This is a genomic window from Vogesella indigofera (assembly GCF_003633895.1).
Classification (GTDB): Bacteria; Pseudomonadota; Gammaproteobacteria; order Burkholderiales; family Chromobacteriaceae; genus Vogesella; species Vogesella indigofera.
Map to the genome: position 1 here is coordinate 504,733 of NZ_RBID01000011.1, position 53,513 is coordinate 558,245.

Sequence of the window (53,513 nt, forward strand, 5' to 3'; positions counted from 1 at the left end):
ACATCGGCCTCACCGGCGGACACATGGAAGGCAACAACTTCCTGATCTCGATGCTGTTTGCCGCTGCGGTCGGCTACTACCTGCCCAACATCATCCTGGCGCGGCGCATCGAGCAGCGGCAGCAGGAAATCTTCAACAACTTTCCCGATGCCATCGACCTGCTGCTGGTCTGTGTCGAGGCCGGCTTGGGGCTGGACGCGGCACTGCTGAAAGTCGGCGAGGAAATCCGCATCAAGAGCACCATTCTTGCTGACGAGCTGCATCTGGTGAACCTGGAGCTGCGCGCCGGCAGCAGCAAGGATCGTGCGCTGCGCAACCTGGCGATGCGTACCGGGGTGCAGGAGGTGGATACCCTGGTGGCGATGCTGATCCAGGCAGACCGCTTCGGTACCAGTATCGGCGAATCGCTGCGCGTGCATGCCGATGACCTGCGTACCAAGCGCCGCCTGCGTGCCGAAGAAGCTGCCGCCAAGATTCCGTTGAAGCTGCTGTTCCCGCTGATTTTCTGCATCTTTCCTGCCCTGCTGCTGGTGTTGCTGGGGCCGGCATTCATCCAGATCTACCGCGTGCTGCTGCCATCGTTCGGCGGTGGTGGTTAGCCGGGCGTGGCGCAAGCCGTTATCGAGCATGTCATGGGAGAAAACGCCATGAAAAACACTCCGCTGCTGTTGTCGCTGCTGTGCTGTGTCCCCCTGCTGCAAAGCTGCGAATCGGTGCCGCCGAAACAGACGTGGGGCTTCCAGCCGCTACTGAAGGTGCGCCATGGCAATGAAAGCCCGGCGGCGTACTATCAGCTTGGCCGCTACTACCAAGGCCAGAACCGTAGCGACCTTGCCATCCCGGCATTCCAGCAAGCGTTGGCGCTGGACAAGCACTACGCCGAAGCCCACAACGCCCTTGGTAGTCTCTACGCTGGTCAGCGGCAGTTCGAGTTGGCGATTATGGAATTCCAGCTGGCACTGGCGGCCGCGCCGGATACCGCGCACTTCTATAACAACCTTGGTTATGCCTACTACCTGCAAGGCCGCCCGGTCGAGGCTGCCGCCGCGCTGGAGAAGGCAGCGGCGCTGAAGCCGGGCGATGCCAAGATCACGACCAACCTCAATCTGGCATTGGCACAGAAAACCAAGGCCGAACTGGTGCAACAGGCATTCACCCCGGCCACGGCTAGTCCGCCGGCAAGCACTGCCAGCAACGTTGCTGAGCCGCCAGTAGCCCAGCCAGTAACAGAAGCCACGGTGGCAGTGCCCGCGCTGGCACCGGCCAGCCCGCCGGCTGCTGTCGAAGCGACAGCTCCGTCACCATCCCTGCCCGCCACCCCGCCGCTGGTGGCGGAGCCGGCACCCGTTATCGCACCACTACCGTCACTCCAGCCGGCACCAGCCGAGCGGCAGCAAGCAGTAGAGCCGGCAGCACCAACCATGTTGGCCGCAGTGCCGCCAGCGCTGCCGACGGATACGCCGCCAACGTCGCGCGCAGCCCTGTACGAGGTGTCTAACGGCAACGGTATAACCGGCATGGCCCGCCGCGTGAACCAGGCCTTACTCGCCCAGGGTTATCCGGCGGCACGGCTCACCAACAGCAAGCCGTTCCGTCAGCCGGTGACCGTGGTCGAATATCGACCCGGTTATGCTGGCGTGGCCGCCAGGCTGAGCGCCAGCCTGCCATTGAAACCTGCCATTACGGAAAAAGTGGATCTGCGCCAGAGTACCGATGTCAGGCTGGTGCTGGGCCGCGACGTGATGACCCACCTCGCGCTGGTCACACCAGGGCAGCGTGAAACCCAGCTGGCGCTCGGTGCACCGCCACGGCTGGTGAAACCTTGAATGGAGGTTGCTGAACAAGATGATGGAGGATGTTTCGAACTGGCAATAAAAAAGCCCTGAAGGTTCAGAGCTTTTTTACGGAATGCTGGCGGAAGCGGTGAGATTCGAAACCACGGCACGATGTAACACTGGTGCGGCTTTGCGGCCGGTCTGTCAGTTTGCGGGGCAAATGCGGGGCAAATCGCGAAAAACTACCCCGCCAGCTCGTTGTACTCGCCCCGAAGTATCACGCCATCTGGTTGGCTGATGTATCGGCCGTAGTGCCGTCTCACCATCTCGACGGTCGTGTGTCCAAGAAGCTTTGCCACGGTCAGCTCTGGTTCGCCGGCCATCAGCAGCATTGACGCAAAGGTATGACGCGTCTGGTAGGGATTCCGGTACCGAACTTTGGTCTCCTGCAGCACTTTTGTCCAGTGGCTCAGCAGCACGCGGTCGCCGCCCCAGCGCTTCCCGGTGTTCGGGTTTATGAACACGTAGTTGCCAGGCAGGCTGCCGGTCACTGGCCGCATCGCTTCCAGGGCGATGCGGGCGGCCGGAAGCATTGGTATCACCCTGGTGCTGTCCGTCTTGGTGCTCTTTTCCACCGTACCACCTTCTGCACTTACCACGTTGTCCGCTACGGTGATCCTGCCGGCGACCAGGTCGATGTGCTGCCATTTGATGGCGATAACCTCCCCTGTTCTCATGCCGGTGCCAAATGCAAACTGAAAAACTGCCCTCACCTCTGGGTGCGTACACGCATCCAGAATGGCCTTGATCTCCAGAGAGTTGAAAGGCTCGATTTTGTCATCGTCGACGCGCTTTTTCTTGGGTAGCACTGTTCGCATCTTGATTGGTGCCAGCGGGCTGGTAGGGATGATGCCATCGGCGGCAGCGCGGTTTAGTACCGATGACAGCAGGCCAACGCAGTTGCGGACAGACTTCGGCGCCAGCTCCGATGACAGGCCCACAATCCAATCCCGAAGCTCCGGTGTGGTGAGCTCATCCACTAGGATATCTCCCCACTTCGGGATGATGCGGGATCTGGCCCAGCGTGCGTAGCACGCCACACTGGATGGGGAAAGGGAGCCAAGCCTGCGGGCAGAATCGATATAAGCGGTCACCAAATCTTCAATCCGATACTGGTGCGGCCGCTTCGGTTTTGCTTCTCGCTTTGCATGCTTCGAACTGGGGAAAGTGGTGGAATAGTCGAATGTGCCGCGGGCAATTTCATTCAGCACCTCGCCACGTAGCCTGGCCGCGTACTTTATGTTGGCCGGCGTAACCTCAACATCAAGGGTCTCCCGCCGGCGCTTGCCCTGATATGTGAAGGTTATCCTTATGCTGCGGCTGTGTTTCCACTCCCTGATTTCGACCCCCTCGGGAAGGACGACTCGACGTGTGGCTGTTGGTCTACCCATTTTGTTGCCTCTATCAGGTTGATCCAGAGGGTACGCGGACCAGTCCGCTTGTAATGTTTGCCCGCAGCCCAAATGCCATCTTGAGCGCGCTTGAGTACAGCCTCCATCGGCTCGCCCGTCAGCCTGCAATAGGCATCAGCGCGAACCCATTTCACAGGCAAGGTCACAATATCGTCCATCACCATCTCCCAATGAAAACGCCGGCATAGTGACCGGCGTGTCGTCGTTTCGTGTTTGCAGGTTAGGCGGCATTCAGCATCCCGCCTTTTTCATCTGTTTCTTGATCGGTGTGAGCCAGGGTGAAGCCGACACCCCGCTGCCAGACGGTGATGCCGCCCAGCACTAGACGCACGGCGCCACGCTTGCGGGCTTCGGTGACGCGGTTGTAGAGCTTGCGGCCAACCTTGTTGCGGTGCCGCTGGCGGCAGACCTCGCGCCCCAGCGTGGCCGGCTTGGCCGCATCCTTGCCAGGGCCATGCACGAACACGCGGCAGGCCGGGCAGCTGGCGCCGGCCGACTCGTAGCGCCAAGCGGCGATGTGGATCAGCTGGCGTTCACGCAGCGCCTTCAGCAGGTGCTGCATGGAGCGTAGATCCTGAATGCCGAGTTCGGTTTGCAGCTCGGTGCGGGTCATGCCGGCCGGCGCCTGCTGGAGCAGCTGCAGCGCGCGGCGCTGGTTGGGACCAAGACGGATGGTGTTCATACGGCACCGCCTTCCTGCGCCTTGTGCGCGGCAAGGGCGGCGTCAATTTCCACTTCCATGCTTGCCAACATAGAGATCGAATATCCTTCTGCTTGAGCAATGAGTCCTGCGGCTTCCATATTCGCCAGTAATTCGTCCTCAAATTCTTCGTAGAACCATTTGCGCATAGCCGATTTCATCGCTATCCCTACCCCATCCGCCGGCTGCTGCGCCTGCGCGGACTCGGCGGCGGCGATGGCCTCCATCATGACGGTTTGTGTTTTCGGGATGTCCATCCCGTTCACAACCATCATGTCCAGCGCCAATTTCAGCGCCGCCAGCAGCTGCTGGTTCACCGGGGCGGGCTGCACCTCTGCACGCCCAGCACGCAAGCAGCCTTTGTGTTCGCTTGCCGTTATCAAGTATCCGGAGCACTGGCAGCGTTCTGCCTGCTCCTGCGGCTGGATGGCGTCAACGATGGCGGCGAGGTCAACGCCGCTCCAGCCGATGTAACCCTCTTGCCCGCAAATCTCTGCGGATGCCTTTGTAGCATCTCGCACCGCCTCCGCCACCCGCATCAGCTGGGCGCGCGGGTGGGGTGGCTCGGCGTAGAGTGGGACAATGGTAGCTTCAGCGGCAGTAACATACCCGCCCTGCTCACGCCTTGCGCCTTCTATATCTGTGCGCACGTCAACAAAATATCGTTTACCGAAATCAGAACAGCGATTTGACGTCAGCTCTACGCCCCACGCCACCGGCTGCGCTTGCTGCTGGGCGGGCGGTGCTGGCTGCGTGGCGTGTTGGGTCTGTTCGCTCATGCTGCCTCCCGCACCATCTGGATCACGTTGTCACGGCTGCCGGCCGGCAGATTGGCCAGCACCAGGGCGGCTTCGAGTTCGCGGATGCGCGCGTCCGCTGCGGCGAGCTGCTGTTCAGTCAGCTCCCTGCCCTCGGCCTCGGCCGCAAGCGCGATGTTCTGGCGGCCGAGTTCCAGTATCTGGCTTTGCAGGGCTTCGATCTGACTGCTCTGGCTGGTCAGCAGCTCGGCCACTTCCGGGTGGATGGGGATGATTTTGGCGATGTTTTTCATGCTGCGTCCTTCAAAAGAGAAAGGCCGCACGGGGCGGCCTGGGTGATGTTGTCGATGGCTTCGCGGATCCGCTTGGCCTTGTCTGGGGAAATAGTTCTGGCCAGCTGCAGCCCATTCACCATCAGCCTCAGCCGTTCCAACCCTGCCCGGCTGGCGTCGCCGTAGACGGGGTAGGCATTAGACCGTACGAACACTGGGCCGATGCTGCCCACGTCCGGGAAGTGGTAGCCGGCCGCCATGTGCCAGCCGTCGGTGTCACGGGCAAAGCCCAGGCGTAGGACATAGCCCGGCATGGGCTCGGCGCGTATCCAGTGGCAGTCTGCGGGGTCGTAGGCGTTGGGGTTGTTGCTCAGGCGCGCCAGCGGCAGGGCCGGCGCGTCGTCTGCGGTGAACAGGTCGAGCTGGCTGGTGCCCATCTGCGCCTCCATTCCGTGCAAATGCAATTTAAATATGCATATACTCTTGCTCTCCACAAAACCAGCGAGGCACAGAGCATGAACTATGAGTATCAAAGCAAGTGGCTTGGTCAGGCAGGCTTGCAACTGACGCAAGCTTTGGAAGCGGCTTGGCCATTCCGATATGAGGTAGTCATCAGCCACGGTGTCTTTGATGGTGTCGGATATGTTTACATCCGTACTGCGGACCCTCTCAACCTCGCTGAAATTGGCAACCCAGGTGGCGGGCAGAATGAATACCCGCACAGCCTCAACGTTGCTATTACGTGGCAAAAAGAGGATCTGATCCGCTACCTGGATACTCCGCCTGAAGACCAGCTCAACATGATGGCTGACGTTGGCAATCAGTTTCGAATTGCACTACAGCAATTAGGGCACGCGGAGATCTTTTTCACGGCTGGGCGACAGCGACATGAAGGTCCACGCTTGATACACCTAGATGACTTTGATCAGTAATGAATCAGGCCACCGCTTGGGTGGCCTGTGTCGTTACGCTGCTTCCCGCTCCTGCCAGCCGCTGCCGGCCGTGCTGGTATCAAACAGCGGCGGTTGGTCTGGCTCGCCTTCCAGCGCATCGCCCACTTCCAGATAGCGTTTGCCATCTTCCAGCACCACCATCACGATGCCGCCGGCTTTGTTGGCCAAGTGGTGGGCCTCGATACTGTTCACGCAGGTCAGCTGCACCTTCACCTCGTCCTCTACGAACTGGACGGACTTCACGGCGGTACGGAAGTGGATCCGGTTGCCCGTGGCGATTACGTTCACCGCTTCCAGCACCGCTTTGGAAATGTCCTCGTGCACGCGCTCCAACACCTTCTCCTGCGCGTCCTGGTCCATCTTACTGAACGGCATCGCCAGCTCTTTCAACTGGCGGGTGGCGGCTTTGATGAGGTTGCCCATCAGGAAAGTTTCAGCAGTCCACTCCGCGTGCATCTGCTCTTGCAGACGGTCCATATCTTCCTGGTTAATCGGTTGTTCCATTGCGTGCCCTTTCATTGGTGGTGAAGTCTGCTATCCGCTCCAGATGGTGTTTCTGTAGCGTGCTGATGTGCATGCCCATGCCGTACGATTTGTAGCGGCTCTGCATGTCGGTGATGAAGTTGCGATCCCAGTCGCGGGTCGCACTGAGCTCGGCGTCGGCCAATAGCTGCGTCAGCTTCTTCTCGCTGTAGCACTGGCTGGCCGGCTTGCTGAGGACAAGGCCGGCCATGGGTTAGCCAATCGCCAGCTCGGCGCGGCGGTCGCGGTACAGACCAACCAAGCGATCGTGCTCGCCGCTGCTCTCGATATCGCGCAGCTCTTCTGCCATCACATCCAGGGTGTCGATGTCGGTGCAGGCGGCGATACGCTGAGCGAAGCCGTCTGCGTCGAATTGCACCTGGCTGCCCTGTCGCTGCTGCGCCTTGGCCTTGAGTTCGGTGACGCGCTCATTGAACGCCTGCAGGCCGGCGTCGTACTGGCCGTCCGGCAGCTGGGTGATCAGCTGGCCAATGCGATCCATATCTGCTTTGCCGGCTGCCTGACGCAGCTGCTCGGCGATCATGTCAAGAGTGGGCGCTGGCAGTGCTGCAGCACTCTCAGCCGGCTTCGATTGCGCCTTGCCGGCCAACTTACCTTTCAGCGCATCTGTGCGCGTAGCGGGCCTGCTTGGCGGCTGCTCTGCCGGCGGCGTCACGTCGCGCTCAGTGCGGGGGGCAACTTCAATTTCGTCCGGGGTGTAGACGCCAAGCAGGACATCCGGCGCATGCAGACGGGCCCAGCGCTTGGTGCACAGGTAAGCCAGTTGCTGCTTCGGATCGTGCTCCCAGTTCGGAGAGTTGCGCACGCCTGCCTGAGCCATGCTGATAGTCAGGCGGCGCGGCTCAGACTCTCCCTTCAGGGTTGCCGACACCGTCACCGTCAGGTTGGTGCTCTTGTCGTTCTTGCCACTGCAGCGCGACCAGTCGCCATCCCACTCATAGCTGATCCTGGTTCGCAGTAGCGACGAGGAGGACACCACCGCATTGACCAGCTGCGCCTCGTAGCCCAGCGTGCCATTCACGAGGTGTGTTTTCTGCGCCACGGCGAAGGGGTTCATCTTCCACTGCATCGCCTGCATCACCACTGCCATGCAGTCGCCCGGGTTATTGCGCAAGTGCGCCGGGATGGTGGACTTGCCGCTGGCCATGATTTCAGCCACCCGCATGATGCTATCGATAGTGTTGGAGTCCAGCACCATCGCAGTGGTAGAAGTCTGGTCGCCATGGTAGGCCGGCGTCTGGCTGGTCTGGTGTTCGATAACGTCGTTCATGCTGCGTCCTTCGCTTTCTTGAATCGGAAATCAACGTAGGTGACCGCGTCGACGGAGAACCCGGCGCGTTTCACTTCCTTGCGGGTGAATTGGCTACCGTCCGGCAGCTTGCCCACCGCGGCGCTGCCCATCAGGTGCAACAGGTGGTTCTTGGCGCCGGTAGCGACTGCCTCGTAGAACTTCACCTGCTCTTTCGCCTCGGCCATCACCTGCTGCCAGTGGGCGGCGCCATCTGGCAGGATGATCTCGGTGCCGTCGGTGCCGGGGTACAACTTGGCCAGCAGGTCGCCCGTGGTCGGGTGGTTGTAGTCCGGCGCCGGCGCGCTGCCGCTTTGCACCTGCTCCCAGAACGTGCCCTCGCGCTCGATGATCTGCGCAATCAGATCCTCATCGCGGTTGATGGTGTAGATGCGGAAGTCAGGGCCGGCCAACAATACGGCCAGGTCGCACACCTCGGCGCCAGTCACGGCCAGGTAGTGCTGGCACTGGGCCAGATACGACAACGGCACCTCGTCGGTGCCGTCTGGTCCCCACTGGGTTTTATCCATGAACCTCCCCAGTGCTGTCTTGCACTCCAGCAGCCTCCGGGTGCGGATTTCACCCTTGTACTGCGGGCGCTTGTCACCCTCCCACACCAACCGGTCCAGGTTGCCCAGCATCCAGTCGTGCTGCGGGTGGCGCAGCATGGTGGTGCAGCGCTCGACCTTGCGGCCGGTACGGCGGCTGTACTCTGCTGCGACGTCGTTCTCCAGTAGGTGGCCCCAGATGATGGCCTCCTTGTCGCTGATGTCATCCGCCTCCACCTCTCCGCGCTTTTCCAGATACAGCTGGAACGGTGTCTTGTATGGGTTCACGTCCAGTACCACGCCGGCGTCACTGCCGCCGATACCGGTATTGCGGAGTGCCAGCCACTCCTCTCGGGTAATTGCAGTCATGCTGCCTCCTTCTTCACTTGGACTTCGGCGACCAGACCCACCCACTCGCGGGCGGCCTTGGACAGGTTGGGATACAGCGCGCTGACCACCGAATCGTGGTCAAACGCGGCGCGGAGAAGCTGCTTGCCGACGAAGGCGTGGAACTCGGCCAGCAGCACTTCGCTGCCGGCGTCGTGCAGACTTTCCACGAAGCTGTCCGCCAGCTGGGCGCGGCGCTTCTCGTCTTCCAGCAGCAGGTCGGCCTCAGCCTCGATGGCGAGAATCAGGCACTCGTCGCGGTTCTGCGCGGCCAGGTACTGGCCAAGGCTGGCCACGACGGGACATGGGGTGGTTGCGGTATTCATCACAGTTGCTCCATGGCTTGGGCGATGCCCATCACGACAAAGAAGGTGGCCAACGCCAGCAGGCCGCGCACAGCCGAAATTACGAAGGCCTTCATCACGCACTCTCCTTGACTGCTTGGCCACCGCCCTTGACCAGGCGCAGGGCCGGCACCAGGCGAACCACGGGGCGGCGGCGATCACGTACCGCCACGAGGCCGGTGGCTTTCTCTACGGCCTCGATTGCATCCGGGCTGCTGGCGCAGGCGGGGTGCAGGATGATGCGGGCTACAGGCTGACGAGCCGGACAGCTACGCCCCTGATTGCAGTCGCCGGTGCACGGCGGGCACGATTTGAGTGACATAGCTGCCTCCAGAAAAAAAGAAGCCCCGCACATGGCGGGGCAAGACACAACATCGAGGAGAAAGGTTGGCCGCTTACGGCGGCCAGTCGTGCAAGCCGTTGGTTCAGGCCGCTCTCGCCTGTTTGGTGCTGGTAGTTGGTCACCACTCCCATAAAGCGTGGGTGCGGTCTCATTCAGTACCATTGCGGGTGAATGCAGCGGTGCTCAGGCGCTGCTGGTGACCAACACAGAATCCGGCCAGTCGCGACACTGGCAGTGGCAGAACTGCTCTTCTCGATAACGGCGCATCCGCGCTAACTGTGGTTCTGCCCGGAACCTCAAGCCTTTCGGCCTCATTGTGGGCGCTTGTTCCCGCCCTTCCCGCGTGTTCCAGTGCCGTTCTTCTGGCACAGCTTCCACGCCTCGGATTCTGTGTTGGTGCCGGTCTTTCCCGGCTGCCAGACGAACTGTGCCTTTACGTGGAACTTTCTTCGCCATTCCCCACGGCCTGCGCTCAGGCTGGTATTTCCATAAATGCTCTTGTGCTAGGCTGTCGATTCCAATGTCAAACCCAACTTAAGGAGCATGCTATGGAAAAGTACAACGCCGATGCGATGGCGCTTAATTTTGCAATACGAATCAGCGAGTCTGATCCCCAGTTTTTTTGTGCCAATGGAAACGGCGCTTACAAAGCGGAAATGATGGCTGATTTCATAAAAACGCTGTCATCCAGACTGCAGAGTGATGTTGAGAGCGGGATTGATATGGGTGACATCAAGCCTCGTTAATAAGCCTCGCAGCTTCTATCAGGTCTTTCGCCGTGTCCTGCACTGATCTACCAGTGTCACGTTGATTGGCCACAAGCTGGCACAGCGCATTTAGGATCATGTCTTTCTGCGCTGTGTTCAGCTTCTTCTGCTGTGCTTCCATACGTCAGTTCCTTTCCTCTTGAAACATGGAAGGACACTACCCACTCAGCGACGGCAGGATCGATGGGGTTAAATGCAGGCAGTGTCCTTGCATGTGCGGCCTCGTGAGAAGCCGCGTGCCGGGTACAGCGTCCGGCGCCGGTTATGCGATGCTCTTCCGGCTGATTGCGATTCGATGTCTTCGTGTTAAAGGCTGCTGATGCGTTACTCGGGCGCCAACCGATCAGTACCCCATGCGCCGCAGCGCTTTCCTTGGCTGGGTAACTCGCCTTTCGCCAACTCCGCTTGTTCGCTTCCTTTGCTCGGTTGCCTGGCCGCGGTGCGCCAGTTGTTACCCATCAACATCCCCACCCTTCCCCTACGTCTTGGCTCCCCGAGCCCTCCCGCTTGCCGCCCTCCGCTTCATCGCGCAGCACCGCTGGCCGTATCCGGGTGGTGTGTTGATGGTTGCCGCTCAATCGCAGTCTGCGTGCCTGCAGCGCTGCGCCGGTGAGTGGCTTCCGTATTCGTGTGTTGTTTAAGATCGGTGCACGGTGTTGCTGTGCTGTTGAGTGAAGATTAGCAACGAGCGAACATTTATGCAATAGCTCATTGCTAACTTTTGTTGCTAATCCATGCGAAACCATTGCTAATCAAGCCTCCCGATATGTAGAAGAAATGCAACAGGCAACAAAAAACCCGCCGAAGCGGGTTGGTCTGGCTAGCTGTTAATCACCTTCTGACTGCAAATGCGATGATGAGGGCACCAAGTATTACGGCCAAGCTCACAGGAAGAGCGATGATCAGCTTGATAGCAAGCACAATTGCTGCAATCACAACGGCAAGAATCACCAGCTCATACGCCTTGATGGCTCCAATGATTCCGAAGAAGGCCGGCACCCACCATTTTTCAGGGTTCTCATCAAGCATGTACCCAGCAATAGCAAAGGCCGCAATGGCTATCGCATACCTCATGTACCAGCGTCCCCAGAACTCTTCGCTTTTTCGCGATGACTCCTGCTCTTCGAGTTGCTCTTTCTGCTTCCATTCATCGGAAGGAACCAGAGTAGAAGATGTTCGCCAGTACCTGATCGTTGCTAGCAGCCCAATGCAGGTGTAAGCGAGCATGAAGTAAAAAAGAGGAGTTCCGCCCCCGCCAGACATCCATGCTCCCGGCAAAAATATGGCAACTGGGAGGGTCATCGCGACAGCGAGTAGTGATTTCAATAAGCGCTGGCGACGAGTGAATACCCTTACCTCCAAATAAGAACCATCTGGAGCCTCGCTTGGCCCTGACCTTTTGCCAAAGACAAAGTCAATAACGCCCATCTCTACCCTCCCCGATCAATAACCCCCACCCACCGGCGACCGCACGATGCCGCAGCGCCTGCAGACAGTCATCTCGCACTTTGACATTGGAATTATATTACCATGTCACTAGTTGATGCTTTCCTACACTCACAACCGACCTGGAGAATTTATGCGCACACTTCTGATCGTGCTGGCACTGGCCGCAGCGCCGGCGCTCGCCGACACCTTCGTCCGCGGGCACACCCGCTCTGATGGCACGTATGTTCAGCCACACTACCGCTCGAACAATGACGGCAACTTCAACAACAACTGGTCAACGCAGGGCAACACCAATCCGCACACTGGCGAGCGCGGCACCCGCACTCAACCCAACAATGGCTACGGTAACCAGTACAACAGCCCGTACAACTAAGCGATTCTGTCCGGCAATGGAAAACCCGCCTCGCGGCGGGTTTAGTGGTGGCACTTCACGGCGAAATCAGACTTCGGCCAAGCGCTCCACTGTGTCTGGGAATTTTTCCACCAAGCGGATCAATGCCGCGGCTTGGGAGTTCGGCTTTGCCCGGCCCTGTTCCCAGTTCTCAAGGGTGCGTTCATTGGTGCGCAGCACGCGAGCAAAAAGTGTCCGGGACATATTCAACCGTTCGCGCAGCTTAGCCACCTCCTGCGCCGTCACTTGCGGTGCCGGCTGTCGCTTGACGGTGTGGCTACGCAGCGTCAACTTGCCTTCACGCTCAGCCGCCAAGGCATCAAAACCCTCTGTCAGTTCGGCAAAGATATTGCGTTTCATTTTTTGCTCCTCAGTTGCAGTTCGCGCTCTAGCATGGCCTTCAGCTCCTTGCGCTCGTCGCTGGTCAGGTCGGCGGCTTCGTCTTTATCGTACAGGGTAAAAAGCCAGAACTGATCCCCGCCCAGCCACCAGTAGTAGATCACACGCAAGCCACCGCGCGTGCCCTTGCCGCGATGAGCATCAGCGAAGCGCAGCTTACGCAAACCGCCGGTTCCCTGGATGACGTCACCTTTTTGTGGTCGCTGTAGCAACTGCTTCTGCAGTTCTCGAAACGCCTCGTCATCAAGGTACTCGGAGCGGTAACGGGCAAATGGCGGCAGTTCGACAAAGGTTGCATTCATGGGGTAATTGTACGCAAGTTACGTATGTACTGCAATGCGACATATGGCTGAGTCGAATAAGCCAGTGCTGACTTAATTTCCCGGAAGCACATACCCGCCACGTCACACCTTCTTGCCGATGATCACAAATTAAAACTGACCGACACCACCAGCCCCACCACATGCAGCGAGTCGGGGTCATCCGGCAACACGGTCAGATCCTTGTAGACGTCCTGGTTGTCCGATCGCACCAGCACCGAACCGTCCATCTGCGCGAATAGCCGCTTCACGTAGCACTGCGTGCCGCGGCAGATCACGTGCACCTTGCCGTTGGCGATCTCTGACGTGCGATGCACGATCAGGCTGGCGCCGTCCGGGATGGTCGGTTCCATGCTGTCGCCGGCGGCCACGATCGAGAACAGGTTGTCCGGCTTGAAGCCGTTCTTCAGCGCCCAGCCGCTGCGGCAGTAGTTCGGCGTGCCCTCGGTGTCGATCTCGAATACGGGCTCGCCACTGCCGGCCGAGGCCTTCACGCGGTAGCGCGGAATGGCGAAGACTTCATGCTGGATGTCCTCGTCGGACTCCACGACCACGACGGGGCGCTGCGGGGTGGTGATGGCTGGGCCGAGTGCAGCGCGCAGCGCTTCATCACCATCATGCAAAGAATCCATCCAGCCAACAGGCTTTCCACACCCGCTCTCAAGCTTTCGCGCCAAGTCGGATCCGACATCGCGTGGCTTGCCCGTCCGCGATGGCGCCCTGGTGAGGATCTGGCTGATGTAGGAAGGAGCAGTGCTCGCTGCTTTTGCGACAGCGGCACTGGTTTTCATCTCTGCAACAAGCTTCTGCAGATTAAGCAGGCGGATTTCTTCAACTCTCATGGCGGTTTTATAGCAACTAGCTAATCTCATGACGATAAGCACGTTGCGATTGCTTTATGATTCGCACGTTGCTAATATTTGCTCATTCCAGACAAGGAGATGAGCATGAATCTAATGGGCCTAACATCGAGCGAGCGTCGTGAGCTTGCAGATAAGGCAGGTACAGACGCGGTATACCTCTGGCAGTGCGGCACAGGCCGTCGTCGCCCGAGCCCTGCGCTTTCAAAGAAGCTTGTCGCTATTGATAACCGACTGACCCTGGCCGAACTTCGTCCAGATATTTGGGGTACTGGCACTAGCTTACCCACCACAAACGATGATGTCTGCATGAAGAGGGCGAGCTAATCATGAGCCCAAACCCCTATAGCCACATCACCGCATCAGCCCAAGCCATCGCCAAGGGCTACCACAACGGTATCGCCGGCCTGGCGCTGGCGATGCACAAGAACCCGACGATCTTCGCCAACAAGCTGAATCCGAACTGCGACACCAACCAGCTGACGCTGGAAGAGGCCGCCGAGATCACCGACCGCACGCAGAACCCAGCCATTGCCGACGCACTGGCGGCGCTGGTGGGCCGCGTGACCGTCGCCCTGCCCTGTGGCCAACCTTCTCTGCGCGAGCTGTCCCGCGACTTCTGCCACCTGGCCAAGGAGTGCGGCGACGTCGGCCAGCAGATCAACGAGTCCGAGCATCCGGAAAGCGAATGGGGCGAGCAGCTGAGCCCGGCCGAGCGCAAGCGGATCGCCAAGGAGCTGCGCGACCTGCTGTCGGTGACTGCCGGGCTGTTGCAGCAGGTGGAGGGGTGAGCATGGAGATCCGAGAAATTCGCCATGGTCACCTGTTCTGCGGCCTCGGCGGTGGCGCCAAAGGCTTCAACAAGGCGCAGCCGCGTGTCGGCAATCTACAAGCACGCTTCCGCTGCCTGGGCGGCATTGATGTGGATCCGGCTGCTATCCGTGACTTTGACCGTATTGTCGGCGTGCCGGGTACGGTAATGGATCTGTTTGACCGCTCGCAGTACATCGACTTCCATGGCAAGGAACCGCCAGCAGACTGGCGTGAGGCCACACCGGCCGACATCCGCCGCGCCATGGGCAATGAAAGCCCGCACATCTGGTTTCTGTCCGCCCCCTGCAAGGGCTTCAGTGGCCTGCTGAACGAATCGCGCAGCAAAACTGCCAAGTACCAGGCGTTGAATCGCCTGACCCTGCGCGGGATCTGGCTCGCCCTGGAGGCCTATGCCGACGATCCGGCCGAGCTGATCGTGTTCGAGAACGTGCCACGCATCGCCAACCGCGGCCGGCACCTGCTGGACCAGATCGGCGGCCTGTTGCGCGCCTACGGCTACGCTGTGGCCGAGACTACACACGACTGCGGCGAGATCGGAGGCTTGGCACAAAGCCGCAAGCGCTTCCTGCTGGTTGCCCGACACGTCGAGAAGGTCGCTCCGTTCCTGTACGAGCCGGAGAAAAAGCGCCTTGAGGCTGTCGGCACCGTGCTGGGCCGCATGCCGATGCCTGGCGATCTTTCGTGCGGCCCCATGCACCGCGTGCCTTCCCTGCAGTGGAAGACTTGGGTGCGCCTGGCGTTTGTCGAGGCGGGCAGCGACTGGCGCAGCCTGAACAAGCTGGCGGTCGATGATGGCCAGCTGCGCGACTTCCTTCTGGTACCAGAATATCGCGCCGGTTACCTGGGCGTGAATGGATGGGATGAACCGGCAGGCACCATTGCAGGCCGCTCGACGCCAAGCAACGGCGCGTTCTCTGTTGCAGATCCTCGCTTCAATCAGTCGGCTCGCTGGAATGATGGCCAGGCCTACGGGGTGCGCCGCTGGGACGAATACACCGGTACCGTCGCCGGCCAGACCGGCCCGGGCCAAGGCGCCTTCTCTGTAGCAGACCCGCGCCGTGCGGGGCCTACCTTTGGCAAATACATGGTCACCCGCTGGGATGAGGCGGCCGGCACCGTGATTTCTGGCAGCACCACTGGCCAAGGTGCATTTGCAGTGGCCGACCCTCGCAGCGGTCTGAACCGGCGCCAAAGCGGTGACAACTACCTGACAGGCGGCCATTACGGCGTACTGGGTTGGGATCAGACAAGCGGTGCTGTATCGGCCGCCGCCGGCCACGACAACGGCCGCTGGAGCGTAGCCGACCCGCGCATGCCAGAGCCAAACGAGAAGCTGCAGTGCGTTATCCGGTCGCTGGATGGCACCTGGCACCGGCCATTCACCACACTGGAGCTGGCTGCCCTGCAAAGCCTCATCGAGCCGGAAGAGTACCTGGAGCTGGATGGCCTGAGCGACAGTGATTGGCGCGAACGGATCGGCAATATGGTGCCGCCGGAGGCCGCCACCGCCATTGCCGAAATGATGGGCACCACCCTGCTACTGGCTTGGTCGGGCGAGACGTTCGTGCTTTCCGCGACACCGATCTGGGTGCGGCCGGTGGCAATGGCGCTTTCTGTGCAGGAGGCGGCATGAACTACTACGAGCACCACATCGGCGACTACGCGGAGGCCACGGCGCATCTGTCGTTCGTGGAGGACGCCGCGTACAGCCGCCTGATCCGCAAGTATTACGCCCTGGAGGGGCCGCTGCCGGCTGATCTTCGCGCCGTGCAGCGCCTGATCTGCGCCCGCTCTGAAGAGGAGCGTGAAGCCGTGCAAATCGTGCTGGACGAGTTCTTCATCCTGGCCGATGACGGGTACCACAACGCGCGCTGCGACGAGGAAATTGCCCGTTACCGCGAGAAGCAGGAGAAGGCCCGCAACAGTGCGAACGCACGCTGGAGCAAAAGCAAAACGAATGCTGGCAATCCTGACCCAGCATTGCCACCGCAATCCGATGGCAAACCGGACGCAATGCCAACGGACAGCGAAGGCAATGCGAACGCATCAACAGAACCATGTGAACGCATCAATTCGGAATGCGATGGCAATGCTCACCAGTCACCAGACACCAATACGTTACCTAAAGGTAACTATGAGAGAGAGCCGCGCACTCGCTCGGGGCCGATGACCGACCCTGCTGCCTGCCCGACAACAGCCCCTGCCGACCTGACCCCGACGCCATCGCACCGCGGTCTTGCGATCAACATGCACCTCGACCTGCAGAACGAGTTGGGCATGTTCCTGGCCAACGCACGGAGCAAGGGCAAGCTCTCCGCCGACTGGAATGCCGAGTTCGAAATGTGGCTGCGCCGTCGCCGCAACTTCGGCAACGGCAAGGATCAGGCGGTGTCTGCACGCAGAGCACCAGTAGCCAGCACCACCATTGCCGACAAGAACGCCGCCGCCTTCTCCGCTGCCCGGGAAATGATCTTTGGTGCCGGTGACGGCAGTGCCGCCGAACGGGAGATTCAACCATGACGCAAAACGACTTCGACCAGTTTCAGACCCTGCTGCAGGCCGTGTCTGAGCTCTACGGCAAACCGATGACCCCCTTCAGCGTGTCGATCTACTGGGGCGCGCTGCAGCAACACGACATGGCCGTGGTACGTGAGGCCATGAACCGCCACATCACCAACCCAGACAACGGCCAGTTCATGCCGAAGCCGGCCGACCTGATCCGCATGATGCAGGGTTCCAGCCAGGACAAGGCGCTGCAGGCCTGGCACAAGGTCGACAAGGCTGTGCGCCGCATCGGCACCTACAGCAGCGTAGTGTTCGATGACCCGCTGATCCACCGCGTGCTGCACGAAATGGGAGGTTGGATCGCCATGGGGCGCAAGACTGAGGACGAGTGGCCGTTCGTGGCTCGTGAGTTCGAGCAGCGGTACCGCGCGTTTGCCGGCCGCCAGGAGGTGCCAGAGTACCTGCCGGTGCTGGTAGGCATCATCGAGGCCGATAGCCGGCGGGAAGGCTTCCCTGTGATCGAAGCACCAATGCTGATCGGCGATGCCAACGTGGCCATGGCAGTGATGATCGCCGGCACCAACAAGCCCGCACTTGGCATGCAACAACTCGATGTCGAGCGAGCAAACGAGATCCTGCTGCTGGTTGAAAAACGGGAGGCCGCATGAAGTGCCCCGAGAAACACGGCTACAGGTCCGATGCCGGCGCTCTGGTCATCGCCGCCAGGATGGCCGGCAAGAACACCAAGACCCTGCGGGCGTACCGGTGCCCGAGGTGCCAGAAATGGCACCTGACCAAACAACAAAAACGCGCGGAGGCCGCATGAACAACGTCGTGAAATTCAAGGTACCAGGTACGCCCGTCGGCAAGGGCCGGCCACGTGTGTCCACCCGCGGCGGCAAGTTCGCCCGCATGTACACGCCGGAGAAAACCGCCAGCTACGAGAACCTGGTCGCGCTGGCAGCACAGGAAGCCATGGTTGGCCGCAACCTGATCGACGGCCCTGTCGACGTGGAGCTGGTGATCCTGCTACCGGTACCGGCCAGCTGGTCCAAGAAGAAGCAGGCAGCAGCCCTGCAAGGCCAGGTGTACCCGACCAAGAAGCCGGACATCGACAACGTTGAGAAGGCGATCTTCGACGCCATCAACGGCGTGGTGTGGCACGACGACGTGCAGGTCTGCGACGTCAGCAAGCGCAAGCGTTACGCCGAGGTGCCTGGTGTGCACGTGGTGGTGAAACCAATCGAAGGCGCGCTGTTCGCGGCCTGATCAGACGACAAGGGGGATGATCATGATTGAACCTGCAGCAGCTCTGCAGCACTGGGCAAAATGGGCGGTCGATACCGGCAACTGGCGACAGACCTGCGCCGGCATCGAGAAGCACTATGCCAACAACCCGGAACGGTACGTGCATGCCGACGATACCGAGAAGCGCTTCCGCTTCAAGTACGACCAGCGCACGGGCGAGCTGGTGGAACGGCTGGTGAACACCCTGCCCGACCAGGAGAAGCTGGTGCTGCGCGCGCGCCATGTGCACTTCCCGCATCTGGCCGACGATATCGTCGCCCGCCGGCTGGCCATGTCGACGCGGTCGTTCGACACCACCCTGCTGGCGGCCACCGTTCGCTTCGGCCGTGTCTGGCGCGAGTCGCACCGGGTGGCGGCATGAAGCGGCCCCGCGGACACGGGCTGGCGCGGAAGCTGGCCGACGTGCTGGCGGATGCGCCGCGCCCGATGCTGCTGGGCGAGCTGGAAGCGGCGCTGGATTTCGAGCACCAGCCGGCTGAGATCATGAGCGTGCTGGTGAAGCTGCAGCGGGCTGGGAAGGTGACGGCCAACTTACGGGAACGAGAAGGCCCGGGCAGAAAACAAGCCAGGGCCTATGCAATCACTCAAAACCAACTTGGGTTATAGAGCTCAAGGGAATGCAAGCTTAACCGACGATGCGGTGTCACCCGGCGCGTTATACATGCGGTTCTTTGCTTCAAAAAGCGTGAAGTGTGGCTTTGTTGTACCAGCAAGTATGGCGGAATTAATGGCGCCAATTTCCGCATCGGCGGAGAAAATCCAGGCACGCCGGTCAAAAAGTGGATGTGGGGTGATGCCAATATCTATCAGCTTGCCAATCACATCACTTGTGTGTTCCTGCTCGCATACGATCACAAACTTGTTGCGCATCATCTCACCTCGACTTACGTTGAAGAACTTTAATTGCATTAGCATATCAGGCAAACCCAATTTCGGCATATATGCCAATGCACCACATGACATCCAGTAAAACCAAGGGTGTGCTATCTTGACAACGTGGTGGTCGAGCTATGCCCACCGGAAATTCAGCCCCACCCCGCCATGATGCGGGGTATTTTTTTGCGACACCACATGAGACGTTGAGCGCGCTCATGTGCCGAACCAGCCCCGCCAGAGAGCGGGGCTTTTTGTTTTCTGCCGGGTTGGCCAGCAGGCCGTGAAACCTGACTGGTTTTCCAAGGCACCACTTCACGCCGAGGAGGCGAAAGCCTCATGGCAAACACAACAAAAGCAACACCAGAAAAACTGGCGCAGTTTCTGCAGGTTCTTGCCGATACGGCCAACGTTTCAGCGGCCGCCAAGAAGATCCGCATTGACCGATCGCACATGTACCGGCTGCGCGCGGAAGACGAGGAGTTCGCCGCCGCCTGGGACGAGGCAGTGAAGCTCGGCACGGCCGCGCTGGAAGACGAGGCGGTACGCCGTGCCAAGGAAGGCACCCTCAAGCCGGTGTTCTACCAGGGCGTCAAGGTCGGCACCATCCGCGAGTACAGCGACACGCTGCTGATCTTCCTGCTGAAGGCGCGCGACCCGGACAAGTACGCCGACCGGGTGAAGAAAGAGCTGTCCGGCCCTGGCGGTGGACCAGTCGGCCATTCAATTGAGGTGATTTTCGGGGATGAGGACTAAGGCCAGGTTTCCCCCGAAGCTCAAGGGGCTATTCAAGCCCTGTCGCTACAAGGTGGCCTATGGTGGCCGTGGCTCAGGCAAGTCGTGGTCATTTGCCCGTGCGCTGCTGGTCATGGCCAGCATGCTGCCATTGCGCATCCTTTGTGCCCGTGAGGTGCAGAAGTCCATTGCACAGTCCGTGCACCAGCTGCTGAAAGACCAGATTCAGGATCTCGGCCTCGGCTACTTCTTCGAGGTGCTGGACACCGAGATTCGCGGGCTTAACGGGTCGCTCTTTTCGTTTGCCGGTCTTGCCGCCCACACCGTCGAGTCGGTGAAGTCCTACGAGGGCTACGACATCGTATGGGTCGAAGAGGCGCAGACGGTCAGCAAGAAATCGTGGGACATCCTGATTCCGACCATCCGCAAACCCGGGTCGGAAATCTGGATCACCTTCAACCCGGATCTGGACTCAGACGAAACCTATGTCCGGTTCGTCACCAACCGCCGCCCGGGTGACTGGGTGGTGAAGATCAACTGGAACGACAACCCGTGGTTCCCGGATGTACTGGATCAGGAAAGGCTGCGCTGCATGGAAACCCAGCCAAAGGACTACCCGAATATCTGGGATGGCGAGTGCAAGGCGGCAGTGGACGGTGCGATCTACGCCGACGAGGTGGCGGCAGCCCACGAGCAAGGCCGCATCGGCAATGTGCCGTACGACCCGATGCTCAAGGCGCACGTGATCTTTGACCTTGGCTGGAACGACGCGATGTCGATCTCCATCGTGCAGCGTAGCGCTTCCGAATTGCGCGTGGTGCGCAACATCGAGGACAGCCACCGCACGCTGGACAGCTACAACACCGAGCTGCGCGCGCTGGGGCTGAACTGGGGAACGCTGTGGCTGCCGCACGATGGCCGCCACAAGGACTACAAGACCGGCAAGAGCAGCGAGGAGATCATGCGCGGCTTTGGCTGGGACGTTCGCATCATCCCGAACATGAGCATCGAGGATGGCATTCGCCTCGCCCGCATGACCCTGCCGCGCATGTACTTCGACAAGACCAATGCCGGCCGCTTGCCGGAGTGTCTGAAGCGGTACCGCCGTGGCGTGTCACAGTCCACCGGTGAGCCAGGCGCCCCCATTCACGACGAGTTCAGTCACGGCGCCGACAACGTGCGCTACATCGCCGTGGCGGCAGACCAGCTGACAAACGAAACATGGGGCGGCAGCCTCAAATACCCGAGTATGAACAATGCCTGAACTGACACAAGACGAGCTGCGATCACTGGTCGACCGCGAGCTGGAGCAGTCCATCGGGCTGCACAACTCCGACCTGACCGAGGCGCGCAAGAAGGCGCTCGACTACTACATGGGCAAGGCTGTCGGCGACCTTGCGCCGCCGGCCATTGATGGCCGCTCTGCAGTGGTCAGCAACGAGGTGCTGGCCACAGTGGAATGGATGCTGCCGCAGCTGCTGAAGGTGTTTGCCGGCGGTGACGCCGTGGTCGAGTTCACGCCGCGCAATGCTGACGACGTGCAGAAGGCCGAGCAGGCCACCGACTACTGCAACTACGTGCTGCTGCAGCAGAACCCCGGCTTCCATGTGATCTACACCTGGATCAAGGACGCCTTGCTGTCCAAGGTCGGGCTGACCAAGGTCTACTGGGAGACCAGTGAGGCAAAGAGCCGGGAGAGCTACAAGGGTCTGACGGTCGATCAGCTGACCATGCTGCTGGCCGAGCGCGAAGGCGCCGAGATCATCGAGCACAACGCCTACCCTGCCCCGGGGCCGCAGATGGCGCCGGCAGCGGACGCCATGATGGGCATTGCGCAGCCGGAACTGCTCTACGACGTCACGCTGGAAGTGGCTGAAGAGCGCAGCGCCGTCAGGGTGGTCAACGTGCCACCGGAAGAGTTCCGGATCAGCAAGCAGGCCACATCCTGCGACGATGCGCCATTCATCGCCCACGTCCGCCAAGTCAGCAAGGGTGAGCTGAAGAAGACGGGCTACGACGCCAAGCTGGTCGACCAGATCGGCCATGGCGAGAATCAGGAGTACGGCGCCGAGCGCGAGGCGCGCAACAAGGTGCTGGGATTGGCCGATGGCGACGAGATGCAGGACGCCACCCACGACGACGCGACGCTGGTCTGGGTCAGCGAGTGCTACCTGCAGCTGGATGGCGAGTGGCGCAAGATCACCAAGGCCGGCAGCATCGTCCTTGATGATGAGGAGGTCGAGGAGCAGCCGTTCTGCTCGATCTGCCCGGTACCGCTGCCACACCAGTTCTTTGGCCTCAGTCTGGCTGACTTGGCGATGGATCCACAGCGCGTCAAGACGTCGCTGCTGCGTTCGTTCCTCGACAACCTGTACCTGAGCGTCAACCAGCGCACCTTCGCGGTGGAGGGCCAGGTCAATCTGGATGACCTGCTCGCATCTCGCCCGGGCGGCGTCGTGCGAGTGAAGAGCCCACAAGCCGTCGGCAAGCTGTTCGACAGCGACCCCGGTACCGGCCAAGCCGCGCTGCAGGCGCTGGAATACATCGAGACCCAGAAGGAAAACCAGACGGGCTTCACGCGGTACAGCCAGGGCGTGAGCGCCGACTCGCTGAACAACACTGCCACCGGGATGAACATCATCACCAACCGCAGTGATCAGCGCATGGAACTGATCGCCCGCGTGTTCGCCGAGACGGGCTTCACCGCCCTGTTCCGCAAGATTCTGCGCTTGCTGATCCGCCACCAGGACAAAGCAGTGGTGGCGCAGCTGCGTGGCCAGTGGGTGGACATCCAGCCGCAAGAGTGGCGGGACCAGTTCGACATGTCGATCAACGTTGGCCTTGGCGCCGGCAACCGCGACCAGCAGGCGCAGCACATGATGGCGCTGATGCAGATGCAGCAGCAGCTGTTCTCAATGGGGCTGGTGCAACCGCAGAACGTGTACAACGCTGCGGCGGAGTACGTGAAGGCGATGGGCTACAAGAACACCGACAAGTTCTTGATCGACCCGTCACGCCAACAGCAGCAACAGCCACCTCAGCCGCCACCGCCGGATCCTCGCATGCTGGAAGCGCAGGCCAAGCAGCAAGAGGCGCAGGCCAAGCTCCAGCTTGAGCAGCAAAAGCACACTGACGAGATGGCGCTGAGGCGTGAACAGCTGGCCAGCGAGTATCAGCTGAAGCTGCTGGAGCTGCAGTTGCGCTACCCCGGGGGGATTGCTGGCTCCACGCAGCCACCTGCAAACATGCCAGTACCGGAGGTTCCGCAATGAGCCAGACAGACGAACAGCTGTTGCAACAGGAGTCGCGCGGCCAACGTGCCCGCGACGTCATCGAATCGGACGTCTACCGCGATGCGTTCGATCAAGTCAAAACGGAGATTATTGAACAATGGCAAAACGCACCGGCACGGGACCAGGAGGGACGGGAGCGGCTTTGGGTGATGCTCAAGCTGCTGGAGAAAGTGGACAGCTGCCTATCGCAGACGATGGACAGCGGGACGATAGCCCGGCAGGAGCTGGCGTATCGCAAGACGCTGCCGGAACGGGCGAAGGAATGGCTGAGCCGCTGATCGAACTGCAATCCGATCAGCAGGATGCCCCGCCAGCAGACGATAGCCCGGCAGGAGCTGGCGTATCGGCCATGCCGTGGGCCGATTTTGAGGCCTGGGCGAATGACCAGATCGACGACATCCCGCCAACCCTCGTCAGCCACCCGGCGGCGCGCACGCCACTGTTCCGCCACATGATCGGCAATGCGCCGGTCGAGGAAGGCCCGCCATCCATCACGCTGGCCGACGGCCGCAAGATCACTCCCTGACCCGCCCACGTGGCGGGTTTTCTCATTCAGGACATGAACCCATGAAAACGATGCAACGCTACATCGGCACCAAGCTGATCCACGCCGTGCCGATGACACGCCAGCAGTACAACGACCTCCGCGGCTGGCAGCTGCCGGCCGACGAAAAAGGTGACGACGCCGGCTTCCTGGTGGAGTACCTGGACGGCGGCAAGGCCAACACGCTGCAGTACGCCGGCTATATCAGCTGGTCGCCGGCTGATGTGTTCGAGCGAGCCTACCGTCCGACCGAAGGCATGCCATTCGGCCAAGCCATCGAGGCGATGAAGGCCGGCGCCAAGGTGGCGCGCGCGGGCTGGAACGGCGCGGGTATGTTCGCCTACTACGTGCCGGCCGCTAGTTACCCGGCGCAGACGGGCGTGGCCAAGGCCTTCTATGGCGAGGGTGCACTGGTGCCGTACCGCGCCTACATGGCACTGAAAACCGCGCAGGGCGATGTCGCCTGCTGGGCGCCGAGCGGTAGCGACGCGCTGGCCGATGACTGGATGATCGTCGAGTAAGGGGAAAACAATGCGTATCCGACAACAACTCATTGCCCGCGGCTACTGGCAGCAAGCTGGTGACGGTGGTGCGGCAGGTGGCGGCGCGGGTGGCGCGCCTTCGCCATCGAGTAGCGAAGACGACGACATCGTTGCGCTACTGAGCGATCACGCTGGCGCCGCCGGCGACGATGACGCAGCAGACGACGGAGCCGACGACGGCCAACCTGATCCTGATGCGGAAGTAGAAGGCGACCCAGCCGATGACGAAGCCACCGACGAGCAGGACGGTGAAAAGTCTGCCTCCCTGTACAAGGTGAAAGTCAACGGCGAAGAGCAGGAAGTCACGCTGGACGAGCTGCTTGCCGGCTACCAGAAGGATGCCGACTACCGGCAGAAGACCGAGAAACTGGCAGAGGACCGACGGGCAGCGCAGAGCGAGCGCCAAGCCGCGTTGGCCGAGCGCCAGCAGCTGGGTCAACAGCTGGATCGCTACGGGTTCCAACTGGAAGCCGTGATGCAGGACGCTCAGCAGGTGGACTGGCAGACACTGCTGGACAATGACCCGCAAGAATTCATGCGCCAGAAGCTGCGTGTGGAAACGGCTGAGCGGGAGCTGATGCAGGTGAATGCCCAGCGTCAGCAGCTGGCCGAAGTCATGCAGCAAGACCAGGTTCAAGCGCTCAACGAGCACGTCAAACACGAGCGGGAGCAGCTTCTGGCCAAGCTCCCAGAGTGGGCAGATGAGTCGAAGCGCAAGGCCGAAATGGGCGAGCTGCGGAACTACATGCAGAAGCAAGGCTACCGTGACGAGGAAATCGGACAGCTGTCCGACCACCGCGCGCTGCTGACGATCCGCAAGGCATGGCTGTTCGATCAGCTGCAGGCCAAGCGTGGCAGCACCGAGAACAAGGTCAAGGCCGCGCCACCAAAGGTCATCAAGCCAAGCGCGACAACATCGCCGACCGATGGCCGCAACAAGAGCATGAGGGCGCTGAAGCAGTCCGGCAGCATCAAGGATGCCGCCAGCGTCATCGAAAACTTACTCGACTAAGAAAGGGCCCATCACATGGCCGCTCCGAGCAATACCACCCTGACCTACCAGTCCGTCGGCAACCGTGAAGACCTGACCGACGTGATCTACAACATCGCACCGACCGAGACCCCGTTCCTGTCGATGTGCGGCACCACCGAAGCCACGTCGACCAAGCACGAATGGCAGACCGATGATCTGGCTCCGGCTGCGAACAACAAGCAGGTGGAAGGCGATGATGCGGCCGCTGCCGCGGCGTCGCCGACCGTTCGCGTGGACAACCAGACGCAGATCAGCAGCAAGACGGTCTCCGTTTCCGGTACGCAGGATGCGGTGAGCAGCGCCGGCCGCAAGAAGGAACTGGCTTACCAGGTGTCCAAGCGCGGCAAGGAAATCAAGCGTGACATGGAGTTCGCGCTGACGCAGAACACCACGGCGATTGCCGGCGACTCGGCTACCGCGCGCCAGCTGCGCGGCCTGGAAGGCTGGATCGCCACCAACAACAGCCTGGGCGCCACCGGTGTCGCGCCGAACCCGATCAACAACACTGCACCAACTGATGGTACCCAGCGCGCCTTCACCGAATCGCTGCTGAAAGACGTACTGCAGAAGTGCTGGAACAACGGTGGCGATCCGGACGTGATCATGGTCGGCGGCACGCAAAAGCAGGTGTTCAGCACCTTCGATGGCGGCGCCACCAAGCAGACCGACTCCAAGGACAAGAAGGTCGTTGCGACCGTCGACATCTACGTGAGCGACTTCGGCACGCTCAAGGTGGTGCCAAACCGCTTCCAGCGTGCACGCACCGCCTTTGCCCTGCAGTCCGACATGTGGGAAGTGGCGTACCTGCGCCGCTTCAAAACCGAGCCGCTGGCCAAAACCGGCGACTCGGAAAAGCGCATGCTGCTGGCCGAGTACACGCTGAAGGCCAAGAACGAGAAATCGTCCGGCGCTGTGCGCGACCTGTCGTAAAGGTCGCGTTAACCCGATGAAGCCCCGCCCCGTGCGGGGCTTCTCATTTCTGGAGAAAGGCATGTCCAAGCTTTCAGCCAACCCCATCGGGGCAAACATCGCGCTTGGTGCGGCCAGCGCCTCGGCGACCATCCCGAACGCGCTGTCCGGGCAAAAGCCCCGCTCGTTCCGGATCAGCACCAACAATGGCGCCTATGTACGTTGGGGCAAAGGCGCTCAGGTCGCCGCCGCGGGCGACTTCCTGCTGCCGGCCAACGAGTGCGCCACCATCATCGCCAACGGCGCGGACACCATTGCCGCGCTGCAGCTTGGCGCCGGCGGCGTGCTGAATGTCATTGCGCTGGAGGACTGAGCCATGAGCGACGTGCTCACCCGCTTTCACTACGACCAGTCCAGCGACAGCACCACCATTGAACGAATCCAGGACTGCACCCCCATTGCCGAGCAGACCAAGGCACTGGCTGCAGCTGGTGCCTTCGGGCACTCCGACATGCGACTGGCGGCACGCCTGCCGGCCGTGCTGGTGGAGCAGTACATCAACACCAAAGGCATCACCTTTCGCGAGTTCCTGATCAACCCGGAACACGCCCAGGCGATGCTCAATGACCCGGCGCTGGCGCACTTCCGCGTCTGGAACGGGCAAAAGGCATTTTTCGGGGGCGTGAATGGCCATCACCAATTACACGGAGCTGCAGGCGGCGCTGACACGGTACCTGCGGCGCGGGGACCTGGCGGCATCCTTGCCGGACTTCATCACCCTGGCGGAAGCGAAGCTGAACCGGCTGCTGCGCACTCAGCAGATGGAGAAACAAGCCTCCGGGACGCTCTCCTCGGCGGAATTGGCGCTTCCTGCGGACTGTCTTGAAATCCGCCAGCTGGACATTGCCGTGCCGGGCGGGGTTTTGCGCACACGCTACGTCACGCCGGAGCAGTTTGCCGAGCAGGCGGTGACGGCCGGCACGCCGGCGTACTTCACAGTCATCGGCCGCACGCTACGGCTCAACCCGGCGCCGCAGGACAACGACTACACCCTGACCTACTTTGGCCGGCTCCCTGCCCTGTCGCCGATCACCGTAGACAACTGGCTGCTGCTCACTGCGCCCGATGCCTACCTGTACGGCGCGTTGGCGGAGGCCGCCCCATACCTGAAAGACGATGGCCGGCTGGCAGTATGGAAACAGCAGTTTGCCGAGGTGATCGGCGACCTGCAGCAGGCGGACAAGCGTGTCGGCTCAGCGCAACTCACCATCAGGACAAGCTGACATGCTGGTACCACTCAACAACTTCGCGCCAGACCTCGACCCGACCACGCCGGGCATCATGGTGGACTGCGACAACCTGCTGCCGACGCTCAAGGGCTACCGCGCGGCGCCGTCGCCGGTCAGCCTGGGCATGCCGGCGCTGACTGCTGCCTGCCGCGGCCTGATCGTTGTGCGCAAGCTGGACAACACCTGGCGCATCTTCGCCGGCACGGGTGCGGCGCTGTATGAGGCAACCGGCAATACATGGACCGATCGCTCCAAGGTCGGCGGCTACAGCAACCCTGCCGAATCGCGCTGGCGCTTCGCCCAGTTCGGCAACGTCACGCTTGCGGCCAACCGCTCTGACCCGATGCAGCAGGCGCTGGACGCTGGCTTTGATGACGTGCCGACGGCACCAACAGCTGCGATCATCGAGACGGTGGCCGGCTTCGTGATGGCATTCGACACCGTGGATGGCACCTATGGTGACCGTCCGGATGGCTGGTGGTGTTCTGCCCTGCGTGACCAGGCCAACTGGACGCCGGCGATTGCCACCCAAGCCGCCAACGGCCGGTTGCTGGACACGCCCGGGCCGGTGCGTGCCGGCCGGCGCCTTGGCGCCGACATCGTCGCCTACAAGGAGCGCTCCATGTACCTGGGGCGCTATGTCGGCCCGCCCGTAATCTGGACCTGGACGCTGATCCCGGGCGAGATCGGCGCACTGTCGCAAGAAGCGGTGATCGATATCGGCACGGCGCACGTTTTCCTTGGCGCTGACGACTTCTACCTCTTCGACGGCACGCGGCCAACGCCGATTGGCGCATCGCTGCGCGAGTGGTTCTTCGCCGATCTGGATCCGGCCTATCAGTACCGCGTGCAGTCTCTGCACGACCGCACCAACGCCCTGGCGTACTGGTTCTACCCCACCGTCGGCAGTGACGGGGCGCTCACCAAGTGGGTGGCGTACCACTACAAGGCGAACAAGTGGGGGCGCGGCGACCTCGCCATCGAGGCGGCCAGCGAGTACCTGAACGGCGCCATCACCTTCGACTCGCTGGGCGACCTGTTTGCCACCTACGACGACATCCCGCCAATCGCCTACGACTCGCCGTATTGGACGGAGTCATCAGCACTGATGTCGGTGGTCAACAGCAGCCATGCCCTGCAGTCACTAGAGGGCACCGCCGGTGCCGCCTCGTTAACGACCGGCGATCTTGGTGACGACGAGGTTTTCACCACGCTGACCAGAGTGCGGCCGCGCTTCATTACAGCGCCGGCCAGTGCCGAGCTGGATCACCTGGTGCATGACACGCTGGATGCGATGCCGATCCAAGTTGAGAGCTCCGCACTGAACAGCGGCAAGTTTGACGCGCTGTGGTCTGCCCGCTGGCACCGGCTGCAAATCACCACCTCTGGCGACATGGAAATCATGGCGCTGGCGGCACAGTTCCAGGAGGACGGCAGCGAATGAACCAGCTACCTGAGCGGCCAATGCTGCCGCAGACCACAGACCAGAAGTGGCCGGAACGACTGACCTTCCAGTTGACGATGCTGCTGGCTGACATCAACCGCGCAGTCAACCGGTTGACCGGTGGCCGCATGGTGGCGGTGCTGGCACTGGATGCGGCGCCGACGGCTGGGCTGTGGGGTATTGGCGACGAGGTGCGCAACAGCAACCCGCAGGAGTTGGGCACTCCCGGCAGCAAATACATCCTGCGTGGCTGGATCTGCACCGCCGCGGGTGAGCCAGGCACCTGGAAGGAACAACGAACTTTGACAGGGAACTGAACATGGCGACGAACAGTAGCTTTCTGACTGGCAATTACCAGGCCGCCAGCGCGCCCAATACCGTTGGCTGGGGCAAGGCACCCACCGACATCAAGAACCTGCCCAATGCCCTGATGCAGCAAGGCTGGAACATGGCGTCGCAGCCCTATCAGCAATACGGTGGCGACCGTCTGGCCAACTTCTCCGGCGAGCAGAACAAGGCCATGGACATGATCACCAATCGCGCGACGAATGGTGATCCGACGATGCAGGCCGGCGCCGGGATGGTACAGAACACGCTGAACGGCCAGTACATGAGCCCGGACAGCAATCCGTGGCTCAAGGGCACCTTTGACGCGATGGCCGGCCGCATGTCTGACGCCTACGCCCGCGGTACAGGCGCCCAGACCATGGCGCAGTTCAACAACGCCGGTGCCTATGGCGGCAGCGCCATGCAGGAGGTGCAGCAGGCCAACAATACCGCCTTCGCCGACTCGCTCGGCCAGCTGGCCAACCAGGTGTATGGCGACAACTACCAGCAGGAACGTGGCCGCCAGCTGCAGGCAGGTCTGATGGCGCCAACCTACGGCAACCAGGCTTACACCGACGCCGCGGCACTGCAAGGCGTTGGCGCGGCCAAGCAGGCACAGGATCAGTCCAAGCTCGACATGAACTACAGCGACTGGCAGAACGCCAAAAACTGGGGTTACACCGGCTACGACATGTTGAGCGGCATGCTCGGCAGCTCCAGCAATGCACAGCAGCTGGCGCAGAACGCCGACCAGTTCAACCGACAGAACAGCGGCGGCAGTAATGCGGCCAACTGGCTTGGTGGCGGCCTGGGGTTGCTGGGCACGCTGGGCAGCACCAACGTTGGCGGGTCGTCGCTACTTGATCACGCATGGAACGCAATTGGCGGTAGCAATAGCGGCGGAATGAGTAATTCCGACATGCTGAGCTGGATGTTCTAAAGGGGCGCCATGATGAAAAAGACAGCCAAACAGCTGGCCGCCGCCGGCCGGGGTGGCGATACCCGCCTCGCGCACCTGACCAACGGTGAGGTAGTGGTGCCGCGCAAGGTCGCGCCGCTGGCGATGGGCCTGCTCAGCGAGGCCGGCATCAATCCAGAGCGTTATCAGGTTGGCCGCAAGTCCAACTCTCGCAACCCGGCAACAGGCTTGCTGGAATTCCGCTACGACGACGGCAGCTCGCCGGAAAGCGATGATGCCGGCGACACTGCGGACGATGCTGGATCGCAGAACAGTCAAAGCGACATCGATGCTGCCAAATCCATGATGGACACCAACAATGCCCAGCTCGGCTACGCCAAGGGTGTCGGCGAAATCTCACCCGGCACGCTCGGCCGCATGCGCGACAACATGCGCGAATCCGGGTACCGCGGTACCGGCATCAGCGACACCATGGGCAAGATGGGTGTCGGCTACTTCGACCGAGCCAAGCAGCTCGGCTATGGCACGGCGCTGGGTTCTGCCGGCGCCAGCGCGCTGAACAAGCTCGGTGCGCTCGGTGCCGGCATGCTGATGGGACCTGGCGGCGCCATCCTCGGCGGCACACTCGGTACCGCGCTCACCGCCGACACCATTGACGACTGGGGGCAGCAGTTTGCCCGCAGCGTGGTCGGCGGCATGGTCAGCCCGCTTGGCAGTGCCCTGGCCGGGTCGCAGTTGGCTCCGCTTGGCAGCATGGCTGCGCAGAAGCTGGCCAGCAAGGCTATGGATTACGCCATGGCCAACCCAACGCCCGGTGTGCCAGGCGGCCGGCCTTCGGCCACGCAAGCTGACGGCCGCCAAGGAGGTATCGCCGGTCTGCTGGATGCTGATAGCTACCAGTCCGCGCCGGCCACGGCCATGGCGGCCAATGCTGGCTACAGCTACACGCCCGGCGCAGTGACCAGAGCGGCGTGGAATCCGGTGCAATGGGGTAACCAGTACGACCCACTGAGGGGGTGATATGAACCTGATGGAATTGAACGACTACTTCCGCCGCGATGCGGGGAAGTCGCCCCTGATGGGCTTGCTGGACGACTCCGGTTACAGCCTGGCACAGCCAGAGGTTGGCCGCACTCCGGAACCCGCGGCACCAAACTTCGACTTCTCGCCGAACGAGAAGCAGAACAAGCAAGCGCTGTTCTCTTCGCTGGCCAACATGGGCGCCGCGATGCTGGCCAACAACCGCGGCAACTTCGGTCAGTCGCTTGGCCACGGCCTCGCCGCGCAGCAGCAGGGCTACCGTGGCGCACTTGATCTCGCATCGGACGAGAACGTGCAGCAGTTCAGAACTGGCATGCTCAAGGATGACTGGCAGGCCAAGCAGCAGGAGCGCCAGCGCCAGGCGGCGCTACGCCGCGGCCTGTCTGAGCTGCCACAGGGTGCGGACTACTGGAAGAACGCTGCCGAGCTGTACGCCAGCGCCGGCGACATGGAAACCGCCCTCAAGCTGCAAGAATACGGGTCCGGCGGCAAGCCCACCGACGCCCAGCGCAACTACCAGTTCCTGGTCGACAACGGCGTCGACCGGAAGCAGGCGATGCAGGTGTTCACGCCGTTCGCACCGACGCCGATGCAGTACGTCCCCGGCAGTGACTACAAGCCAGCTGGCGTGTTCAACCCGCGCGACGGGCAGTTCATCGCCACGGAGGCGCCACCAGCGGCAGAAGCGCCTGATCCGTTGGCGCCTTGGAGTAACCTGCCGCCGCAAAAGGCGGACGCCATGAAGCCGCGGGTGTACGAGCAGGCGAACAAGCAGCTGGAAGACCTGCGCAACCAAGTTGCACAAGGGCGCACCACCATGACGGACCTGAACCGCTTTGGCCAGCTCAATCAGGAGCAGGCCACTGGCGGGTTGCTGGACAAGGGGCTGCCAGACTGGATGACAACCGATGACCAGAAGCAGGAAATGCTGGCCATTCAGTCACGTCTCGCACCACAAGTGCGGCCGGCCGGCTCCGGCTCGACGTCGGATCGCGACCTGCAGCTATACCTGCAGTCGCTACCCGGCATCGACAAATCCGGGAACGTGAACAAGTCCATCCGTGACCAGTTCGGCAAAACCCTCAGCGCGGCCGAGAAAAAGCTCGCCGCCGCCGAGCAGTACCTTGCCGAGCGCGGCCACCTGAACGGCTTCGATCAGTTCTACGCAGGGCAAGGCAAGACACCGGCTGCCGGCGGTCAGCCTCCACGACAGGCCGGAGCGTCGATTCCGCCATCCGCCGTCGACTACCTGCGCCGCAACATCAAGCTGAACCCTCGCCTGGCACAGCAGTTTGACGCCAAGTACGGCCAAGGCGCTGCCGCATCAATCATGGGACGCTGACATGAGAAGCTTCAGAGACCCCGGCTATGACCAGCTGGAGCAAAGCCTTGCGCCGGATATGGCGGGGTTCTTGCGCACCATCCGCGTTAACGGCGAGCGTAGCAACGCGGATCAAGTCAGCTCCGCCGGTGCGCGCTCGGTTTACCAGATCATCCCGGAAACCCGGGCACGCATCATCAAGCAGGCCGGCTTCGATCCGTGGGCATCACCACAGAATGCCGTGCGCGGCGCCGCCATTGTGGCCAAGGATGCGATGCGCTGGGCAAAGGGCGATCCGGTGCGCGCGGCCGGCTACTACCACGCCGGCGGCAACACCGCCCAGTGGGGGCCAAAGACGGCTGCGTACATGCAGCGCACAGGGGGCAACATGAATCCGTTCGACCAGTTCGACACCAAGCAGACGCCGGTGGCCAACCCGTTCGACCGCTTCGACGGCACAGATCAGAAGCCAGCACGCAAGCCAATGCGGATCATCGACAACGCGAAGCCGGACAAGAACCTGCTGGACGAATACAGCCTGCCGGAGCGTGCCATCATCGGCGCCGGCAAGGCCGCAACCGACTTCCTGCACGGTATCGGCATCGGTGACACGCTGGGGCTGGTGCGCGGCGACGAGAAAGCGGACAAGCAGCTGATGAGCGATCCTGCCGCCATCACCGGCAACATGCTGGGGCAAGCTGGCATCATGTACACCGGCGGCAAGGCACTGCAGACGCTGGGCACCGGCGCGCAGTTGCTGACCAAGGGGCGCGACCTGACCAAGGTTGGCCAGCTGGCACAGAAAGGTGGGCAGCTACTGCAGAAAGGCGGCAACGCCGTGATCAACCCCAGCACCTACAAACAGGCGGCGCTGGTCGGCGGTGGCTACGGCCTGGTGTCGCAGCCTGGCGGCATTGACCAGCGCCTGATCAACGCCGCGGCGGGCGCCGCCGGCGGCACTGCAGGGCTGGCCCTTGGCCGAGGCCTCGGTAACGTTGGCCGCAAAGTGAAAGGCGCCTTCACGCCGTCGCAGCAGGTCGAGACCACCCTCACCACCCAGCTGCAGGCCAAGGGCATCGACTTCAACGCCCTGCCCCGTGCCATCCAGCAGCAGCTGGTGAAAGCCGGCAAGCAGTCGCGAGACCTCGGCAACCTGGATACCGAGCAGCTGGCACGGCTGGCCGATTTCGAAAAGCTGGGCATCAAGCCGACCCGAGGCTGGCTGACCCGCGATGCAAGAGACTGGTGGACGGAGAACAACCTGAACACCGTCGACAGCCAGCTGGCCGCCCGCTACAAGGACGCCAACCAGGCACTGCTGGAAGGGGTACGGGATGGCACCAGCCAGGCTACCGACTACGACCTCGGCAACCGGCTGCAGGACACCTTGTCCGGCTACGATGCCATGCTGAAAAGCAATGTGGATCAGCTGTACGGTGCCGCGCGCAACGCTGCCGGCCGTGACCTGCCGCTGGACCCGCACCGCTTCGTGAACGATGCCACCATCGAGCTGGACCAGCAGATGCTGGGCAGCAAGCTGCCGGCGGATACGCTCAACTGGTTCCAGAAGGCCACCAGTGGCAAGGAGCCGTTCGACATGGGCACCGCGCTGCAGCGACTGCAGGCGATCAATGGCCGGCTGTCCAGCACCAGCGACATGGCAGAAGCCAAGGCGCTTGGCATCGTGAAGAAGCACCTGACCGATGCCATCGACGGCTACGGCGGCGCCGGTGCGGGTAACCTGCCGCGCGCCGGCGGTGATCAGCAGCAGGAACTGGCCGCCGCCTTCCGCCAGGCACGGACCGCCGCAGCGGATCGCTTCCGTTTTCAGGAGTCGAACCCGCTGGTGGATGACGTGCTGAAAGGGCGATTCACGCCGGAGAAACTGCCAAAATTGCTTGGCAGCATGAAGGTGGACGATCTGAAAGGGTTGGCCGCACTGGAGGCCGAGCGCGGCATGCCGCTATTGTCGACGCTGCGGGACGCGGCCAAGGTGTATGTGCGGGATGCCGCAACTCTGCAGGCGGAAACCGGCGGCAGCTTTACGGTGGCCGGCCTGCGTCTTGCGCTGGATCGCATCGGGCCGGAGAAAGGCAAGATCCTGTTCGGCGCCGATGGGTGGGATCAATATCACCGGATACTCACCGCCGCCGGCAACATCCACAACGCGCCAATCAAGCCGGCAGGATCGCCGACGTACAGCAACTTTATGCGCCTTGCGAACCTGTTCCCAGGGAGGTTAGGAGAAGTGGCACGTTACGGGGTCGGCAAAGGTGCTCAAAGCATGGCGGCAAGCAAAGCATTGAACCCCAAGTTCCAGCTACCGCCGGTAGCCGGCCAGCTGTCCAGCCGGTTGCCCCTGCTATCGGTGCCCGGCCTGCTGACACTGGAGGAGGCGCAGCGCTGATCAGTCCTCGTCTGCCCTGCTCCACAGCACCCAGCGGCGGATCCGGCTACCGCGCGGCAAGTGTCGCTTGGCCAGCTGGATCAGCCACTGTTCGAACGACACGATCAGCCACAGGAAGAAGCCAGCGCCAGCAAAGCCGATGGCCTTCTGCATGAAGTTTTCCATTTAACTCCTCTCGGCTGAACGCCGGGACAATGACAAAAGTATAGCCCGCCAATGGCGGGCTTTTGCTTTTTGGGGGAGAGATATGCCAATTCCAGACTCTATCGATGATCTCGATCCGTCTGCAGCGAACAACTCGCCGGGCGGCAGCGAACCGATCGGGCCAAACCTTGACAGTTACCTGCGTGCGCACGCGGCGATCATTCGCCAGGTATCGGATGCCAGCAAGGTGGAAACCCAGATCCACGGCGCCACCAGCAAGGCCACGCCGGTTGATGCCGACGAGCTGCCGATTGCCGACAGTGAGGCATTGTTTGGCCGGAAGAAGCTAACTTTTGCCAGTCTGAAGGCGTGGGTGAAGTCTTTGGTGCAGGCCGGATTGACGATGACAGGGGTACTCAAATTTGCCGCTGGCGGAAGCATCGCATCGGCCGCGACAGTCGATCTGGCCTCAGCAACAGGCAACACAGTGCATATCACCGGCACGACTGGCATCAGCGCCTGGACCATGACCGCCGGCCAGTTCATGCAGGTGATTTTCGACGGCGCGCTGACGCTGGCACACCACGCCACGAACAACAACTTGCAGGGTGGCACCACCATCACCACGACTGCTGGTGACCGCGCTTTCCTCTACTACGACGGCACAACCGTCTACGTGTTCCAATACATCCGGGCTGATGGCACGCCTCTGGTAGGCCAGCGGATGACGCTTACGGCTGCAGTTGCGACTACCAGCGGCACGGTGATCGACCTGACCGGCTTCCCGAGCTGGGCAAAGCGCATCACCGTATTGCCCCATAACGTCAGTACCAACGGCAACAACAACTACCTGCTGCAGCTTGGCACACCATCCGGCATCGAGAATACGGGCTACAGCAACAACGTAAATGCAGTAACAGGCAGCAGCATTGTAACTGTGTCTTCTACCAGCGGAATTCTTCTGAGCGGTGCGTCTGGCACGTCAACCTCTGTTAGCGGCGCCATCCGGATGAGGCTTCAGTCAGGGAATGTGTGGGAAATCGAAGGCGACACAATTCGTAATGGCGAGGCGACTAACAACAAGACAGTCGGCAACAAAACGCTGGCCGGCGTGCTGGATCGGATTCGGCTTACCACTACCACGGCTGTTGACACCTTCGACGCCGGCAGCGTCTCTCTTCTGATCGAGGGCTACTGATATGCAGCGCATTGAATTCGACGTAACAACTGGCGAGAAGCGCGTTGTTCAACTGACAGCCGAAGAAATTGCAGAGATCCAGAAAACTGCCGCGGCTATTCCTGCCAACATTCCATCCGAGGTGACACGCTACCAGGCATTGGCTGCGCTCCACCTCGCCGGATTGCTGGGGAATGTGGAAGCAATGATGGCCGACGCCGCGACCGACAAGCTCACAGTTATTGCGTGGCAGAATGCGCAGGCATTCAAGCGCAACAGCCCGATGGTGCTGGATATGGCGCAACAACTTAACCTGACTGATCAACAGCTGGACGACTTGTTTATCAGCGCTTCGCAAATCGAATGACCCGCTCAATGCGGGTCAAATTGTTTCTGGCCCGCCACTTGGCGGGCTTTTTCATTCCAAGGGGGGAGTGATGCAAGAAATCCAGGAAGCAGCACACGCCGCGGCAAAGAGCCCGGCATCGTATGGCCTTTTGACCTACTTGTGGGTGTTCGCGCTGGCGCTGCTCGGCGGCGTGGCCGGCGCCATCCGGCGCGCCAAGGCTGACGGCAAGATCAGCATGGCCGAGATCATCGGCGAGCTGGCCATCAGTGCCTTTGCAGGCATCGTCACCTTCTACCTGTGCGAGTGGGCCGGCTTGTCCCAGCTACTGAGTGCGGCGATGGTCGGGATCTCCGGCCACATGGGCAGCCGAGCCATCTTCACGTTCGAAAAAGTGTGGTCCGCCAAACTGGGAGCGACTGCCGATGCTGACCGTTGAGAAGCTAATAGCCATCATGCCCGAAGCCCGGCCGCGCGCCGGGCTTTTTGTTGCCCCACTCAATGCCTCAATGGCGGAGTTCAAGATCATCACCCCGCTTCGTGCCGCGGCATTCCTTGCCCAGGTCGGGCACGAGTCTGGCCGGCTGCGTTACACGCGCGAACTGGGTGGCAGCGATTATCTGGACAAGTACGACACCGGCCGACTGGCGGCACGTCTCGGCAACACGCCACAGAACGATGATGACGGGCAGCGCTATTGCGGCCGTGGCCTGATTCAGATCACCGGGCGGCGCAACTACGAGCTGTGCGGCTTCGGGTTGGGTATTGACCTGATCGCGCAACCTGAGCTGCTGGAACAGCCGGAGTTGGCATGTCGTTCTGCCGCGTGGTTCTGGCACAACGAGAATCTGAACGCTCTGGCAGACAAGCACGCATTCGACACCATCACCCGTCGCATCAACGGTGGCCAGAATGGCCGGGAAGATCGGATCGCCCTGTACCAGCGGGCGCTGAAGGTGCTGGCGTAGGCCGCAGAAAGGGAACCATGCCCCAGATCATCTATCGCTGGCTGGCGCTTCTGGCCCTGGCCGGCACCCTGCTCGCCTTCGGCTGGATCAAAGGCGCCAGCCACGAGCAAGCCAAGGTCGATGCGGCCAACCTTTCGGCGACCGCAAGAGCCGCCATCGTCCGCCAGCGGCGGGCCGAGACCACAGTCCAGGTGCTGACCAAATACGTCGACCGCGTGCGCACCGTACACGTTGCCGGCGAAACCATAATCAAGGAGGTCCCCGTCTATGTCCCGTCTGATTCCCCTGCTCTGCCTGGTGGCTTCCGCGTGCACCACGATGCCGCCGCCCTCGGTGAGCTTCCCGACCCCGCCCTCGGTGAGCTTCCCGACCCCGCCCGAGTTGCTGATGCGGCCGCCGTCCCCGCTCAAGACGTTGCCGCCACTGTCGCGGCCAACTATCTCACCTGTCACGAAAACGCCGAGCAGCTGACGGCGTTGCAGGAGTGGGTAAGGGAACAATCGCAGGTGCGGTAGGTACGGAAATTTTGCGGGGCAATTGCGGGGCGCATTAATCCGCACTAAACCACATAAAGACATGAAGCCAGCAAAAGCAAAAATCCCCATCAATCCGCGCCAAGCTTGGGTTTCAAGCTATTTAGCACGTATTAATGGGGATTAGTGTTTTGTTTATTCTGGCGGAAGCGGTGAGATTCGAACTCACGGAAGGCTCACACCTTCGGCGGTTTTCAAGACCGCTGCCTTAAACCACTCGGCCACGCTTCCTTTGTGTTGCGTAGGGCAACAACAGGCCGCGATTATATTGATGCCGCTGCGTTTTGCCAAGATTTTTCCGGTACGCACCGGCTGTCATTTCGTGCTACCGGCGGCGGCGCAGAGGCCCGGTCTGCCTAGCGTATCGCCGTTTAAGGCTAACGCGCCAACTGCGCGGCCAGTGCCTCGGCGGCGCGCAGGGCCAGCGCATAGATCGACAGTTGCGGGTTGGCGCCGATGCTGGTCGGGAACATCGCCCCGTCGATCACACTCAGCCCGGTAACCTGCCAGTGCTGCCCCAGATGGTCGATCACGCCCTGGCGTTCGTCGCCGGCCATCGCGGCGCCACCCATCACGTGGGCGCTGACCACGCGGGTGCGTAGCAGCTGCATCGGCAGTGCCGCGATCATCTGCTGCGCCTGCGGCCAACTGCGGGCCAGCCCGGCGTTCTCGTGGACCGGCAGCACCGCGCGGGCGCCGGCGGCAAACTGGATTTCCGCCATCTGCAGCAGTGCCCGCCGCGCGGCCTGCCACTCCACGTCGCCCAGCACATAATCCAGTTGCGGCGAGCCATCGCGGCGCAGCCGCACCTGTCCACCCTAGCTGTCGGCGTGAAAACCGTCGCGCAGCAGCGCCAGGGTGACATTCAGGTATGGCAATTGCCGCATCAGCCGCGCGTGCTCATCCCCCAGCCCCGGCAGCGTGGCTGCAAAGATCAGCGGATGAATCGGCGGTACTTCCAGCTTGAAGCCAAGCGGCCCGTCCAGTGGCTGGGTGTGCAGGAAATGGTCGCTGTACACGCTTTGCGGCGCACCGTGATAGCCGTCAATACGCTGCGGCATGATGGCGCCGGACAGCAGTACCGGGTGCAGGAAGGTGCGCCGGCCGACCAGCCCGTACGGATCCGGCAGTTGGCTGCGCAGCAGGATGGCCGGGGTGCCGATGGCGCCGGCGCTGAGCACTACATGGCGGGCACGAACGGTGATCTGCCGGCCGGTGTGGCGAATGCCGGGGCCATCCAGCGCCGCGCCGGTGATGCCCAGCGCGCGCTTGCCGTCACGGCTGGCCAGTACCCGTGTCACCGCGACCCGTGTCAGCAGGCGTGCACCGCTCTGCAGGGCGGCCGGCAAGGTGCTGACCAGCATCGACTGCTTGGCATTGGTCGGGCAGCCGGTGCCGCAATAGCCCAGATTCCAGCAGCCGCTGACATTGCGATGGATGCGGCCAACCTTGATGCCGAGCTTGTCGCAGCCTTGTGCCAGCACCGCGTTGTTGGCGTTGGGGGCGACCTCCCAGTCGCGGATGCCGAGACGCTGTTCCGCGCGCTCGAACCACGGACGCAGTGCCTCGTCCTGCAGCGGCTGCAGTCCGTGCTGCTCGCGCCACCAGCGCAGGGTGTCGGGCGGGGTGCGGAAGGAACTGGTCCAGTTGACGGTGGTGCTGCCACCGACCGTGCGCCCCTGCAGGATGGTGATGCCCTTGTCGGCGGTCTGGCGGTTGGCCGCCTCCTGGTACAGCTGCGGGTAGGCGTCGCTTTCGCGCAGGCGGAAATCGCGGCTGCTTTTCAGCGCGCCCTCTTCCACGATCACCACGTCCAGGCCGGCCTGGCTCAGTACCTCCGCGCTGATGCCGCCGCCGGCGCCACTGCCAACGATGACCACGTCGCATTCCAGCGCCAGGTCGCGCTCGAGCGTGCTGGCATCGAGCACCTGCCAGCCGCTGGCCAGCCCTTCCTGCCACGGATCGGGCAAGGTGTTGTTCATCGCAGGAATCCTTGAATGGCGGGCGGCAGCCGGTAGCCGATGGCGTGCTGCTGGCTGGCGGCACCGTAATGGGCGGCATACACCAGATTGTGCAGTGCTTGGTAGGCGCTGCGCTGCAAGGCAAAACGGCTGTGCCGCCAGCGCTGCAGGAAGGCGCGGATCTGTTGCGGGCTGGCATCCGGCCACGCTGCGGGTATGCCGGCCAGCCAGCGCCGTACCAGTGGCTGTTGCAACAGGTCGAACAGTTCGCGCACCTCTTGCTGCAGCGGTAGCGGCAGGCTGGCAATGGCCAGCAGCACGTTGGCCGCAACGGTGGCCGGCTCGCAGGCGACGCGCTCGCCCAGCAGCGCCGGGGCCAGCTGCTGCAGCCATTGCCGGTCCTGCTCGCTGGCGACAAAGCCCGGTGCTGCGGCGGGTCGCAGCCAGTAGCCGCCGGCGCTTAACAGCACGCTGCCGGCGATACCGCAGCCGAGTAACTGGCGTCGACTGAGCTTCATCGGCCGATCATCCAGCGCAACAGCAGCTTGACGGTATGGCCATACGGCGGCGCGGTCAGCCAGGTGCCGTTCAGGCGTGACTGGTACAGCACCGGCTTCAGCTTGGAGAAGGTCAGGAAGCCTTCGTGACCATGGTAGTGGCCCATGCCGGAGGCGCCGACGCCGCCAAAGGGCAGCGCCTCCTGGGCTACATGCAGCAAGGTGTCGTTGACGGTGACGCCGCCGGCGATGGTGTCGCGCAACAGCCGCTCAATGCGCGCCTTGTCGTGGTCGAACAAATACATCGCCAGCGGCCGTGGCTGCTGCCGCAGCAGTTCGACGGTCTGCTCCAGCGAGTCGTAGCCGATGACGGGCAGCAGCGGGCCGAAGATTTCCTCCTGTCGCACCCTGCTGTCCGGCGGCGCCTGCTCGATCAGCGTCAGTGGCAGCTTGCGGGCGGCGGCGAGTGCTGCCGGCGTTTCGTCGGCGGGGTTGATGGTGGTGAGCACCGCCCCGGCAGCCTGCACCTGTGCCGCGAGCGCTTGCAGGCGCTCGTAGTGCGGCACGCTGATGATGGCGCTGTAGTCGGCATTGTCGGCCAGGGTCGGGTAGGCGCGCGTCGCCGCGTCGCGCAATGCCGCAACCAGTGCGGCCTGTTGCGGGCGCGGCACCAGCACATAGTCCGGCGCGACGCAGGTCTGCCCCGCATTCAGTAGCTTGCCGGCCACGATGCGGCGCGCAGCGTGCTGCAGGTCGGCGCCGGGTGCCACCAGCACCGGCGACTTGCCGCCCAGTTCCAGCGTCACCGGTACCAGGTTGGCCGCCGCAGCCTGCATCACCTCGCGGCCAACCCTGGTCGAGCCGGTGAACAACAGGTGGTCGAACGGCAGGCTGGCAAAGGCGCGCGCCACGCCAGCGTCGCCAGTCACGACGCGGACCACGTCGTCGCCGAGATAACGGCTCAGCAGCGTGGCCAGCAGCGTGCCGGTGCGTGGCGTCAGCTCCGACATCTTCAGCAGCGCCCGGTTGCCGGCCGCCAGTGCCGCCACCAGCGGCCCCAGCGCCAGGAACAGCGGGTAATTCCAAGGCACGATGATGCCGACCACGCCCAGCGGCTGCGGCAGCAGCCTGGCCCGCGCCGGCTGGAACCACAGCGATACCGGCCGCCGCTGCGGGCGCAACCATGTTGCCAGCTGTCGCCGCGCGTGGCGGATGCCGGCCAGCGTCGGGAACACCTCCGCCAGCCGGGTTTCCACCACGCTGCGATGGCCGAAATCGGCGCTGATGGCGGCCGCCAGCTCGTGCTGGTGCTGCTGCAACAGGCGGGCCAGGCCATCCAGCCACTGCCGACGCTGTGCCAGCGACGGGTACGGCACAAGGTTGGCCGCATCGCGCAACTGGCTCAGGTGATTGGTGAGGGTGACGGCGGTGTGTGCGGCAAGCTGCATGTGATAAGCTCCATTCTGGTTGCCGTCAAACGACTGTTTAGAGCCTGTACTCTATGCGGTTGTGTTCCATTTGTCACGAGCGAATTGTCATGTTGCTTCCGTTCTTCAATGCCCTGCGTGCCGCCGGGCTGCCGGTGTCGCTAAAAGAGCACCTCACCCTGCTGGAGGCGCTGTCGCGACAGCTGGCGTTTGGCAGTGTCGACGAGTTTTACTATCTGGCGCGCACCATCCTGATCAAGGACGAAAAGTATTACGACCGTTTCGACCAGGTGTTCGGCCACTGTTTCAACGGTCTGGCGCTGGAGCTGGAAGATCTGCAGACCGCGATCCCGGAAGACTGGCTGCGCAAGCAGGTGGAGAAATTCCTCTCCGACGAGGAAAAGCGGCAGCTAGAGGCGCTGGGCTGGGACAAGCTGATGCAGACGCTGCGCGAGCGCCTTGCCGAGCAGAAGGAACGGCATCAGGGTGGCAACAAGTGGATCGGCACCGGCGGTACCAGTCCGTTCGGTGCTTATGGTTATCACCCGGAAGGTGTCCGTATCGGGCAGCAGGCGTCGCGCCACCGGCGCGCGGTCAAGGTGTGGGATCAGCGCGAGTTCCGCAATTTTGACGACCAGGTCGAGCTGGGTACGCGCAACATCAAGGTGGCGTTGCGCCGCCTGCGCCAGTTCGCGCGCGAAGGCGCCGCCGAGGTGCTGGATCTGGATGCCACCATCGCCGCGACCGCGCGCAACGCCGGCTTCCTCGATCTGCAGATGGTGCCGGAGCTGCGCAATACGGTGAAGCTGCTGGTGCTGTTCGATGTCGGCGGCTCAATGGACGACCACATCCGCGCCTGCGAGGAGCTGTTCTCGGCGGTGCGCAGCGAGTTCAAGCATCTGGAGTATTACTACTTCCACAACTGCGTCTACGAAGGGGTGTGGAAAGACAATGCCCGCCGCCACGGCCAGAAACTGTCGACCTGGGACCTGATCCACACCTTTGGCAGCGACTACAAGCTGATCTTCGTCGGCGATGCCAGCATGAGCCCGTACGAGATCGTCTACCCCGGCGGCAGTGTCGAGCACATGAATGAGGAATCCGGCGAGGTGTGGCTGCGCCGCCTGCTGGCGCAGTTCAGGCACGCGGTGTGGCTGAATCCGATGCCGCAGGAACACTGGGGCTACACCCAGTCCATCGGCCTGATCCGGCAGCTGCTGCAGGAGCGCATGTATCCGCTGACGGTGGAAGGCATCGACAGCGCGATGCGCCAGCTACGCCACAGCGTCAGCTAGCGCCGTCGCTTGCGGCCAACGTTTTCTCGATGCGCCGCGCAAACACCGTCATTTCCTTTGCGGCCTGCTTGTCGCCGCGCTGCTCGGCCACCGCGATGCCGTCACGGTAGGCCTGTAGCGCCTGTTGCGGCTCACCGCCGGCCAGCAGGGCCTTGCCCAGCAGTTTCCACGCTGCGGAATAATCGTGCTGGAAGGCCAGCGCCGCCCTCGCCTCGCGTATCGCCTGCGGCCACTGTTCCAGGCGGGCGTATTCATTGGCCAGGCCGAAGCGCAGTAGTGCGCCGTCGCGCGGGCCGTCGACCAGTTTTTGCAGGCGTTGCAGGGCTTCGTCGTTCATATCGGGGACTCCGGGTGCGGGTTGAGGGCGGCGCGGCTTCGCGACGACCATGGTTTCATGTTATAAGCTGGCGCCGCTATTGGCTGCCGGCATTTACAATGACAGCCTATTGCCAGTCGTCGGCGCCTGCCTCTAGACTGCGGAAACGTCATATTCCTGAAAGGAAAGCTACCCATGTTGCACAGTTTCCTTTCCTCATGCCAGTCGCGACGCTGGCCGGCCCTGCTGCTGGGTGTGCTGTTGGGCTTGCCGCCACTTGCCAATGCGGCGTGCACGCGGCTGGTGGCCTCCGGCAATCCCGAGTATCCGCCCTTTCTGTGGCAAGACCCGAAAAACGACAGCAAGCTGATCGGCGCCAATGCCGAGCTGATGCAACTGGTCGCCCGCGAGATCGGCATCCCGATCGAGGTGCGCTATGTCGGGCCGTGGGGCCGGGTGCAGGAGAGTGCGCGCAACGGCCGCATCGACCTGATCGCCGGCGCCTTCCTGACGCAGCCGCGGCTGACCTACCTGCGCTACCTGCAGCCGGTTATCCGCGATACGCAGACCCTGATCTGGACACGGCAGCAGCACCCGCTGCAATACCAGCGCTGGGAAGACCTGCAGGGGCAGGAAGGCATCACCGTGGTCAACAACAGTTTTGGCCAGGCTTTCGACCAGTTTGCCGCGATCAACCTCAAGCTGCAGCAGGTCGGCAGCGTCAAGAACGCGCTGCAGATGCTGAGCCTGGGGCGCGCCGACTACCTGATTTACGAGGATGCGCCGGGTCTTGCCTATGCCGCCAGTCTCAATATCAGGGGCTTGCGTGCATCCACGGTGCCGGTCAGTCGCGAAAAACTGTACCTGACCGTGGCGCTGGCTTCCGCCTGCAATAACGAGCAGCTGGCGGAGCGCCTGTCGCGGGCGATGAAAAAACTCAGCGACGACCGGGTGATGGACGCGCTGGTGGAGAAGTACCTGCGCGTGTGGCAGGCGCAGAGCAGTGCCGCGCGCCGGCCCGGCTGAAGCGTGCCGGTGAGCGGCAACTGGCGCTAGCGCCGAGCCGGTGCTGTTGCGGCCAACCTTGGTCCGCTGTCGCAAGTCACCGCTCCCAAGTCGCCGACCACAAAAAAAGCCCCGCAACCGCGGGGCTTTTTGCTGCAGACAAAGCGGCACTGGCCGCTGTGACTTAGGCTTTTACGGTGTCAGCCACATCCTGGTAGTCCTGGATCTGGTTGAAGTTGAGGTACTGGTATACCTCGGCGCCGCTCTCGTTGATGATGCCGATGTTGGCCTTGTACTCCTCGACGGTCGGGATCTTGCCCAGCTTGGAGCAGATCGCGGCCAGTTCGGCCGAGCCAAGGTACACGTTGGTGTTCTTGCCCAGACGGTTCGGGAAGTTACGGGTCGAGGTCGACATCACGGTCGCGCCTTCGCGCACCTGCGCCTGGTTACCCATGCACAGCGAGCAGCCCGGCATTTCGGTGCGGGCACCGGCCATGCCGAACACGCCGTAGTGACCTTCCTTGGTCAGCTGTTGCGCATCCATCTTGGTCGGAGGAGCAACCCACAGCTTGACCGGCAGGTCGCGCTTGCCTTCCAGCAGCTTGGAAGCGGCACGGAAGTGGCCGATGTTGGTCATGCAGGAGCCGATGAACACTTCGTCGATCGGGGTGCCGGCCACTTCGGACATGAACTTCACGTCGTCCGGGTCGTTCGGGCAGGCCACGATCGGCTCTTTCACGTCGGCCAGATCGATTTCGATCACGGCGGCGTATTCGGCGTCGGCATCGGCCTTCAGCAGTTCACCGTTGGCGATCCACTCTTCCATCTTCTTGATGCGACGCTCCAGGGTGTGGGCGTCCTGATAGCCTTCGGCGATCATGTACTTCATCAGGGTGATGTTGGACTGCATGTACTCGACGATCGGCGCCTTGTTCAGGTGCACGGTGCAGCCGGCGGCGGAGCGCTCGGCGGAAGCGTCGGACAGCTCGAAAGCCTGTTCCACTTTCAGATCCGGCAGGCCTTCGATTTCCAGCACCTTGCCGGAGAAGATGTTCTTCTTGCCGGCCTTGGCCACGGTCAGCAGGCCCTGCTTGATCGCGTACAGCGGAATGGCGTTCACCAGGTCACGCAGGGTCACGCCCGGCTGCAGCTCGCCCTTGAAACGCACCAGCACCGATTCCGGCATGTCCAGCGGCATCACGCCGGTAGCGGCGGCAAAGGCCACCAGACCGGAGCCGGCCGGGAAGGAAATGCCGATCGGGAAGCGGGTGTGCGAGTCGCCACCGGTGCCGACGGTATCCGGCAGCAGCAGGCGGTTCAGCCAGCTGTGGATCACGCCGTCGCCCGGACGCAGCGCCACGCCGCCACGGGTGGAGATGAAGGCTGGCAGCTCCTTGTGCATCTTCACGTCCACCGGCTTCGGATAGGCGGCGGTGTGGCAGAACGACTGCATGACCAGATCGGCGGAGAAGCCCAGGCAAGCCAGGTCTTTCAGCTCGTCGCGGGTCATCGGGCCGGTGGTGTCCTGCGAGCCGACGGTCGTCATCTTCGGTTCACAGTAAGTGCCCGGACGCACGCCCTGGCCTTCTGGCAGGCCACAGGCGCGGCCAACCATTTTCTGTGCCAGCGAGAAGCCCTTGCCGGAATTGGCCGGGTCTTTCGGCAGGCGGAATTCGGTGGAGGCTGGCAGGCCCAGCGCTTCACGCGCCTTGGAAGTCAGGCCGCGACCGATGATCAGGTTGATACGGCCGCCGGCGCGTACTTCGTCGAGCAGTACGTCGGATTTCAGGCTGAATTTTTCGACCAGCTGGCCGTCTTTCTCGATCTTGCCTTCGTACGGGTAGATGTCGATCACGTCGCCCATTTCCAGCTTGGACACGTCCACTTCGATCGGCAGCGAGCCGGAGTCTTCCTGGGTGTTGAAGAAGATCGGTGCAATCTTGCCGCCCAGGGTCACGCCGCCGAAGCGCTTGTTCGGTACGAACGGGATGTCCTGGCCGGTAGCCCACACCACCGAGTTGGTGGCGGATTTGCGCGAGGAACCGGTACCGACCACGTCGCCGACGTAGGCCACCAGGTTGCCCTTTTTCTTCAGGTCTTCGATGAACTGCATCGGGCCGCGCTTGCCGTCTTCTTCCGGCGTGAATGCTGCGTCCGGACGGGTGTTTTTCAGCATCGCCAGGTAGTGCATCGGGATGTCAGGACGGGACCAGGCATCCGGCGCCGGCGACAGGTCGTCGGTGTTGGTTTCGCCCGGCACCTTGAATACGGTCACGGTGATCTTTTGCGCGACTTCAGGACGGCTGGTGAACCACTCGGCATCGGCCCAGCTTTGCAGCACGGCCTTGGCATTGGCGTTGCCGCCTTCGGCCAGGACTTGCACGTCGTGGAAGAAGTCGAATACCAGCAGGGTTTTCTTCAGGCCTTCAGCGGCGATGGCGCCAACCTGGGCATCGCCCAGCAGGTCGATCATCGGCTTGACGTTGTAACCGCCCAGCATGGTGCCCAGCAGTTTAGTCGCGGTTTCGCGCGAAACCAGCGGCGACTTCACGCTGCCTTCGGCGACGGCGGCCAGGAACGAAGCTTTGACCTTGGCGGCGTCGTCGACACCAGGCGGCACGCGGTGAGTGATCAGCTCAACCAGTGTCTCTTCTTCGCCGGCTGGCGGGTTCTTCAGCAGTTCAACCAGTTCTTCGACTTGTTTGGCGGTCAGCGGCAGTGGTGGAATGCCCAGTGCGGCGCGTTCTGCGACATGTTGGCGGTAAGCTTCTAGCATGGCTTGGGACCTTTTTGCTGGGGTTATGTGCAAGTTAGTCTGTCGACAGCGGGTGAATGTCTGCCGGCAACCACCCGGCCGCATCGGGACAATGACAGCCGGTCGGGATGGTGAAAGATTACGCCGTTCCTCGGGTGAGCACAAACGAGTAATCGCAACATTGCCTGTGAGATATAATCACACCATGAATGCCTACCCTCCCCTTAACGGATTGCGTATTTTCGAGACGGCAGCAAGGCTGGAAAGCTTTTCTGCCGCGGCCAACGAGCTGCATGTTACCCATGGTGCTGTGAGCAAGCAGATCAAGCAGCTGGAGGACTGGCTGGGGGTGCAGCTGTTCGAGCGCACCGGCGGTCGCGTCAAGCTGACCGACACTGGCTGGCGCTACCTGGTGCAGGTGCAGGATGGCCTGGACCTGATCGCCAACGCCACCTCGCAGCTGCTGCAGCCGGATCGCCAGCGCCGACTGTCGATCAACTCGACGCCGACCTTCGCCATGTACTGGCTGCTGCCGCGACTGGCCGATTTTCGTGCCCGCCATCCGGACATCGACCTGCACATCGTCACCTCCGATCGCGACATCAGTCGGCTGGACACGCCGTTCGACATCGCCATCCGCCGCGGCCCCGGCGACTGGCCCGGCCATCTCGCCAAGCCGTTCCTGGAGGAATGGGAACTGCCGCTGTGCCATCCCGCATTGCTGGAAAAGATACCGCTCACCAGTCCGGCCGACCTCGCGCAGCACACCTTGCTGTACGCCGATACGCGGCCAACGGCGTGGCAGCGCTGGCTGACCCTGGCGGCGGTGCCGGAGCTGAAGCCGGCCAGCCGGCTGCATTTCGACCGCTTTTCGCTGGCGCTGCAGGCGGCGCTGGACGGGCTGGGCGTGGTACTGGGGCCGCTGCCGATGGCGCAGCGCGAGATCGATGCCGGGAGGCTGGTGGCGCCGCTGTCGCTGCCGATTGTGCCGGTGCGGGATTACTGCTGGATTGCACCGCGCGCCGCGATCGACGATACCGCCATCAATGCCTTCTGCCAGTGGCTGGAGCAGCAGGCTGTCATGCATCAATAATGTGCGGATTACCAATTGACAGCCACCGGCGGCGGTCGTCTATGCTGGGGCACACTGTGTAACGGGTAATGACTATGCTTTTCGACATGTGTCACCTGACGGTCTGTCTGGTGGAGCCTTCGCGGGCACAAGGACAGATCATCCAGCATCATCTGCAGGAACTGGGCATCGAGCGGGTCGATCGCGTCGAGAGCGGCGCCGAGGCGCTGGCGCGCATCCATCTGCCGCCGTTGCCGGACATCGTGATCAGCGCGATGTACTTGCCGGACATGACCGGCGCCGAGCTGGTGATGGCGATGCGCGGCGATGAGCGGGTGCGCGAGATGCCGTTCGTGCTGGTTTCCAGCGAAACGCGACCGCAGCAGCTGGATGCGATCCGCCAGGCCGGCGCGATGGCGATTCTGCCCAAGCCGTTTACCCCGGCGCAGCTGGACAAGGCGATCAGCAGTTCGCTCGATTACCTCAATGTCGAAGACACCCGCAGCGAGCTGGAATCGCTGGATCTGTACGCGAAGAAGATCCTGCTGGTCGACGACAGCACCGTGTCGCGCAGCTTCATGCGCAGCGTGCTGGAACGCTTCGGTTTTTGCGAGATCACCGAGGCCGACAACGGCCGCAGCGCGGTCGGGCTACTGGCGGCCGGCAATTATTTCGACCTGATCATCACCGACTACAACATGCCGGAGATGGATGGTCGCGAGCTGATCGAGCATATCCGCACCAGCAGCCAGCTGGTTTCGGTGCCCATCCTGATGGTGTCCGGCGAGCAGGACGAGCAAAGGTTGGCCGCAGTCGAAGAAGCCGGCGTGTCTGCCATCTGCGACAAGCCGTTCGACATCGGCACCCTGAAAAGCCTGATCAGCCAGTTCCTGTAGCGCTGATGGCCGCACCCCGCGCCGCCGGCATGTCGGCGGCGGGTGCCGGGTTCAGCGTGGCGGCACCCACACCAGGCGTTCTGCAGCGCCGCTCGCCTGCCGCCGCCAGTACCCTTCCTTGCCGTACGGGTCGGACTGCACCAGTTCTCCCTCCCACAACAGCCGGCGCACCGGCAGCTCGCCGCGGCGCAAGGCCTCGGCCTGCTCTGCCGGACTGCTGGCGGCAGCCAGCTGGCAGCGCGGCTGCGTCAGTAGTGCCAGGTGGTTGAACAGGCTCAGTAGTGCCGCGCGCCATGGTTGCACCGCCGGGATGTCCGGCAACTGCAGGCTGTCACCGCCACGCAAGGTCAGCGCCAGCACCTCGGCGTTTTGCTGCCACCAAGCGCTGTTTCCCTGCGCAAAGCCGGCGGCCAGCATCAGCACCTGCCAGGTGCCCTCCTCGTCACTGTGCACGTAGGCGCCGCAGTCATCGGGCAACGCGATGAAGCACGCCGCCAGCGGTAGGGTTGGCGCCGCCGGCAGTGCCTTGGGCGGATGTGTCGCCGCCAGCGCGGCGCCCAGTGCCGCATCGCACAGCAGCAACTGGCGGCCGTGACGCACGAAGTGGCCATACGCCTGAGCCAGCAACCCCTCGGCCTCCTGCCGTGTCGCATCCAGCCCTACGCCGCCGGGGGCCGCCTGCAAGGTGCGACGCAGCAAGGCGTCGCAGTCGGCGACAGCGCTCTTGCCGCCATGTTCAAACAGGTGCGCCACCCGCTTGGCCCATGGCCGGCTGGCAGCATAACGAACAGGATGAAACGGAACAGTCACGGGGTGGCTCCGGAAAAAAGGCGCGATTGTAGCGGAAAGCCTGTCACTACGACGCCGCATTGTGATGTCATCTGAAAGCGGGTAAGCTCGTCGTTGCGCTGAAAGTTGCTTGCAATGCTAGGCGCGGACGCCTGCGCACTGGATTGTGCAAGCATCCTTCCCTTGTTTTACAAAGTGCTTTGTGGCCGGCCTCGTGCCGGCTTTTTTTCGCGTGGCGGATGCCGGATTCAGGGAGCAAGCGATGACAACTCTGGGCTTTGTCGGACTGGGGCTGATGGGAGTGCCGATGTGCCGGCGCCTGCTGGCGGCCGGGCATTCGCTGACGGTATGGAACCGTTCCGCCGCCAAGGCCGACAGCCTGCGCGCCGCGGGTGCCGTGGTTGCGGCCAACCTTGGCGAGCTGGTGCGCGGCAGCGACATCATCATGCTCTGCCTGGCCAATGACGAGGCGGTACGGGCGGTATGGCAGGCGGAGGGCGGCATCCGTGCGCAGCTGCGCCCCGGCCAGCTGCTGGTCGACTTCTCCAGCACGTCGCCGGCGCTGACCCGGCAGCTGGCGCAGCAGGCGGCCGAGCACGGTGCCGCTTGGGTCGATGCGCCGGTGTCCGGCGGTGTGCGCGGCGCGGAAAACGGCACGCTGGTGATCATGGCCGGCGGCCTGGCGCCGGATGTCGCCCGCCTGCAGCCCTTTGCCGCCTGCCTGTCGCAGCGGCTGAGCCACATCGGCGGCCATGGTGCCGGACAGGTTGCCAAGGTCTGCAACCAGCTGATCGTGGCCAGCAATGCGATGCTGATCGCCGAAACGGTGCAACTGGCGGAGGCGGCCGGTATCGACGCCAGCCTGTTGCCGGCGGCGCTGGCCGGCGGCTTTGCCGATTCGCTGCCGTTCCAGATCCTGGCGCCACGCATGGCGCAACGCCAGTATCTGCCGCTGCAGTGGAAGGTGGCTACCCTGCTCAAGGACCTCGGTAATGCGCGTCAGCTGGCGGCCGAGCACGATGCAACGCTGCCACTGGCCAGCCTCGCGGCCGACTTGATGGCCCGCCATGCCGCGGCCGGCTATGCCGAGCAGGACCTGAGCACGGTGATAGCCTGCTATCTGCCCGATAGCGAGGTGCGCTGAGATGCCGCGTTTTGCCGCCAATCTGTCGCTGCTGTTTACCGAGCTGCCGTTGCCGGCGCGTTTCGCCGCTGCCGCGGCCGCCGGTTTTGACGCGGTCGAGATCCAGTTTCCCTACGACTATCCGGCGCCGCTGTTGCGCGATGCCGCGGCGGCGGCCGCGGTCGACATCATCCTGATCAACCTGCCGGCCGGCGACCTGATGGCCGGCGGTTGCGGTCTGGCCAGTCACCCGGCGCGCACCGCGCAATTCATGGCGGCGCTGGCCGAGGGCGAACACTACGCGCAGGTGCTGGGCGTGCAGATGGTCAATGTGCTGGCCGGCCGCTTCGACGCGCAGCAGGACGCGGCGCTGACGCGACAGACCCTTGCGGCCAACCTTGCTTTGGCTGGCGAGCGGCTGGCGGTGCATGGTATCCGCGTCACTTGCGAGGCGATCAACAATCTCGACATGCCCGGTTTTCTGGTGAGTACGCCGGCTGAGTTGGCCGCAGTGCTGGCCGAGGCGGCGCACCCCAATGTCGGCATGCAGCTGGATCTCTACCATCTGGCGCGGATGCGGCTGGGCCTGGCCGATACCTTGGCGCAGTACCTGCCGCAGACCGGCCACATCCAGTTTGCCGACTGCCCCGGCCGCCACGAGCCCGGCACCGGCGAGCTGCCGCTGGCACAAATCTTTGCCTTGCTGGACCAGCTTGGCTATACCGGATGGTGCGCCGCCGAATACAAACCGGCCACCAGCACGGCGGATAGCCTGTCCTGGCTGGCTTCTTGGTACTGATTTTTTCGGTTGTTGCGGTGCAGCACAATTAAAAATCAGCTACTTGCCGCTGTTGTTCGCAGAAAACGCTTGCCAAGCGTAATTAATTTCCATAGAATGCGCCCTTTCCTGATTTGCTGAGCGGAAACACCCGCGCCGCCAGCTTCCACGATTTCATCGTATCTGACCGTTTTTGGCTTCGTTTCTCGCCTCGTCCTTTCCGTTCGGACTGCAGTTCGCCGCTTTGTCAGGTTGGTTCGATGACCTGTAACCCTTAGCGGGCTAACGCACCGGCCATAAGCCGGACTGAAAGGATCACCATGCATTTCTCCGATCTCGGACTCCCAGAACCTATCGTTCAAGCACTGACCAAATCCGGCTACGAAAGCCCGACCGACGTTCAGGCTGAAGCCATTCCTGCCGCCCTGCTGGGCAAGGACCTGCTGGTATCGGCACAGACCGGTAGCGGCAAGACCGCCGCCTTCCTGCTGCCAGCCCTGACCAAAATGGGCGAACGCTCCAAAGGTTCCGGCAATGGCCCGCGTGTTCTGGTACTGACCCCGACCCGCGAACTGGCCTCCCAGGTAGAAAAGAACGCCCAGGTTTACGGCGAACACCTGCGCTGGTTGCGTACCGTGACGCTGGTTGGTGGCGCTTCGTTCGGCTTCCAGACCCGCGCCCTGTCGCGTCCGGTCGACATCATCGTCGCCACTCCAGGTCGCCTGATGGATCACATGCGCTCCGGCCGTGTTGACTTCTCCCGCCTGGAAATGCTGATTCTGGACGAAGCCGACCGCATGCTGGACATGGGCTTCATCGAAGACATCGAAACCATCGTTGCCGCCACCCCGGCCGATCGCCAGACCCTGCTGTTCTCCGCCACGCTGGACGGTACCGTTGGCCGCATGGCCGAGAAGATGACCCGCTCGCCACAGCGTATCGAGATTGCCCGCAAAGAAGACGGCGGCAGCATCGAAGAACACCTGCTCTACGCCGACGACAATGCCCACAAGGCCCGTCTGCTGGACGCCATCCTGAAAGAATCCGATTTTGAACAGGCGGTCGTGTTCAGCGCCACCAAGATCGGTTCCGAAGAAATCGCCGACAAGCTGTCGGACATGGGCTACTCCGCTGCCTGCCTGCACGGCGACATGCCGCAGAACTGGCGTAACCGCACCCTGAACGACCTGCGTCGCGGCCGCATCAAGATCCTAGTTGCCACCGACGTGGCCGCTCGCGGTATCGATGTGCCGGCCATCGGCCTGGTGGTGAACTACGACCTGCCAAAACAGGCGGAAGACTACGTGCACCGTATCGGTCGTACCGGTCGTGCCGGCCGTAGCGGCGTGGCGATCACCATCGCCGAATCGCGCGAATTCCACCGCGTGCGCCGTATCGAGCAGTACATCAAGCGTTCGCTGACCGAAGCCGTGATCCCAGGCCTGGAGCCGACCCGTCGTCCGCCAAAAGGCCGTCCGGCCGGTGCCCGCAACAACGGCCCGCGTCGTGGTAGCGGCGGTGGTTACGGTGATCGCAAG

General features: G+C 62.5%; 65 protein-coding genes and 1 tRNA gene (2 of these 66 only partly in view). 41 read left to right on the forward strand and 25 right to left on the reverse strand.

What is annotated here, in order from left to right; genetic code table 11:
- Together C8E02_RS04680 and C8E02_RS04685 are read left to right on the forward strand one after the other, a co-directional pair.
- Nucleotides 1-599 carry the 3' portion of a type II secretion system F family protein gene (locus C8E02_RS04680; protein WP_047965358.1) on the forward strand. The gene continues 346 nt to the left of window position 1, outside the view, so the window shows 599 of its 945 coding nt (coding positions 347-945); its start codon lies beyond the left edge, outside the window; the stop codon is at nt 597-599.
- Nucleotides 600-647: 48 nt separating this feature from the next.
- The gene (locus tag C8E02_RS04685) at nt 648-1,826 is read left to right on the forward strand and encodes a LytR C-terminal domain-containing protein (RefSeq protein WP_120809835.1); all 1,179 of its coding nucleotides are present in this window, start codon (nt 648-650) and stop codon (nt 1,824-1,826) included.
- A 191-nt stretch (nt 1,827-2,017) separates the two neighbouring features.
- On the opposite strand, the gene C8E02_RS04690 is transcribed toward C8E02_RS04685, so the two are convergent.
- The 5 genes from C8E02_RS04690 to C8E02_RS04715 form a co-directional block, all read right to left on the reverse strand.
- Complete coding sequence (locus C8E02_RS04690; RefSeq protein WP_120809836.1) at nt 2,018-3,226, reverse strand: site-specific integrase; 1,209 nt, start codon at nt 3,224-3,226, stop codon at nt 2,018-2,020.
- Between the two features lie 241 nt (nt 3,227-3,467).
- Nucleotides 3,468-3,929 carry a hypothetical protein gene (locus tag C8E02_RS04700; RefSeq protein WP_120809837.1) on the reverse strand — a complete coding sequence of 154 codons (462 nt, stop codon included), beginning with the start codon at nt 3,927-3,929 and terminating at the stop codon, nt 3,468-3,470.
- Nucleotides 3,926-4,726 (reverse strand): hypothetical protein, encoded by an 801-nt coding sequence (locus C8E02_RS04705; protein WP_120809838.1) that lies wholly within the window; start codon nt 4,724-4,726, stop codon nt 3,926-3,928. Before C8E02_RS04705 ends, C8E02_RS04700 begins: the two co-directional genes overlap by 4 nt.
- The gene (locus C8E02_RS04710) at nt 4,723-4,998 is read right to left on the reverse strand and encodes a hypothetical protein (RefSeq protein ID WP_120809839.1); all 276 of its coding nucleotides are present in this window, start codon (nt 4,996-4,998) and stop codon (nt 4,723-4,725) included. The genes C8E02_RS04705 and C8E02_RS04710 overlap by 4 nt, the downstream gene beginning before the upstream one ends.
- Complete coding sequence (locus tag C8E02_RS04715) at nt 4,995-5,414, reverse strand: hypothetical protein (protein ID WP_147424437.1); 420 nt, start codon at nt 5,412-5,414, stop codon at nt 4,995-4,997. The genes C8E02_RS04710 and C8E02_RS04715 overlap by 4 nt, the downstream gene beginning before the upstream one ends.
- Before the next feature lie 78 nt (nt 5,415-5,492).
- Between C8E02_RS04715 and C8E02_RS04720 the strand changes: the two genes are divergently transcribed.
- Nucleotides 5,493-5,909, forward strand: a complete 417-nt coding sequence (locus C8E02_RS04720) for a hypothetical protein (RefSeq protein WP_120809841.1) — start codon at nt 5,493-5,495, stop codon at nt 5,907-5,909.
- Between the two features lie 33 nt (nt 5,910-5,942).
- On the opposite strand, the gene C8E02_RS04725 is transcribed toward C8E02_RS04720, so the two are convergent.
- Genes C8E02_RS04725 through C8E02_RS04745 form a run of 5 tightly spaced genes read right to left on the reverse strand, consistent with a single transcriptional unit; the run spans nt 5,943 to nt 9,022 of the window.
- A complete protein-coding gene (locus C8E02_RS04725) occupies nt 5,943-6,434 on the reverse strand; it encodes a hypothetical protein (protein ID WP_147424438.1) in 492 nt (163 codons plus the stop codon).
- Nucleotides 6,418-6,663: a hypothetical protein gene (locus C8E02_RS04730; protein ID WP_211329157.1), complete on the reverse strand. Its 246-nt coding sequence runs from the start codon at nt 6,661-6,663 to the stop codon at nt 6,418-6,420. The genes C8E02_RS04725 and C8E02_RS04730 overlap by 17 nt, the downstream gene beginning before the upstream one ends.
- Nucleotides 6,664-6,666: 3 nt before the next feature.
- Nucleotides 6,667-7,743 (reverse strand): RecT family recombinase, encoded by a 1,077-nt coding sequence (locus C8E02_RS04735; RefSeq protein WP_211329158.1) that lies wholly within the window; start codon nt 7,741-7,743, stop codon nt 6,667-6,669.
- Nucleotides 7,740-8,678 carry a YqaJ viral recombinase family nuclease gene (locus tag C8E02_RS04740; RefSeq protein WP_120809843.1) on the reverse strand — a complete coding sequence of 313 codons (939 nt, stop codon included), beginning with the start codon at nt 8,676-8,678 and terminating at the stop codon, nt 7,740-7,742. The genes C8E02_RS04735 and C8E02_RS04740 overlap by 4 nt, the downstream gene beginning before the upstream one ends.
- Nucleotides 8,675-9,022 (reverse strand): hypothetical protein, encoded by a 348-nt coding sequence (locus C8E02_RS04745; RefSeq protein ID WP_147424439.1) that lies wholly within the window; start codon nt 9,020-9,022, stop codon nt 8,675-8,677. The genes C8E02_RS04740 and C8E02_RS04745 overlap by 4 nt, the downstream gene beginning before the upstream one ends.
- Before the next feature lie 909 nt (nt 9,023-9,931).
- Here C8E02_RS04745 and C8E02_RS04755 point away from each other — a divergent pair.
- Nucleotides 9,932-10,129, forward strand: a complete 198-nt coding sequence (locus C8E02_RS04755) for a hypothetical protein (RefSeq protein WP_120809846.1) — start codon at nt 9,932-9,934, stop codon at nt 10,127-10,129.
- On the opposite strand, the gene C8E02_RS17360 is transcribed toward C8E02_RS04755, so the two are convergent.
- Together C8E02_RS17360 and C8E02_RS04760 are read right to left on the reverse strand one after the other, a co-directional pair.
- Nucleotides 10,116-10,271 (reverse strand): hypothetical protein, encoded by a 156-nt coding sequence (locus tag C8E02_RS17360; protein ID WP_170152103.1) that lies wholly within the window; start codon nt 10,269-10,271, stop codon nt 10,116-10,118. The two genes, C8E02_RS04755 and C8E02_RS17360, sit on opposite strands and share 14 nt — an antisense overlap.
- Nucleotides 10,272-10,981: 710 nt before the next feature.
- Nucleotides 10,982-11,578: a hypothetical protein gene (locus tag C8E02_RS04760; RefSeq protein ID WP_147424440.1), complete on the reverse strand. Its 597-nt coding sequence runs from the start codon at nt 11,576-11,578 to the stop codon at nt 10,982-10,984.
- 151 nt (nt 11,579-11,729) lie between these two features.
- Here C8E02_RS04760 and C8E02_RS04765 point away from each other — a divergent pair, with 151 nt between their 5' ends.
- Complete coding sequence (locus tag C8E02_RS04765; protein WP_120809848.1) at nt 11,730-11,972, forward strand: hypothetical protein; 243 nt, start codon at nt 11,730-11,732, stop codon at nt 11,970-11,972.
- A gap of 66 nt (nt 11,973-12,038) precedes the next feature.
- Here the strand turns inward: C8E02_RS04765 and C8E02_RS04770 are convergent, their stop codons facing one another.
- The 3 genes from C8E02_RS04770 to C8E02_RS04780 all read right to left on the reverse strand — a co-directional run bounded on the left by C8E02_RS04770 (nt 12,039) and on the right by C8E02_RS04780 (nt 13,551).
- The gene (locus C8E02_RS04770) at nt 12,039-12,350 is read right to left on the reverse strand and encodes a helix-turn-helix domain-containing protein (protein ID WP_120809849.1); all 312 of its coding nucleotides are present in this window, start codon (nt 12,348-12,350) and stop codon (nt 12,039-12,041) included.
- Nucleotides 12,347-12,691: a type II toxin-antitoxin system RelE/ParE family toxin gene (locus C8E02_RS04775; RefSeq protein ID WP_120809850.1), complete on the reverse strand. Its 345-nt coding sequence runs from the start codon at nt 12,689-12,691 to the stop codon at nt 12,347-12,349. Before C8E02_RS04775 ends, C8E02_RS04770 begins: the two co-directional genes overlap by 4 nt.
- A gap of 122 nt (nt 12,692-12,813) precedes the next feature.
- Nucleotides 12,814-13,551, reverse strand: a complete 738-nt coding sequence (locus C8E02_RS04780; RefSeq protein ID WP_170152104.1) for a S24 family peptidase — start codon at nt 13,549-13,551, stop codon at nt 12,814-12,816.
- Nucleotides 13,552-13,898: 347 nt separating this feature from the next.
- Here C8E02_RS04780 and C8E02_RS04785 point away from each other — a divergent pair, with 347 nt between their 5' ends.
- Genes C8E02_RS04785 through C8E02_RS04815 form a run of 8 tightly spaced genes read left to right on the forward strand, consistent with a single transcriptional unit; the run spans nt 13,899 to nt 18,822 of the window.
- Nucleotides 13,899-14,360 (forward strand): phage regulatory CII family protein, encoded by a 462-nt coding sequence (locus C8E02_RS04785; RefSeq protein WP_120809852.1) that lies wholly within the window; start codon nt 13,899-13,901, stop codon nt 14,358-14,360.
- A 2-nt stretch (nt 14,361-14,362) separates the two neighbouring features.
- On the forward strand, nt 14,363-16,036 hold the full coding sequence (locus C8E02_RS04790) for a DNA cytosine methyltransferase (protein WP_120809853.1): 1,674 nt from the start codon (nt 14,363-14,365) through the stop codon (nt 16,034-16,036).
- The gene (locus C8E02_RS04795; RefSeq protein WP_120809854.1) at nt 16,033-16,923 is read left to right on the forward strand and encodes a YdaU family protein; all 891 of its coding nucleotides are present in this window, start codon (nt 16,033-16,035) and stop codon (nt 16,921-16,923) included. Before C8E02_RS04790 ends, C8E02_RS04795 begins: the two co-directional genes overlap by 4 nt.
- Nucleotides 16,920-17,576, forward strand: a complete 657-nt coding sequence (locus C8E02_RS04800) for a DUF6475 domain-containing protein (RefSeq protein ID WP_120809855.1) — start codon at nt 16,920-16,922, stop codon at nt 17,574-17,576. Before C8E02_RS04795 ends, C8E02_RS04800 begins: the two co-directional genes overlap by 4 nt.
- A complete protein-coding gene (locus tag C8E02_RS17365; protein WP_170152105.1) occupies nt 17,573-17,734 on the forward strand; it encodes a hypothetical protein in 162 nt (53 codons plus the stop codon). Before C8E02_RS04800 ends, C8E02_RS17365 begins: the two co-directional genes overlap by 4 nt.
- Nucleotides 17,731-18,177 carry a RusA family crossover junction endodeoxyribonuclease gene (locus tag C8E02_RS04805; protein WP_120809856.1) on the forward strand — a complete coding sequence of 149 codons (447 nt, stop codon included), beginning with the start codon at nt 17,731-17,733 and terminating at the stop codon, nt 18,175-18,177. The genes C8E02_RS17365 and C8E02_RS04805 overlap by 4 nt, the downstream gene beginning before the upstream one ends.
- A gap of 22 nt (nt 18,178-18,199) precedes the next feature.
- The gene (locus C8E02_RS04810) at nt 18,200-18,577 is read left to right on the forward strand and encodes a hypothetical protein (RefSeq protein ID WP_147424441.1); all 378 of its coding nucleotides are present in this window, start codon (nt 18,200-18,202) and stop codon (nt 18,575-18,577) included.
- Nucleotides 18,574-18,822 (forward strand): hypothetical protein, encoded by a 249-nt coding sequence (locus tag C8E02_RS04815; RefSeq protein WP_120809858.1) that lies wholly within the window; start codon nt 18,574-18,576, stop codon nt 18,820-18,822. The genes C8E02_RS04810 and C8E02_RS04815 overlap by 4 nt, the downstream gene beginning before the upstream one ends.
- A 3-nt stretch (nt 18,823-18,825) precedes the next feature.
- Here the strand turns inward: C8E02_RS04815 and C8E02_RS04820 are convergent, their stop codons facing one another.
- The gene (locus C8E02_RS04820; RefSeq protein WP_147424442.1) at nt 18,826-19,125 is read right to left on the reverse strand and encodes a hypothetical protein; all 300 of its coding nucleotides are present in this window, start codon (nt 19,123-19,125) and stop codon (nt 18,826-18,828) included.
- Between the two features lie 303 nt (nt 19,126-19,428).
- On the opposite strand from C8E02_RS04820, the gene C8E02_RS04825 reads away from it, so the two are divergent.
- From C8E02_RS04825 to C8E02_RS04900, 16 genes are all read left to right on the forward strand, one after another.
- A complete protein-coding gene (locus tag C8E02_RS04825) occupies nt 19,429-19,845 on the forward strand; it encodes a terminase (protein WP_147424443.1) in 417 nt (138 codons plus the stop codon).
- The gene (locus C8E02_RS04830; RefSeq protein WP_120809861.1) at nt 19,835-21,088 is read left to right on the forward strand and encodes a PBSX family phage terminase large subunit; all 1,254 of its coding nucleotides are present in this window, start codon (nt 19,835-19,837) and stop codon (nt 21,086-21,088) included. Before C8E02_RS04825 ends, C8E02_RS04830 begins: the two co-directional genes overlap by 11 nt.
- Nucleotides 21,081-23,096 carry a portal protein gene (locus tag C8E02_RS17370; RefSeq protein ID WP_170152106.1) on the forward strand — a complete coding sequence of 672 codons (2,016 nt, stop codon included), beginning with the start codon at nt 21,081-21,083 and terminating at the stop codon, nt 23,094-23,096. The genes C8E02_RS04830 and C8E02_RS17370 overlap by 8 nt, the downstream gene beginning before the upstream one ends.
- Entirely contained in the window at nt 23,093-23,395 is a 303-nt protein-coding gene (locus C8E02_RS04840; RefSeq protein ID WP_120809862.1) for a hypothetical protein, read from the forward strand. Before C8E02_RS17370 ends, C8E02_RS04840 begins: the two co-directional genes overlap by 4 nt.
- On the forward strand, nt 23,380-23,643 hold the full coding sequence (locus C8E02_RS04845; RefSeq protein WP_120809863.1) for a hypothetical protein: 264 nt from the start codon (nt 23,380-23,382) through the stop codon (nt 23,641-23,643). Before C8E02_RS04840 ends, C8E02_RS04845 begins: the two co-directional genes overlap by 16 nt.
- A gap of 41 nt (nt 23,644-23,684) precedes the next feature.
- The gene (locus C8E02_RS04850; protein ID WP_211329159.1) at nt 23,685-24,182 is read left to right on the forward strand and encodes a DUF2829 domain-containing protein; all 498 of its coding nucleotides are present in this window, start codon (nt 23,685-23,687) and stop codon (nt 24,180-24,182) included.
- Between the two features lie 10 nt (nt 24,183-24,192).
- Complete coding sequence (locus C8E02_RS04855) at nt 24,193-25,215, forward strand: hypothetical protein (RefSeq protein WP_120809864.1); 1,023 nt, start codon at nt 24,193-24,195, stop codon at nt 25,213-25,215.
- Between the two features lie 15 nt (nt 25,216-25,230).
- Nucleotides 25,231-26,166, forward strand: coding sequence for a DUF5309 domain-containing protein (locus tag C8E02_RS04860; protein WP_120809865.1), 936 nt, complete (start codon nt 25,231-25,233; stop codon nt 26,164-26,166).
- 61 nt (nt 26,167-26,227) lie between these two features.
- Nucleotides 26,228-26,518, forward strand: coding sequence for a hypothetical protein (locus tag C8E02_RS04865; protein ID WP_120809866.1), 291 nt, complete (start codon nt 26,228-26,230; stop codon nt 26,516-26,518).
- Nucleotides 26,519-26,831: 313 nt separating this feature from the next.
- On the forward strand, nt 26,832-27,428 hold the full coding sequence (locus C8E02_RS04870; RefSeq protein WP_120809867.1) for a phage adaptor protein: 597 nt from the start codon (nt 26,832-26,834) through the stop codon (nt 27,426-27,428).
- Between the two features lies 1 nt (nt 27,429).
- Nucleotides 27,430-28,878, forward strand: a complete 1,449-nt coding sequence (locus tag C8E02_RS04875; protein ID WP_120809868.1) for a hypothetical protein — start codon at nt 27,430-27,432, stop codon at nt 28,876-28,878.
- Between the two features lie 20 nt (nt 28,879-28,898).
- Nucleotides 28,899-29,195 carry a hypothetical protein gene (locus C8E02_RS04880; RefSeq protein WP_120809869.1) on the forward strand — a complete coding sequence of 99 codons (297 nt, stop codon included), beginning with the start codon at nt 28,899-28,901 and terminating at the stop codon, nt 29,193-29,195.
- A 2-nt stretch (nt 29,196-29,197) separates the two neighbouring features.
- Nucleotides 29,198-30,145: a hypothetical protein gene (locus tag C8E02_RS04885; RefSeq protein ID WP_120809870.1), complete on the forward strand. Its 948-nt coding sequence runs from the start codon at nt 29,198-29,200 to the stop codon at nt 30,143-30,145.
- A 9-nt stretch (nt 30,146-30,154) separates the two neighbouring features.
- The gene (locus C8E02_RS04890) at nt 30,155-31,144 is read left to right on the forward strand and encodes a hypothetical protein (RefSeq protein ID WP_120809871.1); all 990 of its coding nucleotides are present in this window, start codon (nt 30,155-30,157) and stop codon (nt 31,142-31,144) included.
- Nucleotide 31,145: 1 nt separating this feature from the next.
- Entirely contained in the window at nt 31,146-32,507 is a 1,362-nt protein-coding gene (locus tag C8E02_RS04895) for a hypothetical protein (RefSeq protein WP_120809872.1), read from the forward strand.
- A gap of 1 nt (nt 32,508) precedes the next feature.
- Nucleotides 32,509-34,893, forward strand: coding sequence for a lysozyme family protein (locus C8E02_RS04900; RefSeq protein ID WP_147424446.1), 2,385 nt, complete (start codon nt 32,509-32,511; stop codon nt 34,891-34,893).
- Here C8E02_RS04900 and C8E02_RS17375 read toward each other — a convergent pair whose 3' ends face one another.
- A complete protein-coding gene (locus tag C8E02_RS17375; RefSeq protein ID WP_156167977.1) occupies nt 34,894-35,058 on the reverse strand; it encodes a hypothetical protein in 165 nt (54 codons plus the stop codon). It lies immediately after the preceding gene.
- Between the two features lie 82 nt (nt 35,059-35,140).
- On the opposite strand from C8E02_RS17375, the gene C8E02_RS04905 reads away from it, so the two are divergent.
- The 5 genes from C8E02_RS04905 (at nt 35,141) to C8E02_RS04925 (ending at nt 38,043) form a co-directional block, all read left to right on the forward strand.
- Nucleotides 35,141-36,235: a hypothetical protein gene (locus tag C8E02_RS04905; protein ID WP_120809874.1), complete on the forward strand. Its 1,095-nt coding sequence runs from the start codon at nt 35,141-35,143 to the stop codon at nt 36,233-36,235.
- Nucleotide 36,236: 1 nt separating this feature from the next.
- Nucleotides 36,237-36,581, forward strand: coding sequence for a hypothetical protein (locus C8E02_RS04910; RefSeq protein ID WP_047966435.1), 345 nt, complete (start codon nt 36,237-36,239; stop codon nt 36,579-36,581).
- A 70-nt stretch (nt 36,582-36,651) separates the two neighbouring features.
- Entirely contained in the window at nt 36,652-36,999 is a 348-nt protein-coding gene (locus C8E02_RS04915) for a phage holin family protein (RefSeq protein ID WP_120809875.1), read from the forward strand.
- Nucleotides 36,986-37,528: a glycoside hydrolase family 19 protein gene (locus C8E02_RS04920; protein WP_120810097.1), complete on the forward strand. Its 543-nt coding sequence runs from the start codon at nt 36,986-36,988 to the stop codon at nt 37,526-37,528. The genes C8E02_RS04915 and C8E02_RS04920 overlap by 14 nt, the downstream gene beginning before the upstream one ends.
- A 17-nt stretch (nt 37,529-37,545) precedes the next feature.
- Nucleotides 37,546-38,043, forward strand: coding sequence for a hypothetical protein (locus tag C8E02_RS04925; protein ID WP_120809876.1), 498 nt, complete (start codon nt 37,546-37,548; stop codon nt 38,041-38,043).
- Nucleotides 38,044-38,202: 159 nt separating this feature from the next.
- Here the strand turns inward: C8E02_RS04925 and C8E02_RS04930 are convergent.
- From C8E02_RS04930 to C8E02_RS04945, 5 genes are all read right to left on the reverse strand, one after another.
- Nucleotides 38,203-38,292 (reverse strand) — tRNA-Ser (locus C8E02_RS04930).
- Nucleotides 38,293-38,438: 146 nt separating this feature from the next.
- Nucleotides 38,439-38,870, reverse strand: a complete 432-nt coding sequence (locus tag C8E02_RS17600) for a GMC family oxidoreductase (RefSeq protein WP_245961068.1) — start codon at nt 38,868-38,870, stop codon at nt 38,439-38,441.
- A gap of 9 nt (nt 38,871-38,879) precedes the next feature.
- The gene (locus tag C8E02_RS04935) at nt 38,880-40,043 is read right to left on the reverse strand and encodes a GMC family oxidoreductase N-terminal domain-containing protein (protein ID WP_245961069.1); all 1,164 of its coding nucleotides are present in this window, start codon (nt 40,041-40,043) and stop codon (nt 38,880-38,882) included.
- A complete protein-coding gene (locus tag C8E02_RS04940) occupies nt 40,040-40,540 on the reverse strand; it encodes a hypothetical protein (RefSeq protein WP_120809877.1) in 501 nt (166 codons plus the stop codon). Before C8E02_RS04940 ends, C8E02_RS04935 begins: the two co-directional genes overlap by 4 nt.
- Complete coding sequence (locus C8E02_RS04945; RefSeq protein ID WP_120809878.1) at nt 40,537-41,967, reverse strand: coniferyl aldehyde dehydrogenase; 1,431 nt, start codon at nt 41,965-41,967, stop codon at nt 40,537-40,539. The genes C8E02_RS04940 and C8E02_RS04945 overlap by 4 nt, the downstream gene beginning before the upstream one ends.
- Nucleotides 41,968-42,056: 89 nt before the next feature.
- On the opposite strand from C8E02_RS04945, the gene C8E02_RS04950 reads away from it, so the two are divergent.
- Nucleotides 42,057-43,241, forward strand: coding sequence for a vWA domain-containing protein (locus tag C8E02_RS04950; RefSeq protein WP_120809879.1), 1,185 nt, complete (start codon nt 42,057-42,059; stop codon nt 43,239-43,241).
- Here the strand turns inward: C8E02_RS04950 and C8E02_RS04955 are convergent.
- Entirely contained in the window at nt 43,234-43,578 is a 345-nt protein-coding gene (locus tag C8E02_RS04955; protein WP_120809880.1) for a hypothetical protein, read from the reverse strand. The two genes, C8E02_RS04950 and C8E02_RS04955, sit on opposite strands and share 8 nt — an antisense overlap.
- Nucleotides 43,579-43,752: 174 nt before the next feature.
- On the opposite strand from C8E02_RS04955, the gene C8E02_RS04960 reads away from it, so the two are divergent.
- Nucleotides 43,753-44,583, forward strand: coding sequence for a substrate-binding periplasmic protein (locus tag C8E02_RS04960; RefSeq protein ID WP_120809881.1), 831 nt, complete (start codon nt 43,753-43,755; stop codon nt 44,581-44,583).
- Nucleotides 44,584-44,746: 163 nt separating this feature from the next.
- Here C8E02_RS04960 and acnB read toward each other — a convergent pair whose 3' ends face one another.
- Nucleotides 44,747-47,338, reverse strand: a complete 2,592-nt coding sequence (acnB, locus tag C8E02_RS04965) for a bifunctional aconitate hydratase 2/2-methylisocitrate dehydratase (protein ID WP_120809882.1) — start codon at nt 47,336-47,338, stop codon at nt 44,747-44,749.
- 184 nt (nt 47,339-47,522) lie between these two features.
- Between acnB and gcvA the strand changes: the two genes are divergently transcribed.
- A complete protein-coding gene (gene gcvA / locus C8E02_RS04970; protein WP_120809883.1) occupies nt 47,523-48,410 on the forward strand; it encodes a transcriptional regulator GcvA in 888 nt (295 codons plus the stop codon).
- Nucleotides 48,411-48,478: 68 nt separating this feature from the next.
- The gene (locus C8E02_RS04975) at nt 48,479-49,285 is read left to right on the forward strand and encodes a response regulator (RefSeq protein WP_245961070.1); all 807 of its coding nucleotides are present in this window, start codon (nt 48,479-48,481) and stop codon (nt 49,283-49,285) included.
- 51 nt (nt 49,286-49,336) lie between these two features.
- Here the strand turns inward: C8E02_RS04975 and C8E02_RS04980 are convergent, their stop codons facing one another.
- The gene (locus C8E02_RS04980; protein ID WP_147424447.1) at nt 49,337-50,095 is read right to left on the reverse strand and encodes a hypothetical protein; all 759 of its coding nucleotides are present in this window, start codon (nt 50,093-50,095) and stop codon (nt 49,337-49,339) included.
- 241 nt (nt 50,096-50,336) lie between these two features.
- Between C8E02_RS04980 and C8E02_RS04985 the strand changes: the two genes are divergently transcribed.
- The 3 genes from C8E02_RS04985 to C8E02_RS04995 all read left to right on the forward strand — a co-directional run.
- Nucleotides 50,337-51,218 (forward strand): NAD(P)-dependent oxidoreductase, encoded by an 882-nt coding sequence (locus C8E02_RS04985; RefSeq protein WP_120809886.1) that lies wholly within the window; start codon nt 50,337-50,339, stop codon nt 51,216-51,218.
- Nucleotide 51,219: 1 nt separating this feature from the next.
- Complete coding sequence (locus C8E02_RS04990) at nt 51,220-51,996, forward strand: hydroxypyruvate isomerase family protein (protein ID WP_120809887.1); 777 nt, start codon at nt 51,220-51,222, stop codon at nt 51,994-51,996.
- A gap of 299 nt (nt 51,997-52,295) precedes the next feature.
- Nucleotides 52,296-53,513: the 5' portion of a DEAD/DEAH box helicase gene (locus tag C8E02_RS04995; protein WP_120809888.1), read on the forward strand. It continues 108 nt past the right edge of the window; only the first 1,218 of its 1,326 coding nucleotides appear in the window; the start codon lies at nt 52,296-52,298; its stop codon lies off the right edge, out of view.

Coding starts and splice junctions, on each gene's coding strand:
- C8E02_RS04685 (WP_120809835.1), top strand. CDS start 648: ATGAAAAACACTCCGCTGCTGTTGTCGCTGCTGTGCTGTGTCCCCCTG.
- C8E02_RS04690 (WP_120809836.1), bottom strand. CDS start 3,226: ATGGGTAGACCAACAGCCACACGTCGAGTCGTCCTTCCCGAGGGGGTC.
- C8E02_RS04700 (WP_120809837.1), bottom strand. CDS start 3,929: ATGAACACCATCCGTCTTGGTCCCAACCAGCGCCGCGCGCTGCAGCTG.
- C8E02_RS04705 (WP_120809838.1), bottom strand. CDS start 4,726: ATGAGCGAACAGACCCAACACGCCACGCAGCCAGCACCGCCCGCCCAG.
- C8E02_RS04710 (WP_120809839.1), bottom strand. CDS start 4,998: ATGAAAAACATCGCCAAAATCATCCCCATCCACCCGGAAGTGGCCGAG.
- C8E02_RS04715 (WP_147424437.1), bottom strand. CDS start 5,414: ATGGGCACCAGCCAGCTCGACCTGTTCACCGCAGACGACGCGCCGGCC.
- C8E02_RS04720 (WP_120809841.1), top strand. CDS start 5,493: ATGAACTATGAGTATCAAAGCAAGTGGCTTGGTCAGGCAGGCTTGCAA.
- C8E02_RS04725 (WP_147424438.1), bottom strand. CDS start 6,434: ATGGAACAACCGATTAACCAGGAAGATATGGACCGTCTGCAAGAGCAG.
- C8E02_RS04730 (WP_211329157.1), bottom strand. CDS start 6,663: ATGGCCGGCCTTGTCCTCAGCAAGCCGGCCAGCCAGTGCTACAGCGAG.
- C8E02_RS04735 (WP_211329158.1), bottom strand. CDS start 7,743: ATGAACGACGTTATCGAACACCAGACCAGCCAGACGCCGGCCTACCAT.
- C8E02_RS04740 (WP_120809843.1), bottom strand. CDS start 8,678: ATGACTGCAATTACCCGAGAGGAGTGGCTGGCACTCCGCAATACCGGT.
- C8E02_RS04745 (WP_147424439.1), bottom strand. CDS start 9,022: ATGAATACCGCAACCACCCCATGTCCCGTCGTGGCCAGCCTTGGCCAG.
- C8E02_RS04755 (WP_120809846.1), top strand. CDS start 9,932: ATGGAAAAGTACAACGCCGATGCGATGGCGCTTAATTTTGCAATACGA.
- C8E02_RS17360 (WP_170152103.1), bottom strand. CDS start 10,271: ATGGAAGCACAGCAGAAGAAGCTGAACACAGCGCAGAAAGACATGATC.
- C8E02_RS04760 (WP_147424440.1), bottom strand. CDS start 11,578: ATGGGCGTTATTGACTTTGTCTTTGGCAAAAGGTCAGGGCCAAGCGAG.
- C8E02_RS04765 (WP_120809848.1), top strand. CDS start 11,730: ATGCGCACACTTCTGATCGTGCTGGCACTGGCCGCAGCGCCGGCGCTC.
- C8E02_RS04770 (WP_120809849.1), bottom strand. CDS start 12,350: ATGAAACGCAATATCTTTGCCGAACTGACAGAGGGTTTTGATGCCTTG.
- C8E02_RS04775 (WP_120809850.1), bottom strand. CDS start 12,691: ATGAATGCAACCTTTGTCGAACTGCCGCCATTTGCCCGTTACCGCTCC.
- C8E02_RS04780 (WP_170152104.1), bottom strand. CDS start 13,551: ATGAGAGTTGAAGAAATCCGCCTGCTTAATCTGCAGAAGCTTGTTGCA.
- C8E02_RS04785 (WP_120809852.1), top strand. CDS start 13,899: ATGAGCCCAAACCCCTATAGCCACATCACCGCATCAGCCCAAGCCATC.
- C8E02_RS04790 (WP_120809853.1), top strand. CDS start 14,363: ATGGAGATCCGAGAAATTCGCCATGGTCACCTGTTCTGCGGCCTCGGC.
- C8E02_RS04795 (WP_120809854.1), top strand. CDS start 16,033: ATGAACTACTACGAGCACCACATCGGCGACTACGCGGAGGCCACGGCG.
- C8E02_RS04800 (WP_120809855.1), top strand. CDS start 16,920: ATGACGCAAAACGACTTCGACCAGTTTCAGACCCTGCTGCAGGCCGTG.
- C8E02_RS17365 (WP_170152105.1), top strand. CDS start 17,573: ATGAAGTGCCCCGAGAAACACGGCTACAGGTCCGATGCCGGCGCTCTG.
- C8E02_RS04805 (WP_120809856.1), top strand. CDS start 17,731: ATGAACAACGTCGTGAAATTCAAGGTACCAGGTACGCCCGTCGGCAAG.
- C8E02_RS04810 (WP_147424441.1), top strand. CDS start 18,200: ATGATTGAACCTGCAGCAGCTCTGCAGCACTGGGCAAAATGGGCGGTC.
- C8E02_RS04815 (WP_120809858.1), top strand. CDS start 18,574: ATGAAGCGGCCCCGCGGACACGGGCTGGCGCGGAAGCTGGCCGACGTG.
- C8E02_RS04820 (WP_147424442.1), bottom strand. CDS start 19,125: ATGCAATTAAAGTTCTTCAACGTAAGTCGAGGTGAGATGATGCGCAAC.
- C8E02_RS04825 (WP_147424443.1), top strand. CDS start 19,429: ATGGCAAACACAACAAAAGCAACACCAGAAAAACTGGCGCAGTTTCTG.
- C8E02_RS04830 (WP_120809861.1), top strand. CDS start 19,835: ATGAGGACTAAGGCCAGGTTTCCCCCGAAGCTCAAGGGGCTATTCAAG.
- C8E02_RS17370 (WP_170152106.1), top strand. CDS start 21,081: ATGCCTGAACTGACACAAGACGAGCTGCGATCACTGGTCGACCGCGAG.
- C8E02_RS04840 (WP_120809862.1), top strand. CDS start 23,093: ATGAGCCAGACAGACGAACAGCTGTTGCAACAGGAGTCGCGCGGCCAA.
- C8E02_RS04845 (WP_120809863.1), top strand. CDS start 23,380: ATGGCTGAGCCGCTGATCGAACTGCAATCCGATCAGCAGGATGCCCCG.
- C8E02_RS04850 (WP_211329159.1), top strand. CDS start 23,685: ATGAAAACGATGCAACGCTACATCGGCACCAAGCTGATCCACGCCGTG.
- C8E02_RS04855 (WP_120809864.1), top strand. CDS start 24,193: ATGCGTATCCGACAACAACTCATTGCCCGCGGCTACTGGCAGCAAGCT.
- C8E02_RS04860 (WP_120809865.1), top strand. CDS start 25,231: ATGGCCGCTCCGAGCAATACCACCCTGACCTACCAGTCCGTCGGCAAC.
- C8E02_RS04865 (WP_120809866.1), top strand. CDS start 26,228: ATGTCCAAGCTTTCAGCCAACCCCATCGGGGCAAACATCGCGCTTGGT.
- C8E02_RS04870 (WP_120809867.1), top strand. CDS start 26,832: ATGGCCATCACCAATTACACGGAGCTGCAGGCGGCGCTGACACGGTAC.
- C8E02_RS04875 (WP_120809868.1), top strand. CDS start 27,430: ATGCTGGTACCACTCAACAACTTCGCGCCAGACCTCGACCCGACCACG.
- C8E02_RS04880 (WP_120809869.1), top strand. CDS start 28,899: ATGCTGCCGCAGACCACAGACCAGAAGTGGCCGGAACGACTGACCTTC.
- C8E02_RS04885 (WP_120809870.1), top strand. CDS start 29,198: ATGGCGACGAACAGTAGCTTTCTGACTGGCAATTACCAGGCCGCCAGC.
- C8E02_RS04890 (WP_120809871.1), top strand. CDS start 30,155: ATGATGAAAAAGACAGCCAAACAGCTGGCCGCCGCCGGCCGGGGTGGC.
- C8E02_RS04895 (WP_120809872.1), top strand. CDS start 31,146: ATGAACCTGATGGAATTGAACGACTACTTCCGCCGCGATGCGGGGAAG.
- C8E02_RS04900 (WP_147424446.1), top strand. CDS start 32,509: ATGAGAAGCTTCAGAGACCCCGGCTATGACCAGCTGGAGCAAAGCCTT.
- C8E02_RS17375 (WP_156167977.1), bottom strand. CDS start 35,058: ATGGAAAACTTCATGCAGAAGGCCATCGGCTTTGCTGGCGCTGGCTTC.
- C8E02_RS04905 (WP_120809874.1), top strand. CDS start 35,141: ATGCCAATTCCAGACTCTATCGATGATCTCGATCCGTCTGCAGCGAAC.
- C8E02_RS04910 (WP_047966435.1), top strand. CDS start 36,237: ATGCAGCGCATTGAATTCGACGTAACAACTGGCGAGAAGCGCGTTGTT.
- C8E02_RS04915 (WP_120809875.1), top strand. CDS start 36,652: ATGCAAGAAATCCAGGAAGCAGCACACGCCGCGGCAAAGAGCCCGGCA.
- C8E02_RS04920 (WP_120810097.1), top strand. CDS start 36,986: ATGCTGACCGTTGAGAAGCTAATAGCCATCATGCCCGAAGCCCGGCCG.
- C8E02_RS04925 (WP_120809876.1), top strand. CDS start 37,546: ATGCCCCAGATCATCTATCGCTGGCTGGCGCTTCTGGCCCTGGCCGGC.
- C8E02_RS04935 (WP_245961069.1), bottom strand. CDS start 40,043: ATGAACAACACCTTGCCCGATCCGTGGCAGGAAGGGCTGGCCAGCGGC.
- C8E02_RS04940 (WP_120809877.1), bottom strand. CDS start 40,540: ATGAAGCTCAGTCGACGCCAGTTACTCGGCTGCGGTATCGCCGGCAGC.
- C8E02_RS04945 (WP_120809878.1), bottom strand. CDS start 41,967: ATGCAGCTTGCCGCACACACCGCCGTCACCCTCACCAATCACCTGAGC.
- C8E02_RS04950 (WP_120809879.1), top strand. CDS start 42,057: ATGTTGCTTCCGTTCTTCAATGCCCTGCGTGCCGCCGGGCTGCCGGTG.
- C8E02_RS04955 (WP_120809880.1), bottom strand. CDS start 43,578: ATGAACGACGAAGCCCTGCAACGCCTGCAAAAACTGGTCGACGGCCCG.
- C8E02_RS04960 (WP_120809881.1), top strand. CDS start 43,753: ATGTTGCACAGTTTCCTTTCCTCATGCCAGTCGCGACGCTGGCCGGCC.
- acnB (WP_120809882.1), bottom strand. CDS start 47,338: ATGCTAGAAGCTTACCGCCAACATGTCGCAGAACGCGCCGCACTGGGC.
- gcvA (WP_120809883.1), top strand. CDS start 47,523: ATGAATGCCTACCCTCCCCTTAACGGATTGCGTATTTTCGAGACGGCA.
- C8E02_RS04975 (WP_245961070.1), top strand. CDS start 48,479: ATGACTATGCTTTTCGACATGTGTCACCTGACGGTCTGTCTGGTGGAG.
- C8E02_RS04985 (WP_120809886.1), top strand. CDS start 50,337: ATGACAACTCTGGGCTTTGTCGGACTGGGGCTGATGGGAGTGCCGATG.
- C8E02_RS04990 (WP_120809887.1), top strand. CDS start 51,220: ATGCCGCGTTTTGCCGCCAATCTGTCGCTGCTGTTTACCGAGCTGCCG.